Here is a 55,518-nt window from a genome sequence, read left to right on the forward strand (position 1 = left end):
ACAACATCGAGCACGGCCTCTACCACTGAGCTACAGACGCGCAGCGGCTGGACGGAGCCCCCTGTCAGGATTGAACTGACGACCGCTCGCTTACAACACCGAGCACGGCCTCTACCACTGAGCTACAGACGCGCAGCGGCTGGACGGAGCCCCCTGTCAGGATTGAACTGACGACCGCTCGCTTACAAGGCGAGTGCTCTACCACTGAGCTAAGGAGGCGGGAAAGCGGTTGTCATCATAGCCTGGTACGCCGTCCGCATCACAACGGAATCCGCGTTCGGCACCGAACGCGACCGTACCGGCCCGACAACCGCTTTCGAGCGAAGCGAGATCGAGCATGTGCCGTTCGCGGCCCAGCTCATAGCCGAGTGGCCGCCGCGTCCGCGACGAAGTCGCGAGCGGCGGTCACTCGGACGGGAGCCGTCAAGGAGTCACGAACACGCCGCGCCGGAGGCGCGGCAGATCAGACAGAGCCCTGACGAGCCGCGTCGTCCGCGGCCATGGCGTCGCGCAGGCTCTTCGGACGCATGTCGGTCCAGTTCTTCTCCACGTACTCGACGCAGGCGGCGCGGCTGTCCTCACCGAACACGACTCGCCATCCGGCTGGAACCTCTGCGAAGGCCGGCCACAGGGAATGCTGTTCCTCGTCGTTGACCAGGACGAAGAAGCGGCCGTCTTCATCATCGAAGGGGTTGGTGCTCAATTTCACCTCACTGGATACTGGCGCTATGTACGGGATCGCTCCTGGTTCGCACGGTGCCGGGTTGCTTCCAACCTCTGGCGCCGACAGACCCGAGCGTTGTTTCGACACTAGCAAGCAAGACGTTACGCCTGGGCGGTTACCTATGCCCGCACCTCGGCCGACTCGCAATCAGGACGCAAAGAAGTCCAGGAGAATCTTGTTCACCGCCTCCGGCCGCTCCAAATATCCGAAATGCCCGGCGTCCGGTACCTCCTGGTACCGCGCACCCGGAATGACCTCGGCGATCTCCCTGGACAGATACGGCGGAATCATCCGGTCGTCGGCGAATCCGACCGAAAGACATGGCACCCGGATCGCCCGGTAGGCCTGCACCCGGTCGAAATCGTGATCCATCCTGCGCTGGGCGCGAATGCCTGGCGAGACCGGCCCGCCGGTGAACTCGAACAGGTCGAGCCAGTCGCGCGCGGCGTTCGGCTCGGCCATGGTCGCAGGCGAGAGATTCATGACCGCGGTGATCGCCGCCTCGTATTTCGGCGGCAGTGTCACCCCGCCCGCGTCGAGTTCGTGTTCACCGAGCGAGAGCGTCTTCTGGAACTGGTCCAGCCGCCCGTGCCCGGCCATGAACACGGCCTTGCGGACCAGGTCGGGGCGGGCCAGTGCCAACTCCTGCGCCACACGCGCCCCCATCGAGGTGCCCACCACCAGCGCCGGGCCCTCGTCCAGGAATTCGATCAGGGCGGCGGTGTCGGCGGCCAGCTCGTCGATGGTCATGCCGGAGGCGGCTTCGAAGGACGGCGCGATCCCGCGGTTGTCGAACGTGCACACCCGGTAACCGGCCGCGACCAGGGCCGGAACCTGGTGCAGCTCCCACACCCGGCCGGGACTGCCGGTGCCCATGATCATGACCACCAGCGGCGCGGAGCCCTTGGCGCGGTCACCCTTCACCTGATAGTTGAGGGAAATCCCGTTCACCGTGGCCAGCGGCATGTCGACCCTTTCGTGGAGTTGGTGCTGCGCTCCCCACGGTATAGGGACCAGCGAGGAAGGCACTTCGACCGGGGTGTCCTGGCGGCGCGCGCCGCCATTGCGCCAACGCCCCGGCGGGCGCGCCTCCCAGCGTCGCATACCATTGACTTTTCGCAGGGTAAGAGCGCACGAGCCGGGAGGACTTGACGATGGCCGCGAAGGGCAGCGCCAACGACATTGCGGACGACGATCTGGAACCACTCGCCGACGAAACGGCGCGTCAGGCGCAGCGAGTGGTCGCGGCCTACGCCGAGGACGCGGACGAATGCCGGATGTTGTTGTCTATGTTGGGTATTGGACCGAACGCTCGAGGCGAATAATCTCGTTCTCGACGCCAACGGCGACGTCGACTACACAACTCCAGCGGGATACAGCAACGCGCAAAGGATGCGTGAGTGGACCAGATGAATCCGTCCGACGACTCCGAGCACGCCAGAGACACCTCGACTGCTGACGCCGCGGCGGAAACCACCGGCTCCGGTGCTGGCTCCGGTTTCGTCGTCGTCGCCAACCGGCTCCCGGTCGACCTCGAACGACTGCCCGACGGCAGCACCAGGTGGAAACGCAGCCCGGGCGGTCTGGTGACCGCGCTGGAATCGGTCTTGCGCAACAACAAGGGGGCGTGGGTCGGCTGGGCGGGCGTCCCCAATGTCGACGTGGATCCGATCATCGAGGACGGCCTCGAACTGCATCCGGTCCCGTTGTCGGCCGACGAGGTGGCCGACTACTACGAGGGCTTCTCCAACGGCACGCTGTGGCCGCTGTACCACGACGTCATCGTGCGGCCGGTCTACGACCGCAGGTGGTGGAGCGCCTATGTCACCGTGAACCGGCGCTTCGCCGAGGCCACCGCCAAGGTCGCCGCCGAGGGCGCGACGGTGTGGGTACAGGACTATCAGCTCCAGCTGGTGCCCAAGATGCTGCGCATGCTGCGCCCCGACCTCACCATCGGGTTCTTCCTGCACATCCCGTTCCCGCCGGTCGAGCTGTTCATGCAGATGCCGTGGCGCACGGAGATCGTGGAGGGCCTGCTCGGCGCCGATCTCATCGGCTTCCACCTGCCCGGCGGCGCGCAGAACTTCCTCTATCTGGCGCGCAGGCTGGCAGGTCAGCCGACCTCGCGCGGGTCGGTCGGCGTGCGCTCCAAGCTCGGCGTCGTCCAGGTCGGTTTCCGCACGGTGCGCGTCGGCGCGTTCCCGATCTCCATCGCCTCCGCCGAGCTGGACGAGCACTCCAGGCGCAGATCGGTGCGCGAGCGCGCCGCCAAGATCCGGGCCGAGCTGGGCAACCCGAAGAACATCCTGCTCGGCGTCGACCGGCTGGACTACACCAAGGGCATCGATATCCGCCTCAACGCGCTCGAGGAGCTGCTCGTCGAGGGCCGGATCGATCCCGCCGACACGGTCATGATCCAGCTGGCCACGCCCAGTCGCGAGCGGGTGGAGAGCTACATCCAGATGCGCGGCGACATCGAACGCCAGGTCGGCCGGATCAACGGCGAGTTCGCCCGGGTCGGCTACCCGGTGGTGCACTACCTGCACCGTCCGATCCCGCGCGACGAGCTGGTCGCGTTCTTCGTCGCCGCCGACGTGATGCTGGTGACGCCGCTGCGCGACGGCATGAACCTCGTCGCCAAGGAGTACGTCGCGTGCCACAGCGGGCTCAACGGCGCCTTGGTGCTGAGCGAGTTCACCGGCGCCGCGTCGGAACTGCGGCAGGCGTACCTGTGCAATCCGCACGACCTGGACGACGTGAAGGACGCCATCGTCGCGGCGTTGGAGGACGAGCGCGACGTCAAACGCAGGCGGATGCGCTCGCTGCGCAGGCAGGTGCTGGCGCACGATGTTGATCGCTGGGCGCGGGCCTTCCTCGACGCGCTGGCGCAGGACCAGGTCGCGGGCAGCGCGCTGCTGACCGACGACGATGTCTATCCCGAGGACCGCTGAGTCCGACGTTCACAGGAATCACCCAGCTTCGGTCCAGGAAGTTCGCAGGCGAACAGCGGACGATGAAGCCATGAGTGGCGCCCCCGTGCAGCAGACACCCGAGGCCAGGGTGCTGGTGGTCGACGACGAGCCGATGATCGTCGAACTGCTCGCGGTGAGTCTGCGCTATCAGGGCTTCGAAGTCGACACCGCGGCCGACGGCGCGCAGGCGCTGGACAAGGCGCGCAGCTTCCGTCCGCAGGCGCTGATCGTGGACGTGATGATGCCCGGCATGGACGGCTTCGGCCTGCTGCGCAGGTTGCGGGCCGACGGCATCGACGCGCCCGTGCTGTTCCTGACCGCGCGCGACGACGTGCAGGACAAGATCACCGGCCTCACCCTCGGTGCCGACGACTACGTCACCAAGCCGTTCAGTCTGGAGGAAGTGGTGGCCCGGCTGCGGGTGATCCTGCGCCGCGCCGGGCACGCCGCGCCGCAGCGGGAAAGCTCGCGCCTCCGTTTCGAGGACATCGAACTCGACGACGACACCCACGAGGTGTGGAAGGCGGGCGAGCCGGTCGCGCTGTCGCCCACCGAGTTCACACTGCTGCGCTACTTCATGGTCAACGCGGGCACCGTGCTGAGCAAACCGCGCATCCTCGACCACGTCTGGCGCTACGACTTCGGCGGCGAGGTCGGCGTCGTGGAAACCTACGTCTCCTACCTGCGCAAGAAGGTCGACACCGGCGATACCCGGCTGATCCACACGTTGCGCGGCGTCGGCTACGTGATGCGCGCGCCCCACCGCAAGAGCGGTTCATGAGCCGGGGCCGGATCGTCGGCGCGCGCGCGAAGGTTTCCGGCTGGCTGTCCGCCGTTCCGCTGCGCGTGACGCTGATGGTTCTGCTGGTGCTCACGGCGGGGCTCGGCTTGCTCGTCTCCGGCATGGTGGTCACTTCGGCCCTGGAACAGCAGCTGACCGCCCGTACCGACCAGCAGTTGCGCGGAGGCGCGATGGAATGGTCCCGGCGTGGGCCGCCGCCACCGGTGCTGCCACCCGACCCACGCCACGCCCCGAGCCAGTTCTGGGTGCGTTCGATACGCACCGACGGGCGCGCGTTCCTCATCCCGGCGTTCGCCGTCGACGCGGAGCCGGTGCTGCCTGCCACGCCGCCGACGGGCCCGTACACCGTCGACTCCGCGAACGGAGGAGCGATCCGGTGGCGGGTGCTGACGCTGCGCACACCGGAGGGCACGACGACGGTGGCGCTGCCGCTCACGCAGAACACCGACACGGTGCACCGGCTCGTGGTGCTGGAGCTGATCGTCGGGGCGGTCGTCCTGGCCGTGCTGGCGGTGCTCGCGTACTTCATGGTGCGGCGCAGCTTGCGGCCGCTACGCCGAGTGGAGAGCACCGCCGCGGCCATCGCCCAAGGCGACCTGCACCGCCGGGTGCCGGTGCGCGACACCAACACCGAGGTCGACCGGCTGTCCAGATCGCTGAACGGGATGCTGACGCAGATCCAGCGCGCGTTCACCGCGACCGCCGCGTCCGAGGAGGCGGCCCGCCGGTCCGAGGACCGCATGCGCCGTTTCATCGCCGACGCCAGTCACGAGTTGCGCACCCCGTTGACGACGATCCGCGGGTTCGCGGAGCTGTATCGGCAGGGCGCGACCGACGATCCCGCCGCGTTCATGGACCGCATCGAGCGCGAATCCCAGCGGATGGGCGTGCTCGTGGAAGACCTGCTGATGCTCGCGCGGCTGGACGCGCAGCGCCCGCTGGAACTCGGCCCGGTGGACCTGCTCGCCGTCGCCAGCGACGGAGTGCACAACGCGCGCGCCGTGGTCTCCGCCGGGCACGCCGACGGGCCCGTCCGCACCATCGAGCTGCGGATCGAACCCGGCGAGGGGACGCTCGAGGTGATCGGGGACGAGGCGAGGCTGCGCCAGGTGCTGAGCAATCTGCTGAACAACGCCCTCACCCACACCGCGCCCGACGCGAAGGTGACGGTATTGCTCACCCCCGGCCCCGACGATGTGCTGCTCGAAGTGGCGGATACCGGTCCAGGACTGACAGCGGAGGACGCCGACCGCGTCTTCGAGCGCTTCTACCGTGCCGACACCTCCCGCGCCCGCAGCAGCGGCGGCACGGGTCTCGGCTTGTCCATCGTGCAAGCGCTGGTGACGGCGCACGGCGGCGAGGTGGGCGTGCGCAGTACGCCCGAGGCCGGGACGACGTTCACGGTGCGGCTGCCGCGCACAGTGTCATCGGAATCGGCCTAGCGAATCCAGCGGACCGGCGTCAGACCGGCGTCACCGCCGACACCAACCAGTGCGAATCGGACTTCGTCAAGGAGACGCGTACCCGGCTGCCCGTGGTGGTGCCCTGCGGGGCGTCCTTGCTCGTCATCACCTGGTTGAGGAACAGCAGGACCTGCGCGTGCGAGCGGTCGGCGGAGATGACGCCGGCCGCCTGGGTGGTCGCAGTGACGGTGAGCTGCTTCTCCTTGGCGCCGGGAGCGATCTGCTTCTCGATCAGCGTCAGGTAGTCGGCGCGGAAGTCACCGCTGAGGTTGTCGGCGGATTTGCGCAGCTCGGTGTCGACGGTCTGCGGGTTGTAGGTGAACATGGCCTCGAGAGTGCGGCCCGCCGTCGCGACCGCGTCCTTGCGCGATTGCTCGGCCTGCCGGTCATCCCAGTAGCGGTAGCCGTTCACGCCGCCGACGACCGCGGCCGCCGCGACGACCACACCGAGGACCGCTAGCAGGATCTTGGCGCGAATGCCGTTCATACTCATGCTGTGTCCTCTCCGGCATGAACGGGGCCCTGCGTGGCCACGCTCCGCTGCCGCCTCCGGGCCTGACCGTTCATGCTGTGTCCGATTCCGGCATGAACGGGGCCCTGCGTGGCCACGCTCCGCTGCCGCCTCCGGGCCTGACCGTTCATGCCACGAACTCCACGTTGGACACCGACAGCCCCGAATCGCCGCGCGACACGGTGACCCGGAACCGGTAGTACCTGGTCTGCGGCTCGGCCTGGCCCGCGTTGGTCAGCGTCTGCTTGGCGGCGACCAGCACTCGTCCGGAGCGATCGTCGTCGCTTTCCAGCGCGGCCTCGACGATCTCGCCGCTGGAGACCACTTTGGCCTGCTGCACGATGCTGGTGAACGGGTCGACCCGGCCGTCGAACTCGGTCTTGAACTCCCCCGAGGCCAGCGAGAGGATCCGGTCGATGTCCTGCTTGGCCGTATCGGCGCGGATGGTGGTCAGGTTGACGATCGCCTGCCTGGCGGTTTCCACGTATTCGGCTCGGCGCTGGTCACGTTCGTGCGTCGCGTGCGTCGCGACAACCGACACGACCGCACCGGCCACGAGCGCCACGACCAGCAAGGCCGCGGCGGCCGCGGCGAGGACACGCGGGACTCCGCGCCGTTTGTTCCCTTCGGGCTCGGCCGGTGTTGCCTCGGAGTCGGGTTCGGCGTCGGTTTTCGTCACGGATACCTTCGCCGCATCGACGCTCGAGTCGTCCGTGACCGGCGCCGAAGCGGACGAGACCTCCGGCTCGGCCGCAACCGAACTCGTACCGCCGTCCGCGACGCCGGTTTCGGTCGCGGTGGCAGGGTCCTTCGCGACCACGGTCCGCACGCCACCGGTCGCGTTCTCCTCGACCGGCGGCCCGGCCGAGCGCACCGCACGCCGTCGCGCGCGGTGACCTTCTCCGTTGCTCTCACTCATCGTTGCTGCTCCTCGAGCATCGCCTGCCAGCTCGACGGTACCGCGCCCGAACCGCCCGGTCCGATATCGCCCTGTCGGTAGGTACGCCCGTCGGTGCCGATGTACACGCCGGTGGCCGGGTCGTACGACCGTGCGGCGGCTGGTGTGCCGCCACCGTAACTCGCGGGTGCGACGACCGGGGGCTCGCTCGCGGGCGCGGCGGCGGGCGCCACCGGACGCGGCGGCCCGAACGGCGGGTTGTCACCGATCGGAACGTACCCCGTGCGGCACAGTTCCGGCGTCGGGGCGCGCACACCGGGCACCTCGGCGCACGGCGTGTTGCGGATGCCGCGCACCGCTTCGGGTGCGTCCTGTGGAACCTTGCAGTACAGGCCCGGCGGTGTGTCCGGGGTGTCGAGCTCGCTCGGCGAGCGCCGCTGGTCGGGCGGGAGGAAGCCGGTCGTGCACGCGGGCGGGTCGTTGACCAGCGCCATGAAGTCGACCAGCGCGCCGTATTCCAGCGGACCGCGGACGGCGGTCAGCAGCGCGGCGACCAGCGGCGGATACACCACCAGGATCTGCTCCAGCCCCGCGTGATACGTGACGGCGACCTGACCGACGCTGACCAGATTCGACAGCAGCAGCGGCAGCGTCGGGCGCAGGTCCTCGAACAGGTTGGTCACCCGCTGCATCGACGACGGGCCCTCGCGCAGGATGCCACGCAGCGCGGGGTCGTGACCGCGTAACTGGTCGGTGACCGTCGCGAGATCGGCGGTCCAGGAACGGATCGCGGCGTCCGAGCGGGTCTGGGTGTCCAGCAGCGGCCCGATCCGGTCGAGCAGCTGTTTCGTCGGTTCCGCGTTGGCCTGCGCTTCCTGCACCAGCAACGACGCGGAATCGATGAACCGTTGCAGATCCGGTCCCGCGCCGTTGAACGCGAGGAACGCCTCGTCGATGACCTGTTTCAGCCGGGTGTCCGCGACGCTCGACAGCAGCCGGTCGGCCTGGTCGAGCAGCGCGCCGACGTCTTGCGGCAGCTTGGTGCGCTCCACCGGGATCACGCTGCCGTCGCGCAGGTTTCCGCCCGTGCGGTTCTGCGCGGGCACCAGGTCCACGTACTGCTCGCCGACCGCGGAGACGCTGCGCACCCACGCGTCGACATCCGAGGGAATCTTGTAGTCGCTGGCGATGGACAGCTTCGCGTCCACGCCGACCGGCGTCAGCCGGACCTCCTTCACCACACCGACGTTCGTGCCGCGATAGGCGACGTTGGCCGTCGGGTAGAGACCACCGGTCGCGGCCAGCTGCACGGTGACCTCGTAGCGCCCGATGCCGAACATCGCCGGCAGCTTGACGTAGGTGCCGCCCATGACCACCAGGCCGATCACCGTCAGCACGGAGAAGATGATCAGCTGGGTACGGACGAACCGGGTGAGTGTCACTGTCCCGGACCCCCTTGCGGCGCGGTGTTGCCCGGCATGGGCACGGTCAACCCGGGAATGGCGGGAATGCCGGGGATCGGCGGGAGTCCCGGGATCGTCGGGGCGGGCTGGCTCGCCGCGGGCGGCGGCGCCTGCAACGGGCCCGTGGCCGGGTCGCCGTTCTGCGCTGCCGTGCCGGGCGCGAAGCTGCCGAGCGCGCCTTCCACGCCGCCGAACCGTCCGCCCAGCGGCGTTCCGGTGAGGAAGTTCGAATCCAGCCGCTTGCCGGTGATGTCCACGGTCATGAACAGGTTGAGGTAGTCACCCTTGATCGCGTGGTCCAGGTTCTTCATCGGGAACGGGAAGGTGGCCAGGATCTTCAGCGCCTCGGTCAGATCGCTGCCGGTGTCCGACAGCGACTTCAGCACCGGCACGAGGCTGTGCAGGTTGGCCTTCAAGTCGTCGCCGCTCGCCGCGACGATGCGCCGCACGACGTCGCTCAGCTCGCCCAGCGCGGTGATCGCCCTGGTGATGTTCGCGCGGCGATCGGCCAGCACGGTCAACGCCGGATGGATCTGCTCGATCGCCTCCGCCACCACGTCGCGCTGCTCGGCGAGCTGACCGCCGAGCCGGTCCAGTCCGCTCATCGCGGCGATGATGTCGCCGGTCTGGCGGTCCAGGTTCGTGGTCAGCTCGTTCAGCTGCGGCAGCAGGTCCCTGATGGCGTCCTCCCGCCCGGTGAGCGCGGAATTCAGCTCGTGGGTGATGGTTTCCAATTGCGCGACGCCACCGCCGTTGAGCACCACCGACAGCGACGACAGCACCTGCTCGGTGGTCGGATAGGTTCCGGCACGCGCGAGCGGGATGACGTCGCCGGCCTTCAACTGGCCTTCGGGGGGCTGATCGGTCGGCTCGGAGAGCTCGAGATGGTTGGAGCCGAGCAGACTGGTCTGCCCGATCTTGGCGACGGCGTTCGCGGGCAGGTGCACGTCCGGGTTCAGCGAGACGGTGACCAGCGCGTGCCAGTCCTCCACCTCGATCTTCGAGACGGTGCCGACCACGACGTCATGCACCCGCACCGGCGAATTCCTGGTCAGCGTGGTGACGTTCGGCATCTGGACGCGCACCTCGTAGGAGCCGGGCGCGGTCCCCTCGGTGCCGGGCATGGGCAGCGAATTCAGTCCGTCCCACTGACAGCCCGTGACGCCGAGCGCCACCGCCAGCCCCGCCGCGACGGCGGCGGTGCGGCGCATCCGCCGCCTCGGCATCATCGCCCTCCTCCTGTCAGGCCCGGGATGGCCAGCCCGGCGAGGCCGTCCGGGATGCTCACCGGAGCGGGCTGCGGCTGCGCCGGATTCTGGCTCGCCACCCGCCCGGCCAGGCTGGGATCGGAGTACACCAGCTGGTCGGGAAACGCGGTCACGCCGCTGGCCGGGTTCGTCATGATCGGCACGTAGTTCATGCTCAGGCTGTTGATCACGGGCGCGAGGTATTGCGCGCACAGGTCGGCGCTGCGATCGGAGTCGTTGGTCTCCAGCGCGCGGACCGAGCCGCACAGGAAGCCGAGCGGGTCGGCCGGGTTGTTCAGCGCGATCGCGCCGGTCAGGGTGCCTTGGGCCGGTTTGTAGATCTGGTAGAAGTTCACCAGCGCGGTCGGGCCGGAGTGCAGGACGCGTTCCAATTCCGGTCGCTTGTCGACCAGCACTTGGGTGGCGTCGGCCAGCCGCTGAACGCCCTCGGTGAGTTCCGCTCCGCTGCCCTCGATGAACCGGCGCACGTCGACGATCGCCGCGTCCAGGTTGTCCAGGCCCGCGCCGAGATCCGAGGAGACCCCGGCCAGCACCGAGGACACCGACGCGAGCCTGCCTTCGAACTGCACGATCTGCTCGTTGCTCGCCGACAGCACGTCGACGAACTTCTGCAGGTTGCGCACGGTGCCGAACAGGTCGGTGCGGCCGTCCGACAGCGTGTTCAAGGTGGCCGACAGCTCCCGCAGGGTGTCGCGGAACCGCTGTCCGTTGCCGTCGAGGTTGTTCGCGGCGGTGTCGACGAAGCGGCCGAACGACCCCTGTTTGTCGTCGCCGACCGGGCCGAGCGCGGTGGCCAGCTTGGACAGCTCGGCCTTGATGTCGTCCCATTCGACCGGCACCGCGGTGTGCTCGATCGGGATCACGCTGTTGTCCTTCAATTTCGGACCGCCGGTGTAGGCGGGCGCGATTTGGATGAAACGCGCCGAGACCAGCGAAGGCGAGATGATCACCGCTTTCGGGTCGGCGGGGACGTCGACTCCGCGATTCAGGGTCATGGACACCTTCACCCGATCCGCGCCGGGCTCTATCGCGTCGATGCGGCCGACCTTGACGCCGAGCACCCGCACGTCGTCGCCCGCGTACAGGCCGGATGTGGAGGTGAAATAGGCGGTGACCTTAGTGGTCCCGATCCGGGTTATGCCGTTCCACGCGACGGCGACCACGAGCGCCGCGACGACCACTCCGGCCAGCACCAACGCCCAGCGAGGTAGTTTCCGTACGATATTCACCGCGGCGGCTCCTGTATCGCGGGTTCGATCGATGGGGACGGCGTGAGGTAGCTCTGCAGATCACTCGGCAGGTGCTGCGGCCACACCAGCGCGTCCACCAGCGGTTGCAGCGTCTTGCTCGCCGCGTTGATCACGTAGGCCTGGAAGTAGGGACCGCTGCCGACCTGCTCACCCAGGGCCGCGGCGAACGGTCCGAGCCCGTCCAGCGCGTCCGCGAGATTCTGCTTGTTGCGCTGCAACAGCGCCAGCACCGAATTCAGTTTGTCCAGGGCGGGTTTCAGCTGCGCCTCGTTGTCGGCGACCAGGCCGGAGAGCTGCTGGGCGAGTCCGTTGACGTAGACGATCAGCTGCCCGAGGGCGGTGCGCCGCCGGTCCAGTTCGCCGAGCAGTTCGTTGCCGTCCAGCAGCAGCGCGCTGATCTGGTTGCCCCGGTCGGCGAGGATCTTCGTCACGTTCTGCGCCCGCTTCAGCAAGTCCGTCAGCGCTTGATCGCGCGCGTTGATGCTGCGGGAGAGCGCGGTGACGCCGTCCAGCGCCGAGCGCAACGGCGCGGGCGTGTCGGCGAAGGTCGCCGAGAGCGCGTCGAGGGTTTGGTCGACCCGGTCCAGGTCCAGGTCGTGCACCGTGCCCGCCAGGTCGCTCAGCGCTTCGTTGAGCGAATACGGCGATGTGGTGCGCTCGAGCGGGATGGTGTCGTCGACGCGCAGCGCGCCGGTGCCCGACGGCGTCAGCTCCAGCGACTTGCGGCCGAGCACCGTGTTGGTCTTGATCGCCGCCGAAGTCTTCTCACCGAGCACGATCGACTCCGCGAGAGTGAACCGGACGAGCACTTTCGCGCCGTCCAGGCTGACGTCCTCCACGCGACCGGATCGAACGCCCGCCACCTGGACCGGGTCGCCGGGCAGCAGGCCGCCCGCGTCGGCGAAGTAGGCGGTGAACGTCGCGCCGGAACGGATGAACGGCAGCCGGTCGAATTGCAGGGCCGACAGCGCCACCGCCACGGCGAGCACGAGGCCGACGATGCCGATGGTGATGGCGGGTGATCGCTGCTCTTTCATCGGTTGTCCGCACACCTTCCGGTCGTCTGCGCCCCGGGCATGTTGATCTTCATCGTCTGGCCGTTCGGGCCGTCCACCAGGAAGTTCGTCGAGCAGACGTAGAGCTGGAGGAAGGAGCCGTATGAGCCGATGCGGATCAGCTGGCGATAGGTCGACGGCAGCCGGTCCAGCACCCACTGGACCGTGTCCGACCCGGCGTCGAGATTCGTGGCCAGACGCCCGGTCTGCTCGATGGTGCCCCGCAGATCGGGGCGGGCTTGGGAGAGCAGATCGGTCAGGTCGCCGGTAGCGCCTGCGATGCGCGGGATCGCGTCGCCGATCTGGTCCTTGTCGGCGGCCAATCCGCTGATCAAGCGTTGTAATTCGGCGATCGTGGTGGCGAACTGGTCGCCGCGCTCATCGATGGTCTGCAGGACCGCGTTGAGGTTGTTGATCACGCTGCCGATCAGGGCGTCCCGGTCGGCGAGCGTCTTGGCGAACGAGCCGCCGCTGTTGAGCAGCGACACCAGCGTGCCGCCTTGGCCCTGGAAGATCTGCAGCAGCGCGTTGGTCAGGTCGTTCACCTGGCCGGGGTCGAGTCCGCGCAGCAGCGGCCGGAAACCGCCGAGCAACATGTCCAGATCGAGGGCGGGCGCGGTCTGTTCCTTGGCGATGGTGCCGCCCGGCTGCAAGACGCGGTTGGAGCCGGGGCCCTCCGACAGCTCGAGATAGCGGTCGCCGACCAGGTTCTCGTATTTGATCGCCGCACGAGTGCTGGTGAGCAGCCGGTACTTGCGGTCGACATCGAACTCGACGTGCGCGAGATAGTCCTTGCCGACCTTCACCGACTTGACGGAGCCGACCGGCACGCCCGCGATGCGCACCTTCGCCCCGGGCAGCATGCCGGAGGAACTGGTGAACACGGCGTGGTAGCCGTTCTCCCGCGCGAAGCGCATCTGACTGAACACGACCGCCAGGCCTGCGAAGATCAGCGTCATCACCAGGGTGAAGATGGCCAGTTTGACGGTGGTCGCGGTGTTCTTCACGGGCGCGGCACCCCCGGTAGTCCGGCGAACAGGATCTGGAAGATCTTCGGCGGGTTGACACTCAGTGTCGTCGACGGTGTGTACACATGCCCCTCCGAGGTGTCGGTGACGACATAGTCCGAGTGGCTGCCCGGCACCCGGTCCAGGATGCCTCCGCACTGCGGGCCGCCGGTCGCGTTGACCTTGGGCAGATCCTCCGGGTAGGTGTACGGCTTCGCGCCGTACATGAAGCCGGTGTTCAGCGCGACGCCTTCCTGCAAGCCACCGAAGACCGCCTCACCCATCGGCAGCGCCTTGCCCAGGCCGCCGATCAAGCAGTACAGCGCGGGCGCGTACTCGTCGAGCAATCCGGTGGTCGGACGCAGTAGATCCAGCGCCGTGCCGAGCTGATTCTCGTTGTCGCGCAGAACCGATCCGGTGGTGTCGGCCAAGCCGGTGAGGTTCACCAGCACGTTGTCCAGGCTGTCCTGTTCCTGGGTCAGGGTCTTGCTGGTGACCGTGAAGTTGTCCACGGTGCGCAGCAGATCGTTCACCGAGTCCGCGTACAGGTCGGTGACCTGGCCGGTCTTCGCCAGATCCTGTTGCAGCGTCGGCAGATACGGGTTGATGTCGCGCAGGTAGGCGTCGCTCTGCTCGAGCAGTTCGCCCAGTTTCTCCCCGCGGCCCTGTAGCGCGGTGCCCAGCGCGGACAACGTCGCGTTCAGCTTCTCCGGCTCGATCTTGGCGAGCACGTCGGACAGGTGCTGGAACAGCGTGTTGAACTCGACGGTCACCCGCTGCGCGGTGACGACCGCGCCAGGTTGCAGCGAAGTGGTCGCCGGCTGCTGCGGGACGATGAAGTTGACGTACTTCGCGCCGAACACCGTGGTGGACCTGATGTCGACGTCCGCGTTGGACGGCACCAGCTTCAGCAGTTCCGGATCGAGGGCCAGCTTCAGCCTGGCGCCCTCGTCGGTGTGGTCGACCGAGGCCACCCGGCCGATCTCAACACCGCGCACCTTCACCTTGGCGTCCGGGTCCAGCACCAGGCCGCTGCGCGGCGCGTCCACCGTCACGGTGGCGGTGGGCGTGAACCCGCCGACGAACATGATCAGCGCGACCGCCATGATCGCGACCAGCGCCAGCACCATCGCCGCCCCGGCCAGTTTCAGGCCGAGCCCGCCGCGCAGCGCCCGCACCAGGCGGTTTTCCGTTTGCTTCGATTCCGCCATGTCGCTTATCCGGAGAGATGGAAGTTGCCGGAGGTGCCGTAGATGGCCAGCGAGATCAACAAGGTCACCGTGACCACCGCGACCAGCGAGGTGCGCACCGCGTTGCCCACCGCGACACCCACGCCGACCGGCCCGCCCGCGGCGTTGTAGCCGTAGTAGGTGTGGATCAGCATGACCGCCAGTGCCATGAAGATCGCCTGGGCGAAGGACCAGAGGATGTCGCTCGGGATGAGGAACGTGGAGAAGTAGTGGTCGTAGACGCCCGCCGACTGCCCGTAGATCACCACGGTGGCGAACCGGCTGGCCAGGAACGAGGCGATTACCGCCAGCGCGTAGAGCGGGACGATCGCGATCATCCCGGCCAATACGCGGGTGCCCACCAGGTAGGGCACCGGCCGGATCGCCATCGACTCCAGCGCGTCGATCTCCTCGGCGACCCGCATCGCGCCCAATTGCGCGGTCGAACCGGCCCCGATGGTGGCCGCCAGGCCGATGCCGGAGATCACCGGCGCCGCGATCCTGACATTGATGAACGCCGCGAAGAAGCCGGTCAGCGCCTCGACGCCGATATTGCCCAGCGAACTGTAGCCCTGCACGGCGATGGTGCCGCCCGCGAAGAGGGTCAGGAACCCGACGATCACCACCGTGCCGCCGATCACCGCCAGCGCGCCCGTGCCCATGCTGATCTCGGCGATCAGCCGGATGGTCTCGGTCCGGTAGTGCACCAGCGCCCGTGGAATGGCGCCGAGCGCCTGGGCATAGAAAACGGCATGCTTGCCCACCGAATCGAGCGAGTCCGACATCCGGCGCACCCGTCGAACGGTACGGGGGAAGCGGGATTCGATTACGAAGGCCATCGGATCACCGCGCCGTGAACTTGATGCCGACGGCGGTGACCACCACGTTCACGACGAACAAGGCCATAAAAGCGAAGACTACGGTCTGATTCACCGCATCACCGACACTCTTGGGTCCGCCTTTGACATTAAGGCCCAGATAGCAGGCGACCAGTCCGGCGATCAGCCCGAACAATCCGGCTTTCACCTCCGAAATGATCAGCTCGGGCAGATGGGTGAGCAGCGTGATGCCATTGACGAACGCGCCGGGGTTCACGTCCTGCAGAAACACCGAGAACAGAAATCCGCCGACGATGCCGATGGTGCACACCAGGCTGTTGAGCATCAGTGCGACGAACATCGAGGCGAGCACTCGGGGCACCACCAAGCGGTGCACCGGATCGATGCCCAGCACCCGCATGGCGTCGATTTCCTCGCGGATGGTGCGTGCGCCGAGGTCGGCGCAGATCGCGGTCGCGCCAGCCCCCGCGACAATGAGCACGGTGACGATCGGCCCCACCTGGGTGACCGCACCGAACGCCGCACCCGCTCCGCTGAGGTCGGCCGCGCCGATCTCCCGCAACAGAATGTTCAGCGTGAAGCTCACCAGAACGGTGAACGGAATGGCCACCAGCAATGTCGGCACGATCGATACCCGCGCGATGAACCACGACTGATCGATGAACTCGCGCCATTGAAAGGGTCTGCGCACGCTGGCGCGTGCGACATCGGCGGTGAGTTCGAAGAATCCGCCGACGGCCCGCAACGGCACGGCAAGGACCTCGTTCATCCGCGATCCTCCTTGCTCACCGGCGACACAGCACACGGCGCGAATCTCACCGTGGCCGCACCGCCGGAACGATTAGAACATGTTCACCGTGTTGCCGGTAGCACTTTTCACACATTTGAAGTGCAATTTTTCGAAAGATCGGCATATAAATTTGGAACCGGTGTCAGCGAGTGATGATCCCACCTTTGTGAGGTGAGACATAACCCGTCCCTATGTCTACCAAGCACCGATCCCATGATCAACAGTTGGACAGCTGATCAGTTGCGCGCTCGCGGCGGGCCGCCGCGGCTCACCCCAACTCGGTCAGCGAAGAGGCCGAGAAGGTCCGCCCATCGGGGCGATCGGCGAAGTAGCCGCCCAGCGTGTCGGCCAGATCCCGCGGCGACCACTCCCCCGCGGCCGCGTCGAACCGATGCTCGACGACGGGCGCCGCCATGAGCGCCACCATCCCCCCGTAGACGACGAACAGTTGTCCATTGACCGCGTCGGCCGCGGGCGAGGCCAGATAGGCCACGAGCCGGGCCACGTGATCGGGCGACAGCGGATCGGGCTCCCCCTCCGGCGCGGGACTGAACACCGCCTCGGTCATCGCCGTGCGCGCCCGCGGCGCGATCGCGTTGGCGCGCACGCCGTAGCGCGCCAGCGCCCGCGCTGCCGAAAGGGTCAGCGCGGTGATGCCCGCCTTCGCGGCGCCGTAGTTGGCCTGCCCCTCCGGGCCCAGCAAGCCGGCCTCCGAGGAGGTGTTGACCAACCTGCCGTAGACCGGCGCGCCCGCCTGCTTCGACTTGCCGCGCCAGTAGGCGGCGGCATTGCGCGACAGCAGGAAATGGCCGCGCAGGTGCACCGCGAGCACCGCGTCGAAGTCCTCGTCGGACATGTTGAACAGCATCCGGTCGCGGGTGATGCCCGCGTTGTTGACCACGATGTCGACCGAGCCGAACGACTCCTCCGCGGCGCGGATCAGCGCGTCGGCGGTGGCGCGCTCGGCGATGCTGCCCGCGACGAACTCCGCCTTGGCGCCGAGCGCCCGGATCGCGCCGAGCGTGTCGGCGACCGCGTCGGACTCGGCGAGGTCGTTGACCACCACGGACGCGCCGGCTTCGGCCAGCGCGAGCGCTTCGGCCCGCCCAAGTCCGGCGCCGCCGCCGGTCACGATCGCTACTCGGCCCGCCAGGCTCAGATCATTGCTCACGCGGCCGACTCTAGAACGTGTTCCAACTTACGGCAAGAGTCCTTCACTGCAGCCGCAGCGCCGCCTTGGGGCACTGCGCGACGGCATCCTGGACATCGGCGAGCCGATCGGCGGGCACATCGGCGTTCGCGATGTGCAGCACGTCCTCGTCATCGAGTTCGAACACGTCGGGGGCGATTCCGACACATATTCCATTAGCTTCGCACTGGTCTGGATCGACACTGATCTTCATGGCAACTCCTTTACCACCACTCTGGCCGAAGCCTAACAAGCCGATCCGCTCCACCGGGGCGTCATCGGGAGGATTCAGTATCAATACTGGAACATGTTTCAGTCCATATGCAATGATCGGGGGAACCCGATCCAACGAAGCATGAGGTATAGCCATGCGCATTGCGTACACGCCGCAACAGGAGCAGCTGCGCGCGGAACTGCGCGACTACTTCGCGCGGCTCATCACCCCCGAGCGCCGGGAGGCCCTGAGCGCGCAGACCGGCGAGTACGGGCAGGGCAACGTCTACCGCGAGGTGGTCCAGCAGATGGGCCACGACGGCTGGCTGGCGCTGGGCTGGCCCAAGGAGTACGGCGGCCAGGATCGCCCCACCATGGATCAGCTGATCTTCACCGACGAGGCCGCGATCGCGGGCGCGCCGGTGCCGTTCCTGACCATCAACTCGGTGGCGCCCACGATCATGCACTACGGCAGTGCGGAACAGAAGAAGTTCTTCCTGCCCAAGATCGCGGCCGGTGAACTGCACTTCTCCATCGGCTACTCGGAGCCGGGCGCGGGCACCGATCTGGCCAGCCTGCGCACCACCGCGGTGCGCGACGGCGACGACTACGTGATCAACGGCCAGAAGATGTGGACCAGCCTGATCGCCTACGCCGACTACGTCTGGCTGGCGGTGCGCACCGACCCGACCGCCAAGAAGCACAAGGGCATCAGCATGCTCATCGTGCCGACCACCGCCGAGGGCTTCTCCTGGACGCCCGTGCACACCATGGCCGGGCCGGACACCAGCGCCACCTACTACCAGGACGTGCGGGTGCCCGCGAGCGCGCTGGTCGGCCAGGAGAACGGCGGCTGGGCGCTGATCACCAATCAGCTCAACCACGAGCGCGTCGCGCTCACCTCGGCCGCACCGCTCGCGCTGGCCCTGCGCCAGACCGTCGAGTGGGCGAGCAACACCAAGGCCGGTGACGGCTCCCGCGTGATCGATCGCGAATGGGTGCAGCTCAACCTGGCCAAGGTGCACGCCAAGGTCGAGTACCTCAAGCTGCTGAACTGGGAGATCGCCAGCCGGGCCGACGCGGGCGGCGACGCGGCTCCGCGCCCGTGGGACGCCTCCACCTGCAAGGTGTACGGCACCGAGCTGGCCACCGAGGCGTACCGGTTGCTCATGGAGGTGCTCGGGCCGCAGGCCTACCTGCGCCAGGACTCCCCCGGCGCGGAACTGCGCGGCCGTCTGGAGCGCATGCACCGCGCCGCGCTCATCCTGACCTTCGGCGGCGGCACCAACGAGGTGCAGCGCGACATCATCGCCATGACCGCCCTCAAGCAGCCTGCCGCGGCGCGCTGATCGAAAGCAGGTAGAACGCCATGGATTTCACCCCCACCGAAGCCCAACTCGATCTCGGCCGGCTGACCGGCGAGGTGTGCGGCAAGCTCGTCACCGCCGACCGGCTGCGCGAACTCGACACCGCAGACGAGCGATTCGATCAGCAGCTGTGGAACTCGCTCGCCGAGACCGGCGTGCTCGCGGCCGCGCTGCCCGAGGCGGTCGGCGGCAGCGACCTCGGCTCGCTCGAGCAGACCGCGATCCTGCGCGAGCTGGGCAAGCACCTCGCGGCCGTGCCGTACCTGTGGTCGATCGCGCTCGGCGCGGGCGCGCTGGCGCGGTTCGGTTCCGCGGCGCAACAGGAGCTGGCCACGCGGGCGGGCGCGGGCAGCGTCATCCTGACGGTCGCGCTGGCCGAGGAGCGCAACTGGGAACCCGCCGCACCCACCACCACCGCGGTGGAGACCGAGGACGGCTGGCGGCTGACCGGCGCGAAGACCACCGTGCCCTTCGCGAACCGGGCCGAGCGAATTCTGGTGCCCGCCACCGTCTCGGGGACCACCGCGGTGTTCCTGGTCGATCCCGCGGCGGCGACCGTGACCGCGCAGCAGGTGGTCGACCGTAGCCCTGAATTCGCGGTCGAACTCACCGATACCCCCGCCGAACTCGTCGGCACGGTGGACAGTGGCGCGGAGATCCTGGACTGGATCCTCACTCGCGCCTGGCTCGGTCTGAGCGCCCTACAGCTCGGCACTCTGGAACGGGCGCTCGAGCTGGTCGCCGACTACGCCAGGGAGCGTGAGCAGTTCGGCAAGGCGGTCGGCAGCTTCCAGGCCGTGGCGCAGCGGCTCGCCGACGCCTACATCGACGTCCAAGGCCTGCGCCTGGCGGTCACCCAAGCGGCATGGCTGCTGTCGGAGGACCTGCCCGCCGCCGAAGCGGTGCACACCGCCAAGTTCTGGGCCGCCGACGCGGGCCACCGCGTCGCGCACACCGTCGTCCACGTGCACGGCGGCGTCGGCATCGACCGCGAGCACATCGCGCACAACTACTTCACCGCCGCCAAACACAACGAGTTCGCCCTCGGCGCGGGCACCGACCACCTCCGCGCCCTCGGCGCGTTGCTGGCAGGCTGAGCGCGGCACGGCAGACCGATCGGCCCGCACGACAGCACGTCGTGCGGGCCGATTTCGTTGCGCGCTGATTTCACTCAGTCGGGATGGACGTCAGGTAGCGCTGGAGGGTGGGCGCGACCTCGGCGATGATCTGGTCGCGGGTCAGGGCTACGACCGGGGGCAGGCACAGGACATAGCGGCACAGGGCGAGGCCGAGCATCTGCGTGACGATCAGACCTCCCCTGCGTGGAGCGTCGGCGGGATCCCCGAAACGCAGGACGGCGGGCAGTATCTGCTGGGTGAAGATGGCGCGGACGCGTTCGGCCACGGCCTCGTCGGTGATCGACGAGCGCAGCAGCGTCAGCAGCACCTCCCTGTTCGGCTGCTCTTCCCAGATCTCGAAGAAGCGGCGCACCAACTGCTCGCCCAGGGTGTCCGGGTCCGCGGAGCCGAGGTCGGGCAGATCGAGCCGGACGTCGACCGCCGCCGCGAAGAGGCCGTCTTTGCTGCCGAAGTACCGCATGACCATGGACGGGTCGATGTCCGCGTCCGCGGCGATGGCGCGGATGGTCGCCTTACGGAAACCTTCGGCGGCGAACCGGGCACGGGCCGCTTCCAGAATCGCCGCACGCGTCGCGTCCGAGCGCCGAGCGGGGGCTTGATCAGGCTCTACGGTCATGCCAACAAGTGTAGGCCAACAACTGTTGACTTCCTAGCGCGGCCCGCGCTACGGTTATGTCAACAAACGTTGGCCTACAAACGTTGACCTGAGGAGTTCCGATGAACGCCACCCCGAACCCGCTGCCCGCCGCCACCTCCGTCGTGATCGTCGGCGCGGGTCCCGCCGGACTGACCGCCGCCATCACCCTGGCCGACGCGGGGGTGGATTTCGTCCTGCTGGACCGGCTGAGCGAAGGCGCGAACACCTCGCGCGCCGCGGTCGTGCACGCCAGGACGCTGGAAGTGCTCGAGCAGATCGGCATCGCGGACGAACTGGTGGCGACCGGCGACATCGTCGCGCGCTTCACGGTCCACGACGGCGGGCGCACCCTGGCGACCATCGGGTTCGACGGGCTGCCGACCCGCTACCCCTACACCTTGATGACACCGCAGGACACCACCGAGGCGGTGCTGCTGAAGCGACTGCGGCAGGCGGGCGGGGAGGTCCAGCGCCCGTACCAGGTCACCCGGGTGGCGGAGGAGAACGACGGCGTCACGGTCGAATACACCGACGAGGCGGGCGCGCCGGGCAGCATCCGCGCGGACTACGTCATCGGAACCGACGGCATGCACAGCATCGTCCGCGAGCAGGCGGGCATCGGATTCACCGGCGCGACCTACCCGGAATCCTTCGTCCTCGCCGACGTGCGGATGGACTGGCCGATCGCGCGCGACGAAGTGGCCCTGCACCTCTCACCGGAGGGCGTCATGGTGGTCGCGCCGCTGCCCGACGAGAAGGAGCCGAACCGCTTCCGCGTGGTCGCCACACTGGAAACGGCGCCCGAGCGCTCGACCGCGGAGGACATCCAGAAGCTTCTGGACACCCGCGGCCCCGGCGGCACGGTGCGCGTGCACGAAGTGCTGTGGAGCTCGCGCTTCCGCGTGCACCACCGCGTCGCCGACCACTACCGCAGCGGCCGCATCCTGCTCGCGGGCGACGCCGCCCACGTGCACAGCCCGGCGGGCGGCCAGGGCATGAACACCGGAATCCAAGATGCCGCCACCCTCGGCCCGCTGCTGGTTCGCGTGCTGGCCGGTGAGCCGGACACCTTGCTGGATGACTACGAAACCACCCGCCGCCCTGTCGCGCTGGGCGTCGTCTCGTTCACCGACCGCATGACCAAGATGGCCACCCTGCGCGCACGCCCCGCCCGCACCGTACGCAACCTGGTCCTCAGCACCGTGTCCCGTATCCCGGCCTTTCGCCACCGCCTCGCCTACCAACTGTCGGAACTCGCCAACCGCTGAACTACTTCAGAAGTCGCGTAGGCTAGGAACATGACCGCGAGAAGTTTTCCCTTCAGCGACTTGATTCGTAAACAGACGTCGGTGTTTCCCGCCTTGGACGACGCCGACGTCATCCTGGAGCGCCGCGACGCGGAGAATCTCGTGCTGTCTCGCTCGGAGCGGTTCGAGGCCAAGGAGGCCGCGACGCGGCTGCTCGCCCGCACCCTCGCCATCATCGCCCGATCGAATCGGTCTTTGGCGGAAGAGGTTTTCGCCGAAGAGCTGCCCTGGCTGAAATGGCTACCCGAGACCGGACGCACCGAAGCGGTGAGCGAACTGCTGGACCAGCTCATCGCCGGTGCGGACACCGGATTGTTCATTCCGTTCGCCCGCCATCTGGCCGCTTGGCGGAGCACCGCCGAGATCTACGCGCAACCAGAACTCGCCCGCCGACTGACCGGGCCGTTCGACCCGGCGGACTTCTCCGAGGTCACACGGCCGGGAACGGCGGAATGAAGCTGCACCGAGGTGATGGGGTACCGCGCCCCAATCCGTGGCGCGTTGTCGTGCACAGCTCGAATGCCGCGCGTGGTGGGGCCGAACTGTTGGCCCAGGCCCCGGGAAACCTCGATCGAGCATGGGTCGACATCACCAGCGATCCTCGAAGCATGGCGAATCCTTCGCGGCAGCATCGACTGAAGTATGAGCTCAAATCGGTCAAACTCGGCGGCGCGGAATTGGAGCAATGGCAATACGAGATCACCGGAGGCGGCCGGATCTGGTACGCAATCGATGACGCCAACCGCACCCTCTACCTGACACTCGCCGGTACGGGGCATCCACGGCAGACCGATCGGCGGTGCTGATGCCGCACGGCCGGCCACCCCGCGAGGCGCGGTGGCCGGCCGTGCGGTCAGACTCCTACTTCGCGCTCGCCACGGCGTTGTCGTCGGCGGGACGGGAGAGGGCCTGTTCCTTGGCCCAGCGGTAGTCGGGCTTGCCCGCCGGAGAACGCTTGATCTCGTCGACGAACCACAAGCTGCGGGGGAGTTTGTACGGCGCGATCTCCCGGGTGAGCATGGGGCGGAGCTCTTCCAGGGTGGGGCGGGACTCGCCGCGGCATTGCACGACCGCGACCACGCGCTGGCCCCAGCGCTCGTCATCGATGCCGACCACGAGCGCGTCGAAGATCTCCGGATGCGTCTTGAGCGCGCCCTCGACCTCCTCGGGGTAGATCTTCTCGCCGCCGCTGTTGATGCTGACCGAGCCGCGGCCGAGCATGGTGACCGTGCCGTCCTCCTCGACGCGAGCGAAGTCGCCGGGGATGGCGTAGCGGACGCCGTTGAACTCCTTGAAGGTCGCCGCGGTCTTGACCTCGTCCTTGTAGTAGCCGAGCGGGATGTGCCCGCGCCGGGCCAGGATGCCGACCGCACCGGAGCCGGGCTGCACGGGATTGCCGTCCTCGTCGAGCACCTCGGTGGACGCGTCGATCTTCACGCGCGGCCCTCCGGTGTGCGTCGCGCCCTTGGCGACGATGGCGATACCGCCGAAACCGGTCTCCGAGGAGCCGATGGAATCGGAGATCATCCGGTTGGGCAACAGCTCGAGGAACTGGTCCTTGAGCGCGGGCGAGAACAGCGCCGCACTGCTGGCCATCACGTACAGGCTCGAAAGATCGTAGGGCTGACCGGTTTCCGGATTGCCCTCGATCAGCGCGTCGAGCATCGGGCGGGCCATGGCGTCACCGGTGATGAAGATCAGATTGATCTTGTGCTGATCGATGGCCTGCCACACGCCGTGCCCCGAGAACTCCGGAAGCATCACGGCTTTGCCGCCGCCGAACAGGCTGTGGAACGTGGCCCACTGCGCTCCGCCGTGGATCATCGGCGGGATCGGGAACCGCACCATCGGCGGGCTGCCAGCACCGACCTTGGCCAGCTCCCACTCGTCCTGGACGTATTCGCCGGTGATGAAGTTGATGCCCGCGCCGAGTACGCGCCACACGTCCTCCTGGCGCCACATCACGCCCTTGGGCATGCCGGTGGTGCCGCCCGTGTAGACCATGTACAGGTCGTCCGGGGAACGCTCGCCGAAGTCGCGCTCGCCCGAGGACTGCGCGATCACCGCCTCGTATTCCACCGAATCCGCTGCGGTGGCGATCGTGCCGGTCGTATCGTCGTCGACGACGATGACGGTGCGCAGCTGCGGGGTCTTGGAACGAACGGCGGCGACCCGGTCGCTGTAGCGCCGCTCGTGAATCAGCGCGACCATGTCCGAGTTGTCGAAGATGTACTGCAACTCGTTCTCGACGTAACGGAAGTTCACGTTGATCATCACGGCCCGCGCCTTGAAGACCGCGACCATGGCCTCGACGGCCTCGATCGTGTTGCGTGAGTAGATACCCACCTTGTCGCCCGGCTGGACTCCCTGTTCTTGCAGGTAGTGAGCGAGACTGTTGGCCCGCTCCTCCAACTGGGCGTAGGTGACCTCGCGGCCGTCGTCGGCCAGCGCGACGCGGTCGGGCATCAGGTCGATGGCATGTTCGACAAGGTCCGCTATGTTGTAGCTCACAGCCATAAAAATAGAACGTGTTACTGTTTCTGACAAGGCTCGAAGTCAGGAGAATCAGCGATGCCGCACTGCCTCGTCGAGAAGCGCGACCACGTCCTCATCGTCACCATGAACCGGCCCGAGGCGCGCAACGCGCTGTCCGGCGAGATGATGGCGATCATGAAAGACGCCTGGAACCAGGTGGACGACGATCCGGACATCCGGGTCGCGATCCTGACCGGCGCGGGTGGCGCGTTCTGCGCGGGCGCCGATCTCAAGGGCATGACCTCCGAGCACCCCGGCGACACCATCGACGGCGGCGGCTGGAATCCGGCCAAGCTCGAGGCGCTGCTCAAAGGACGCAGGCTGACCAAGCCGCTGATCGCGGCGGTCGAAGGCCCCGCCATCGCGGGCGGCACCGAGATCCTGCAAGGCACCGACATCCGCGTGGCCGGAGAGAGCGCGAAATTCGGCGTGTCCGAGGCGCGTTGGGGCCTGTTCCCGCTGGGCGGCTCGGCAGTGCGGCTGGTCCGCCAGATCCCTTACACCGTCGCCGCCGAGATTCTGCTCACCGGACGGCACCTGACCGCCGCCGAGGCCAAGGAGATCGGCCTGATCGGGCACGTGGTGCCGGACGGCACGGCGCTGGACAAAGCGCTGGAGATCGCGGGGCAGATCGCCGCCAACGGCCCGCTGGCCGTGCAGGCCATCCTGCGCACCATCCGCGAGACAGAGGCCATGCCGGAGGAGGACGCCTTCCAGATCGACGCCAAGCTCGGCATGTCCGTATTCCGCTCGGCCGATGCCAAGGAAGGGCCGCGCGCGTTCGCGGAGAAGCGCAAGCCCTCTTTCACCGGAAACTGAGTTCCCGGATCGAGCCCTACGCCCCCGATGCGCGGCCAGTGCACGCGCATCGGGGGCGACCCCTCGCCGGGCTCAGTTCGCGCCCGGGTAATCCATCCAGAACGGCTCCCACTGGTGACCGTCCGGGTCGATGAAGGTGCGGCCGTGCATGCCGACCTGCGCCTCCTGCGCTCGCTTGTCCTCGTTCACCTCTTCGGTCGCGCCCGCGGCGAGCGCCGCGTCGGTCAGGCTGTCGACCTCCTCGGCGCTGCCGAGCGCGAGCGCGTACGCGGCATTGATCGCCGCTTTCGTGTCGGCCACCGGACGCTTGCTGAAGGTGGTGAAGAAATCCCTGATGAGCAGCATCAGGCAGATATTGTCGTCCACCACGATGCAGGCGGCGTTGTCGTCGGTGAACTCCTGGTTGACCTTCCAGCCCAGCGCCTCGTAGAACGCCATCGATCGGTGCAGATCGGCGACCGGGAGATTGATGAAGATCATCTTGCTGCTCATGGCCTCTTCCTCTCGAGCAAATTCTTTTCGTGTCACCGGATATGACGGTCCGCGAGCGGTCGATTCATCGCCGCGACGACCGTGACACGTCCCACAGGCCGCACAGGTTTAATGATCTTGATCAGCGCGGTACTCGAGTTGAAGAGCCTGTTTCTTGTCGGTGGCCTGTGGCAGGGTGACACCCATGAACGACTCGCCAGCCTCCCCCGCGGGCCTCGCTCCCGATCTGCTCGCCGCGTTCGAGACCCATCGCAGGGAGCTGTGCGCGTACGCCTACCGCATGCTCGGCTCTTCCTTCGAAGCGGAGGACGCGGTGCAGGAGACCCTCACCCGGGCGTGGAAGTCCTACGACTCGTTCGAGGGCCGCGCCAGCCTCCGCTCCTGGCTGTACAAGATCACCACGAACGTCTGCCTGGACATGCTCGACGGTCCGCAGCGCCGCGCCAGGCCGATGGATCTGTCCGGTCCGTCGCGGCCGGATTCGCCGTTGCCCGCGCCCCAACCGGATTACGTCTGGATCGAGCCGATCCCGAACGCCCTGGCCTTCGGCGCCGATCCGGCCGAGCACGCCAGCGCCAAGGACACGCTGCGCCTGGCCTTCGTCGCCGCCTGCCAGCACCTGCCCGCCACCCAGCGCGCGATCCTGATCATGCGCGAGGTGCTGCGTTTCTCCGCCAACGAGACCGCCGAGGCGCTCACCATGTCGCCCGCGTCGGTCAACAGCGCGCTGCAACGAGCGCGCGCCACCATGTCGAAGGTCCAGCCCGCGGCCAACGACACCTACGACGAGACCGACGAGGACCAGCGCAAACTGGTCGACGGTTTCGTCAAGGCGTTCGAGGCCTACGACATGGACACACTCACCTCGCTGCTGAAAGCGGATGTGGCACTGTCCATGCCGCCGATCGAGCTGTGGATCTCCGGTCCGGAGAACGTGGCCGCGTTCATGCTCGGCCACGGAAGCGCCTGCCGCGATTCGCGACTGGTCCGGCTGGAAGGCGCCAACGGCCTGCCCGCCTTCGGCCACTACAAGCCGAGCGACGAGCCGGGCGTGTGGGTGCCGTGGTCGATCACGGTGCTGGAACTCGACGGCGACACCATCGCCGGACTGAACTTCTTCCTCGACACCGAGAAGCTGTTCCCCCTGTTCGGCCTCGCGCCTGAACTGCGCGAGAGCATCTGACCCGAGGCGCCCTTCGCGGCATAAGCGCCGTGGATGCGTCGTGTGAGCAGCACCGCTTCGAGCCCTGCTGTTCGGGCGCGAGTAGGCGCCGCCGTCCTCTTGCACCGTGCGCGAAGATCGACGCGGAGAAGGTTCCCGAACCGCTGACCAGCGAATCCCCCTGCACGGTCACGGTCACGGTCGGGGCGTACGGGCGTCCAGCGCCTTACGGATCAGCTCCCGTGCTGCTTCGCCGGTCACGGACTGACCGGCCAGGACATCGAACGTCCGGTGATACACCGCTATCTCTCGCGGCTGAGTGATCGACAGCTCTGCTGTGATGTTTTCGACCAGGACACGGCTCGAATCGAACATCAGAAACGACGTGGTAGCCGTCTCGAACGGTGCCAGCATCGGCACGATACCGAGCGTCACACGTGGCATACCTTGGACAGCTAAGAGCCGGTCGAGCTGGCCGACCATCGTCTGAGCGTCGCCAACGGTGGTATACAACGCTTGTTCACCAAGGACGAAGTGGAACAAGTGATCCCGCTGATACAAGACTTGTTGCCGCTGCAACCGCTTGGATACACCTGCGTCCAGATCGTTCGGAATCTGCTGGAACTCGATCACCTTCCGCAGGATGCCCGCCGCGTAGTCGGCGGTCTGTAGAAGACCGGGAACCAAGACCGGTTCAAACGATCGGATGATCGCGGTGTCGGCTGCGTGCTACGCCGGGAAGTGGCGTGTCAGCGTCGGTATACGCGGCAAGATTCAGGGGCACCAGTTCACCTACAACAACGCATCCAGCGCGGTGGAGGTCCCGACCTCCAAGTGCCCTAACCGGTTCTGACCAGAGGAGCGGTATGTCTACCACGGAACCCCCCGGCGCACTCGACGAGGAAACCTCGGTGCGGCTACGAGACCAGCTCCAACAGATCACAGAGGAAGCGGGCCGGTACCTCGGTCCGGAGCACCGGGCCATAGCTGCACTGATCCAAGCTGCGCGGGAGTTGGCATTAGCCACCTTCCCTAAGTCGTCGGGGCGGTACGCCGAGTACACGCCGGACGAGTGAGCCGGAGCGGAATCGAGACGACGGAGCTCCCAGAGTCCGACTGGGGGCACCGGTACATAGCCCGACTAAGGGTGTGCTCCTAAGCAGAGCAGGGCTTAGACCACGTCTCATGTCCGTTGGAAACGCGGACTCGCGCATTGTCACTGACGGAACTTCGCGAACTGGCGCGCTCCATCGTTCCCGGACCTGTGCGCGGTGCTCACGGCCCGGCTGAGCCCGCCGCGGTCACCTTCGATCTCTCGGGGCCGCACGCAGAGGAGTTTCGGCAGGCGATATACGAGCACTCTTGATAGACATGTTCGATCCATACCGTGCTCGCAGATCCCAAATGTGGGGACGCGAATGCGCCCTTCACGGTAATCGTGAAGGGCGCATTCGGTTTTCGACGTCGTCGCGCGGCCGGGTCACAGCCCCAGCGGCCCGGCTGCCCGACGCGCCTCGCCTCCGCCGGACCCGAGCCGGGCAGTGCCCGACGCCGTCCGTCCGGCGGGGTGCCTCAGGAAGCGGGGATATACCGCTCCCGCAGCTTGCGCTTGTACAGCTTGCCGTTCGGATCGCGCGGCAGTTCGGGCAGATAATCGATCGACTTGGGCATCTTGTACTTCGCCAACTGCGTGGCGGCGAAGGCGAGCAGTTCCTCGGTGAGCGCGTCGTCGCCCTCGGTTCCGTCGGCCGGCTGCACGACCGCCTTCACCTCCTGGCCCCAATCCGGGTGCGGGATGCCGAAGACCGCGACGTCGGCGACCTTCGGATGCGTGATCAGGACGTTCTCGACCTCCGCCGGGTAGATGTTCACCCCGCCGGACAGGATCAGATCCGAGCGCCGGTCGTGCAGGTAGAGGTAACCGTCCTCGTCGAGGTGGCCGATGTCGCCGACGGTGAACAGATCGCCGACGCGCGAGTCCTCGGTCTTTGCCTTGTCGTGGTGGTACTCGAAACTCGACGCGCCCATGCGCATGTAGACCAGGCCGGGCTCGCCGACCGGCACCTCGGAGCCATCCTCTTCGCTCAGCACCTTGATCACCGACCACGGCCATGCCTTGCCGACCGAGCCCGGCTTGCGCAGCCAGTCGGCGCCGTTGATCACCGTGCCGCCGCCCTCGGTGGCCGCGTAGTACTCGGTGACCGTCGGCCCCCACCACTCGAGCATCTGCCGCTTGGTCTCCTGCGGGCAGGGCGCTGCGCCGTGCACCATGCTTCGCAGCGAGGACACGTCGTACTTGGCGCGCACCTCCTCCGGCAAGGCCAGCAGCCGGTGGAACTGGGTGGGCACCATGTGGCTGTGCGTCACCCGGTGCTTGTCGATCAGCCGCAGCATCTCCTCGGCGTCCCAGCGATCCATCAGAACCAGCTTGTGGCCCAGGTTGATCGAGATGGTGGCGAAGTTCAGCACCGCCGTGTGGTACAGCGGCGAGCCGCAGATGTGCACGTGGTCGTCGTAGGGCGTGAGTTCGAACAGGCCGAAGAACGCGGTGGTGTGCGCCGGGACCACATCGGGGTCCGCGCCGGTGAGCGGCCGCCGGACGCCCTTGGGCCGTCCCGTGGTTCCCGAGGTGTAGAGCATCGGCGCGCCGGTGCTGCGGTCGGACGGACGGCCGGTGTCGGCGGCGCCGAGCCAGGCCACCGACTTGAAGCCCTCGATCTCGCCCACCGCGAAGCGCGCCGTCGCGGGCAACCCCGCCTCGTCGGCGGCGGCCTTGGCCGCGGCGGCGAAACGATCGCTGGCGATGAACGCCTTCGCCTCGCTGTCGGCCAGGATGTAGGCGACCTCCGGACCGGTGAGATGCCAGTTCACCGCGACGATGTACAACCCCGACTGGTAGGCCGCGAAGTACGCCGCGATCGCCTCCACGCAGTTGTGCACCATGCTCACCAGCACGTCACCGGTTTTCAGGCCGAGCCCGCGCAGGCCGGTGGCGTAACGATTGGCGAGCGTGGCCAATTCGCGATACGTCACCTCCCGGCCCCAGGGATCGACCATCGCGATCCGATCGGGTTCGGCTTCGGCGATGTTCCACAGACCGAGAATTTTCACTGGCTCCGGTGCGGGGGGATTGTGCGGAGCCGACGGGGCGGGTGAGGCAGTCACCCCATTGAATCTAGAACGTGTTCTACTGTTCGACAAGGGGTGCGAGCCGATGCAATTGCGCGACATCGGGAACCGACACCAGCATCATCGTGACGCCCGCGGCCTCCCAGACCCGCAGCTGTTTGCGGACATGCTCCTCGTCTCCGATGATCGCGGTGTCCAGAATCAGCTCGTCCGGCACCGCCGCCGCGGCCTCCGCCTTCTTGCCCGACTGGAACAACTTGCCGATCTCGTCGACCTCGCGGTCGTACCCCATGCGCCGGTACACCTGGGCGTGGAAGTTCAACTCCGGCGCGCCCATGCCGCCGATGTAGAGCGCCATGATCCAGCGCATCCGCTCCAGCTCGCCCGCCGGGTCGTCGGTGATCACCACCTGACAACTCGCGGCGATCTCGAAGTCCTCCCTACTGCGCCGCGCACCCGCCCGCGCGAAGCCCTCGTCGAGCCACTCGTCGTACATACCGGCCAGCCGGGGCGCGTAGTAGATGGCCAGCCAGCCATCGGCGATCTCGGCGGTGAGCGCCACGTTCTTCGGCCCCTCCGCGCCCAGCCAGATCGGCAAATCCGCACGTAGTGGATGGACGATCGGCTTCAGCGGCTTGCCGAGCCCGATCGAACCCGGCCCGGTGTAGGGCAGCGGGTAGTGCGGGCCGTCGCTGGTGACCGGCGCCTGCCTGGCCAGCACCTGGCGCACGATCCCGACGTACTCACGGGTGCGCTGCAACGGCTTGGCGAACGGCTGGCCATACCAGCCCTCCACCACCTGCGGACCCGAGACGCCCAAGCCGAGAATGGCGCGGCCACCGCTGAGATGGTCGAGGGTGAGCGCGTGCATGGCGGTCGCCGCAGGCGTGCGCGCCGACATCTGCACCACCGACGTACCCAGGCGCACCCGCCGTGTGGCCGAACCCCACCAGGTGAGCGGACCGAAGGCATCCGACCCCCATGACTCGGCGGCGAAGACGGCGTCGAACCCGGCTTCCTCGGCCGCCACCACCAGCTCCCCCGCGTTCGCGGGCGGCTGGGCCATCCAGTACCCGAGTTGCAATCCGAACTTCACGCCGGACCCCTTTCCGATCAACTGCTTGCCACCAGAGTTAGAACCTGTTCTACTCGATATCGTGACTCAGGGGAATACTGCATCCACGGCAATCGCTGGTGGTAGCGGCACGGCATTGAACACGGGCGCCGTGCCCGAGGTACTCAGCGCGCCCCTGCGGGTGCGTTTCGATTACACCCGCTCCGTCGGCACCACCATCGGAACCTTTCTGACCCGATTGCGCGACCACAAGATCGTCGGCGCGCGCGGGTCGGACGGCCGGGTGATCGTGCCGCCGCCGGAATACGATCCGATCACCGCCGAACCGCTGACCGAGTTCGTCGACGTCGCCGACACCGGCACCGTCGAATCCTGGACCTGGGTGCGCGAGCCGCTGCCGGGCCAGCCGTTCGACCGCCCGTTCGCCTGGGCGCTGATCCGGCTGGACGGCGCGGACACGACGCTGCTGCACGCCGTCGACGTCGCCGCACCCGAGGACATCCGCAAAGGCTTACGGGTGACCGCCCGCTGGGCCGAGCAGACCGAGGGCAGCATTCGCGACATCCTCTGCTTCGAGCCGGGCGAGCAGGCTTCGGCGCCGGTGGAGTCCGCCTCGGCCGATCCGGTCACCATGATCACGACGCCGGTCGACCTTTCCTACAAGCACACCGCCTCGCCGCAGGAGACCGTGTACCTGCGCGGACTCGCCGAAGGCAAGCTGATCGGCGCGCGCACCGACGCCGCGGGCAAGGTGTACTTCCCGCCGCGCGGCGCGAATCCGACCGACGGCAGGCCGACCGACGAGTTCATCGAACTGTCCGATCACGGCACCGTGACCACCTTCTGCATCGTCAATGTGCCGTTCATGGGCCAGCGGATCAAGCCGCCCTACGTCGCGGCCTACGTGCTGCTGGACGGCGCGGACATCCCGGTGCTGCACCTGGTGCTCGGCTGCGACGCGAGCGAGGTGCGGATGGGCATGCGGGTGCAGGCGGTGTGGAAGCCGCGCGAGGAGTGGGGCTACGGGCTGGAGAACGTGGACCACTTCCGCCCCTCCGGCGAGCCGGACGCCGACTACGAGACCTATAAGCACCACCTCTGAGAGAGGCGCACGTTGACTGACAACGCCACCGACATCGCGGTCGTGGGCTTCGCCCACGCGCCGCACGTGCCGGAGACCTTCGGCACCACCAACGGTGTCGAGATGCTGGTGCCCTGCTTCCAGCAGCTCTACGACCGACTCGGCATCACCAAGTCCGATATCGACTTCTGGTGCTCCGGCTCGTCCGATTACCTTGCCGGACGCGCCTTCTCGTTCATCTCGGCGATCGACGCCATCGGCGCGGTGCCGCCGATCAACGAATCGCACGTGGAGATGGACGCCGCATGGGCGCTGTACGAGGCGTGGGTGAAACTGCGCTCCGGGCAGGCGACGACGGCACTGGTGTACGGCTTCGGCAAGTCCTCCGCGGGCACGCAGCGCCAGGTGCTCACCATGCAGCTGGACCCCTACCTGGTCGCGCCGCTGTGGCCGGACGCCTGGTCCATCGCCGGCCTGCAGGCGCGCGCCGGTCTGGACGCGGGCCGCTGGACCGAGCGGGACATGGCGGCCGTCGTGGCAGGCGACGGTGACGCCGACAGCCTGCTCGACCAGCCCTACGTCGCGGATCCGCTGCGCGCGCACGACATCGCGCCGATCACCGACGGCGCGGCCGCCATCGTGCTCGCCGTGGGCGACCGCGCCCGCGAACTGTGCGAACGCCCCGCGTGGATCACCGGCATGGCGCATCGAATCGATACTCCCGTGCTCGGTGCGCGTGACCTCACCGTCTCGCCTTCGACAGCCGCCGCCGCCCACGCGGTCACCGGCGGCGACGTGAGCGGCTTCGACATCGCCGAGCTGCACGCGCCGTTCAGTCATCAGCAGCTGATCCTCGCCGAGGCGATCGGGCTGAAGAACGGCACGAAGGTGAATCCGTCCGGCGGCGCGCTCGCGGCCAACCCGATGTTCGCCGCGGGCCTGGAGCGCATCGGCTTCGCGGCCGAGGCGATCATCGCGGGCTCGGCGAATCGCGCCCTGGCCCACGCCACCAGCGGACCCGCGCTCCAGCAGAACCTTGTGACCGTCTTGGGATCGGAGAACCGATGAGCTTGCCAGCTGCGGTGCTCGGCACCGGACAGACCCATCACGTGACGAAACGGACCGACGTCTCCATGTCGGGGATGTGCCGCGAGGCCATCGATCGCGCCCTCGCCGACGCCGGTCTCACCATCGCCGATATCGACGCGGTCGTGGTCGGCAAGGCGCCCGACGGGTTCGAGGGCGTCATGATGCCCGAGCTGTTCATGGCGGACGCGCTCGGCGCCACCGGCAAGCCGCTGCTGCGGGTGCACACCGCCGGTTCCGTCGGCGGCTCCACCGGCATCGTCGCGACCAATCTGGTGCAGGCGGGTGTGCACAAGCGCGTGCTCGCGGTGGCGTGGGAGAAACAGTCGGAGTCGAACGCCATGTGGGCGTTGTCGATTCCGGTGCCGTTCACCATGCCGGTCGGCGCGGGCGCGGGCGGCTACTTCGCACCGCACGTACGTTCCTACATCCGGCGCTCCAACGCCCCGGGCCACATCGGCGCCATGGTGGCGGTGAAGGATCGCCGCAACGGAGCCAAGAACCCGCTGGCCCACCTGAAGCAGCCCGACATCACGCTGGAATCGGTGCTCGCCTCGCAGATGCTGTGGGACCCGATCCGCTTCGACGAGACCTGCCCCTCTTCCGACGGCGCGTGCGCGATCGTGCTGGGCGACGCGGACGCCGCCGAGGCGGTCGAGGCCACCGGCCGCAAGGTCGCCTGGGTGCACGGCACCGCGATGCGTACCGAACCGACCACATTCTCCGGGCGCGACCAGGTCAACCCGCAGGCGGGCCGCGACGCGGCGGCGGCACTGTGGCAGGCGGCCGGGATCACCAACCCGCTCGAGGAGATCGACGTGGCCGAGATCTACGTCCCGTTCTCCTGGTTCGAACCGATGTGGCTGGAGAACCTGGGCTTCGTGCCGCAGGGCGACGGGTGGAAACTCACCGACAAGGGCGAGACCGAGATCGGCGGCACTCTTCCGGTCAATCCGTCCGGCGGCGTGCTGTCGTCCAACCCGATCGGCGCCTCCGGGCTCATCCGGTTCGCCGAGGCCGCCAAGCAGGTCATGCAGCGGGCCGGGGACTACCAGGTCGAGGGCGCGCGCAAGGCGCTGGGACACGCGTACGGCGGCGGTTCGCAGTACTTCTCGATGTGGGTGGTCGGATCGGAGCGGCGGTGACTGCGCTGAAGTTCACCGTCGGCATCGCGCTGAGTCCGCTGGACCAGCTGCCGGAGCTCGCGAAAACCGCCGAGGAATGCGGTTTCTCGTCCATCGCCCTGCCGGATTCGTTGTTCTACATGAAGTCGGCGGCGGCGAAGTACCCCTACACCCCCGACGGCAGCCGGTTCTGGGGGCCGGAGACCCCGTGGGTCGACCCGCTCATCGGCGCGACCGCCATGGCGGCCGTCACCAGCCGCATCCGCTTCTACACGAACGTGCTGAAGTTGGGTTCGCGCAATCCGCTGCTGCTGGCCCGGCAGGTCGGCTCGGTGGCCAACCTGTCGGGCAACCGCTTCGGTTTCGGCGTCGGAATCGGCTGGGCGCCGGAGGAATTCGAGTGGTGCGGCGTGCCCTTCGCGCGCCGCGGCGCGCGGGTGGACGAGATGATCGAAGTGATCAAGCTGGTGCTCGCCGGTGGCATGGTCGAGTACCACGGCGAGTTCTTCGACTTCGATCCGCTGCAGATCAGCCCGGCCCCGAGCGAGCCGGTGCCGTTCTATATCGGCGGGCACACCGACGCGGCATTGCGCCGCGCCGCACGGGTCGGCGACGGCTGGACCTCGGCCATGATGACCTACGACGAACTCCGGAGCACCATCGGCAAGCTCGGCACGCTGCGCGCCGAGTACGACCGGGCCGATGAGCCGTTCGAGATCCAGGCGGTGTGCATCGATCGCTTCGGACGGTCGGGTTATCAGGACCTCGCGGACGCGGGCGTCACCGACGCGATCGTGGTGCCCTGGCTGGCCGACGGCATCGGATTCGACGGTGAGCTCGCCGCCAAACAGGACTCGCTGCGCGAGTTCGCGCGACAGTACATAGCCGAACCCGTGCTCACCGCGCGGTGAGACCCATCAACCGGTCGAAGGAGGCCGTATGACCACCGCCGAGCATCCGGCCCGGGCCGCGGGCCTTGCATCACAGGCCGCCGTGCGAGCACGGGACAAGCGGGCCTGGGTCGCGCTGTTCGCCGAGGACGGCATCGTGGAGGACCCCATCGGCCCGTCGGGCTTCGACCCGGAGGGCAAGGGCCACCGCGGCACGGAGGCCATCGCCGCGTTCTGGGACAAGGCGATCGCGAAGACCGATCTGATCGAGTTCCTGTTCGGCGACTCGTTCGCCTGCGGCAACGAGGTCGCCTTCACCGGCACGATCCGCAGCACCCTCGGCGGGCACCGGATCGACGCCGACGGCGTATTCACCTACCGGGTGAACGAGGACGGCAAGATCGCCGCGCTGCGGGCGTTCTGGGAGGTCGATCGCGCCATGAAGACCGCGCGTCCGGTCGACTGACTCGGTACCGGACGAAAAGGCCCTCGCACCGAAGTGCGAGGGCCTTTCCCATGTCTCAGTGCGCGACCGGGCAAGTCTTGTAGTCGACCGGGAACTCCTTGATCCCGTTGAGCCAGCCCGAACGCAGCCGCTTGGCGTCGGCGACCTTGGTGATGTCGGGCAGGTGGTCGGCGATGGCGTTGAAGATCAGGTCGATCTCCAGCCGGGCCAGGTTCGCCCCGATGCAGAAGTGCGCCCCGGTGCCGCCGAAGGCCAGGTGCGGGTTGTCCGCGCGCATGATGTCGAACTTCTCCGGCCGGTCGAAGACCTCTTCGTCGAAGTTGGCCGCGCGGTACAGCATGACCACCCGCTGGCCCTTCTTGATCTGCACGCCGCCGAGCTCCGTGTCCTCCAGCGCGGTCCGCTGGAACGAGGTGACCGGAGTGGCCCACCGGATGATCTCGTCGGCGGCCGTGGCGGGACGTTCCTTCTTGAACAGCTCCCACTGGTCCGGGTTCTCCAGGAACGCGATCATGCCGTGCGAGATGGCGTTGCGCGTGGTCTCGTTGCCCGCGACGGCGAGCATGATCACGAAGAAGCCGAACTCCTCTTCGGTGAGCTTGTCACCGTCGACATCGGCTTCGATCAGCGTCGTGACTATGTCGTCGGCCGGGCACTGCTTGCGGGCGGCCGCCATCTGGTAGGCGTAGCCCAGAATCTCGGCGGAAGCCGCGACCGGGTCGGCGGCGCTCTCCGGGTCGTCGTAGCCGGTCATGTCGTTGGACCAGGAGAAGACCTTCATCCGGTCTTCCTGCGGGACGCCGATCAGCTCGGCGATGGCCTGTAGCGGCAGTTCGCACGCGATCTGGGTGACGAAGTCGCCGGAACCCGACTCGGCCGCCGCCTTCACGATGGACTCCGCACGGGCCGACAGCTCCGCGCGCAGGCCGTTGATGGCGCGCGGGGTGAAGCCGCGCGAGATGATCTTGCGCAGCTTGGTGTGCTCCGGCGCGTCCATGTTCAGCAGGACGATCCGCTGCAGCTCGATCTGCTCCCGGGCGATGTCGTCGTTGAACCGCGGGATGGCGGTGTTCTCGTAACTGGAGAACACGTCGCTGCGCCGCGAGACCTCTTTGACGTCGGCGTGCTTGCTCACCACCCAGAAGCCGTCGTCGTGGAAGCCGCTGACGTCCGGGGACTGCGGGTTCCACCAGATCGGCGCCGTCCGGCGCAGTTCGGCGAACTCCTCGACCGGAACACGCTCGGCGTAGATGTCCGGGTCCGTGACGTCGAACCCGTCCGGAAGATTCGGCCGGGCATTCCGAGTGTCTACCACCAGATGTCTCCTTCGACAAACTGAAACACGTTCTATAATCATTGAAGCACAGGCGGGAGAACGAGGAAAGAAACCGGATAGATCCGCCCCTGACAAGTGCTATGAACGCGTTTCAGTTTTCTGTCCCATAAAGAGAGGTTGGACATGGGCACACCCGTGATCGTCGAGGCCGCACGGACCCCGATCGGCAAGCGCGGCGGCTGGCTGTCGGGCCTGCACGCGGCCGAACTGCTCGGCGCGGCCCAGCGCGGGCTGCTCGAGCGCGCACACCTGGACCCCGCGCAGGTCGAACAGGTCATCGGCGGCTGCGTCACCCAGGCGGGCGAGCAGTCCAACAACGTCACCCGGGTCGCGTGGCTGCACGCGGGCCTGCCGTGGCAGGTCGGCGCCACCACGATCGACACCCAGTGCGGCTCCGCTCAGCAGGCCAATCATCTGATCGCGGGACTGATCGCGGCCGGCGCCATCGACATCGGCATGGCCTGTGGCGTGGAGGCGATGAGCCGGGTTCCGCTGGGCGCCAATGTCGGCGAGAACGCGGGGCCGCGCAGGCCCGCGTCGTGGAACATCGACCTGCCCAACCAGTTCGAGGCGGCCGAGCGAATCGCCAAGCGGCGCGGCATCACCCGCGCGGACGTGGACGCGTTCGGCGCACGCTCGCAGCGCCTGGCCGCGCAGGCGTGGGCAGAGGGCCGGTTCGATCGCGAGGTGCTGACCGTCACCGCCCCCGCAGCCGACAAAGAGGGCAACCTCACCGGCGAAAAGCTCGATGTGTCACGGGATCAGGGCCTGCGCGAGACCACTGTCGAAGGCCTGGCGAAGCTGAAGCCGGTCCTGGAGGGCGGCGTGCACACCGCCGGATCCTCCTCACAGATCTCCGACGGCGCCGCCGCGGTGCTGCTGATGGACGAGAAGGCCGCGCAGCGAGCGGGTTTGCGTCCGCGGGCGCGGATCGTCACACAGGCGGTGGTCGGCGCGGAGCCGGAGTTCCACCTCGACGGCCCTGTGCAGGCGTGCACCAGGCTGCTGGAGCGGTCCGGCATGAATATCGGCGACATCGACCTTTTCGAGATCAACGAAGCGTTCGCGTCGGTCGCACTTTCCTGGGCTTCTGTACACCAGCCGGACATGGATCGGGTTAATGTCAACGGCGGCGCCATCGCTCTCGGGCATCCGGTCGGATCCACCGGATCCCGCCTGATCACAACGGCTTTGCACGAACTGGAGCGCTCCGACCGCAGCACCGCAATGGTTCTCATGTGCGCCGGTGGCGCACTCGCGACAGGAACGATCATCGAACGTTTGTGAGTTCAACCATTTCATGCGCGTTTGTTGAACGTTCATCCCCTGGGCGCGCAAACGTGTCGTACGCCACACAAACCCATGTACCGCCGAGTCCATGAGATGTCAGCTATCTTGCGGCTATCAAGACCCCTTGCGTAGAGACCGCAGCGACGGGCCAGAACCGGTTCGTACCGCGGCTTCTCGAGAGGCCTTGGCGTGACCCGCAAACGCGACCGTCCCAGTGCCTTCGCCGCCTTCCGACCTAGAAGCTTCAAGGAAATCCGGAATCAGGCGTAGGTTTTCAGTTACTGAGCCGCTAATATCAATGATACGTATCCGAGATAACGACTGTTAGTACAGCGAAGGGAATTGGGCGGCTCACAATGGCTGATTTCGCGGCGCGGCTGAACAAGCTGTTCGAAACCGTGCATCCCCCGGGGCGTAAGCCGCACACCAACGCGGAGGTCGCGGCGGCGCTGACGGCCTCCGGACATCCGATCTCGAAACCGTACCTGTCGCAGTTGCGGTCGGGACAACGGACGAACCCGTCCGATGAGACGGTGGCCGCCCTGGCGAAGTTCTTCAAAGTCAAGCCGGACTACTTCTTCAACGACATCTATGCCGCCAAGATCGATCACGATCTGGAGCTGCTGTCCCAGCTGCAGGGCTATGGACTGCGACGGCTGTCGAGTAGAGCGTTCGACTTGTCCGAAGAATCACAGAACCTCCTCACATCCATGGCGGAGAAGTTGCGGGCAAGCGAGGGCTTGCCCGAAATTCCTCCGGATGGAACCGAATAGGTTCTTCTGCACGGCAGCACAGTGCGACCCATCGGGTCGCACTGTGCTGTGTTTTGCGCACGCGTAAGCGGGCGAAGCACGCAACCGGCGTGCGGTCGTGCCCAGAGAAATTGGGGCCGCGACCGCAGGCCGGTTAGTGCCGCCCTCCCTATGATGTGCTTACATATGCACTTTCGGCGTGGTTCGCCGACAGTCGTTCATGTCGAAGAGGATTCCCGGCCCAACCGGTCTGTCCGAATAGTCCGCGTTCGGCTATTGCGCCGGATTGATCGTATTTGCGCGAGGTCGATCAATTTCGAGCGCAGCCGGGCGCGGTGGTCCGATAGGCGCGCGAGACGTGCCTGCACGCTCCGCCCGGACTAAAGCCTTCGGACAGAGCAATCCACCGCGCTCACCCGGTCGGTCCGGACCACCACCGAGGCGGTCGGTGCGCGTTCCGCCAGCACGAGGCCCTGATTCGCCGCCCGGCGGCATGTCGCCGATCTGCGATGAGCAGGCTCGCGACCTTCCAAGCGGGCCGAGCCAAGGCCGGACTGCCGGTGCGCGACCCGGGCCGCGCACCGGATCCGATCCACGGCCGGTACCGCGAGCACTACGATGCCCGCCGGGTAGAGCGCGATTGCACGGCCGACCCGCTGCCGAGCACACGCCCAGACCGGACGACCCGGCGGCCGCCGAACCCACTGCGGCCGAATCCGTTCCAGCGGTCGGCCGGGCAGGGGCCGCATCGACCTCCGACCGCTGCCCCGGCACGGCCAGCGGAAGCCAGGGATCGCCGCTGTCGTAGGGCGGCGGCTCGGGATCCACCGCGCACGATGGGCGGGAAAGTGGCACGTGGGCGGAAACCCTGCCGCCGCGCAGAGCGGGGCCCGCGACGGCGCCGGACGCTGCCTGCACACGGAACGCGCGACCTACTCTCATGCGCCGAGCCTTCCCCTCATCAGTCGAAGCGCAGTTCTGTGCCCGGTCGCCACTCTCACACGGGACTTTCCGAACGGACGGGTGCCCATACTAGACCCCGGTCCGCGAACGCGCCCGTCGACGGGCCGAGGCCGCTCAGGCGCCGTATACCGGCTCCGGCGGAGTCGCTTTGGCGATCAGGTCGGCCACGACCGGTCCGAGCTCGGCCGGATGCCAGCGGGCGCCGCGGTCGGCGGGCTCACCGTGCCGCCAGCCGTCGGCCAGCGCCACCTTGCCGCCTTCCACCTCGAAGACCCGCCCCGTCACCGCCGCCGACTGCGCACTGCCCAGCCATACGACCAGCGGAGACACGTTCTCCGGCGCCATCGCGTCGAAGCCGCTTTCCGGCGCCGCCATCATGTCCGCGAACACCATCTCGGTCATCCTGGTGCGCGCGGACGGGGCAATCGCGTTCACCGTCACGCCGTAGCGGGCGAATTCGGCGGCGGCGGTCAGCGTCAGGCCCGCGATACCGGCCTTGGCCGCACCGTAATTGCTCTGTCCGACGCTGCCCTGCAGTCCGGCGCCGGAGCTGGTGTTGATGATCCGTCCGTCGACCGGACGACCCGCCTTGGCCTCCGCACGCCAGTATTCGATCGCGTGCCGCATGGTCGCGAAGTGGCCTTTCAGGTGCACGCGGACCACCGCGTCCCACTCGTCCTCGCTGAGATTGACCAACATCCGGTCGCGCACGAACCCGGCGTTGTTGACCAGCACGTCCAGCTTGCCGAAGGCGTCGACGGCCTGGCGGACGAGCCTGCGGGCGCCTTCCCAGTCGGCGACGTCGTCGCCGTTGGCCACCGCCCGGCCGCCCAGCGCCTCGATCTCGGCGACCACCTGCGCGGCGGGCGTTTCCGCGGTGGCCGCGCCGTCGAGGGTCGAACCGATGTCGTTGACCACCACGCTGGCGCCCGCCGCGGCGAAAGCGAGGGCGTGCGCGCGGCCGATGCCCCGGCCCGCGCCGGTGACGATGACGACGCGCCCGGCGCAGATCTGCTCGGTGTCCATATGTGTCCTTCTTCGTGTGCGGTCTTGTTCAGGACTGCTGGTCGGCATTGGAAGCGGCCAGGAAGGCGGGCCGTTCGCCGCCGCCGTGCACCAGCAGGGTCGCGCCGCTGACGTATGCGGCCAGCGGCGAGGCCAGGAAGACGGCGCAGCGGCCGACGTCGTCGGGTCGGGCCATGCGACCCAGAGGAATGGTCCGGCCCACCGCGTCGACGCCGTCCTGATCGCCGTAGTGCAGTCGGCTCAGCTCGGTGTCGACCGGCCCCACCACCAGCGAGTTCACCCGAACCCTCGGCGCCCACTCGACGGCGAGCGAGCCGGTGAGACTGTCCACGCCCGCTTTCGCCGCGCCGTAGGCGGCGGTGCCCGGCGAGGGACGGTGCCCGCTGACGCTGGAGATGTTCACGATCGAACCGCCCTCGTCCTGCCGCTGCATCACCGCGTTGGCGGCCTGCGCCAACAGCAGCGGAGCGAGCAGGTTCAGCTCGACGATCTTGGTGTGAAACTTCTTGCTCGCCTCGGCGGCGAGTGCGAACGGAGCGCCGCCCGCGTTGTTCACCAGATGGTCGAGGCGGCCGTGGCGCTCGGTGATCGTGTCGATCAGGGCGCGCACCGCGTCCTCGTCCCGCACATCGCACGGCACGTAGTCGATCGAGCGGCCGTCGACTTCGACGGGCGCGTCCGCCGGTCGCCGTGCACAGGCCACGACGGTGGCGCCCGCGGCAAGGAACGCCTTGCTCACGCCCGCGCCCACACCGCGCACACCGCCCGTCACCAGAACGACGCGGCCGGACAGATCGATTTCGAGTGGCACCGTGCTAACCTACCAAGCAACTGCTTGCTTTGCCAATGCGTTCACACACGATGGGACTTGCCATGGGGATCAACCGCCACTCCGAATCGACCGGAATCAGCGTGGTCACGGTCGACTATCCGCCGGTCAACGCCATCCCCACGGACGGTTGGTTCGCCATCGCCGACGAAGTGCGCGCGGCGGGCCGCGACCCGGACACCAAGGTGGTGGTGCTGCGCGCGGAGAACCGCGGTTTCAACGCGGGTGTGGACATCAAGGAGATCCAGAGCAAGCCCGGCCATCAGGCGCTCATCGACGCCAATCACGGCTGCTTCGAGGCGTTCGCGGCGGTGTACGAGTGCCAGGTGCCGGTGATCGCGGTGGTGCAGGGTTTCTGCCTCGGCGGCGGCATCGGCCTGGTGGGCAACGCGGATGTCGTGATCGCCTCCGACGACGCGACCTTCGGGCTGCCCGAGGTCGATCGCGGCGCGCTCGGCGCGGCCACCCACTTGGCACGGCTGGTGCCGCAGCACCTGATGCGCGCGCTGTTCTACACCGCGAGCACCATCACCGCCCAGCAGCTGCACCACTACGGCTCGGTGTACCAGGTGGTGCCGCGCGCCGAACTCGACGCCGCCGCCTTGGAGCTGGCCAAGAACATCGCGGCCAAGGACGGCCGGGTGATCCGGGCGGCCAAGCGGGCGCTGAACGGCATCGACGTGCAGGACGTGCACCGCAGCTACCGGTACGAGCAGGGATTCACCTTCGAACTCAACCTCGCCGGCGTCGCCGACGAGATCCGCGCCCGGTTCGACGACGACCTCGCGGCGCGCAAGAGCGGGCAGTGAGAGAGGAATTACCCATGCGAGACAAGCGGATGTCGCTCGACGAGGTCGTCGGCGAGCTGCGCAGCGGGATGACCATCGGCATCGGTGGCTGGGGGTCACGGCGCAAGCCGATGGCGCTGGTGCGAGCCATTCTGCGTTCGGACCTCACGGACCTGACCGTGGTCGGTTACGGCGGGCCAGATCTCGGGCTGTTGTGTTCGGCGGGGAAGGTGCGCAAGGCGTACTACGGCTTCGTGTCGCTGGATTCGGCGCCGTTCTACGACCCGTGGTTCGCCAAGGCGCGCACCTCGGGTGCGCTGGCCGCCCGCGAGATGGACGAAGGCATGCTCAAGTGCGGGCTGGAGGCCGCGGCGGCGCGACTGCCGTTCCTGCCGATCCGCGCCGGGCTCGGCTCGGACGTCCCGAACTTCTGGGAGGGCGAGTTGAAGACGGTCGAATCGCCCTACCCCGTCGACGGCACGCCGGAGACCCTGATCGCCATGCCCGCCCTGAATCTCGACGCGGCGCTGGTACACCTGAATCTCGGCGACGCGCATGGCAACGCCGCCTACACCGGCGTCGACCCCTACTTCGACGATCTGTTCTGCCTGGCGGCGCAGCGCCGCTACGTCTCGGTCGAGCGCGTCGTAGAGACCGACGAACTGGTGAAAACCGTTCCGCTGCAATCGCTGCTGCTCAACCGCATGATGGTGGACGGCGTGGTCGAGGCCCCCGGCGGCGCGCACTTCACCCTGGCGGCCGACGACTACGGCCGGGACGAGAAGTTCCAAAAGCACTACGTCGAGTCCGCGAAGACGCCGGAGTCGTGGCAGCGGTTCGTCGACACCTATCTGGCCGGCTCCGAGGAGCAGTACCAGGCCGCCGTCCGCCGATTCGCCGAGGAGGCGTGATGACCAGCACCGAAACCGTCACCCGCGCCGAGATCTGCGCCATCGCCTGCGCGGAGATCTTCAGCGGCGCGGGCGAGATCATGGCCAGCCCCATGTCACCCATGTCCATAATCGGCGCGCGGCTGGCCAAGCTCACCACCGAACCGGATCTGCTGCTGTCCGACGGCGAGGCGCTGCTGTTCGCCGAGACTCCCCCGCTGGGCGGCAAAGCGCCGATCGAAGGCTGGATCCCGTTCCGGAGAGTCTTCGACGTGGTGGCGTCCGGACGCAGGCACGTGGTGATGGGCGCCAATCAGATCGACCGGTTCGGCAACCAGAACCTTTCGGCGTTCGGCTCCTTGCAGCAGCCGACCCGGCAGATGTTCGGTGTGCGTGGCGCGCCGGGAAACACGATCAATCACGCCACCAGCTACTGGGTCGCGCGGCACACCAAGCGCGTGTTCACCGAGAAGGTCGACATCGTCTCCGGGGTGGGATACGACAAGGTCGACGCGGCCGACCCGGCATACCGCTTCCACCACCTGCACCGCGTGGTGACCAATCTGGGCGTCTTCGACTTCGAAGGCCCAGGCCACACCATGCGCGCACGCAGCCTGCACCCCGGCGTCACCGCCGACGAGGTCGCGGAGAACACCTCGTTCGAGATCGCCGGGCTCGCCGAAGCGGGCGAGACGCGGCAGCCGACGGCCGAGGAGCTGCGGTTGATCCGTGAGGTGCTCGACCCCAAGAAGATTCGCGAAACCGAGGTCCCGTCATGAGCCCGCGCTTGCGTACCCCGCTGACCGATCTGGTCGGCATCGAACATCCGATCGTGCAGACCGGCATGGGCTGGGTCGCGGGCCCGAGCCTGGTGTCGGCCACCGCCGAAGCGGGCGGACTCGGCATCCTCGCCTCCGCCACCATGACCTTCGCCGAGCTCGAGGCGGCCATCGCGAAGACCAAAGCGCACACCGCGAAACCGTTCGGCGTGAACATCCGCGCCGACGCCGCGGACGCGTCAGAGCGGATCGATCTGCTGATCCGGGAGAAGGTGGCGGTCGCGTCATTCGCGCTCGCGCCGAAGCAGGACCTGATCGCGAAACTGAAAGACGCCGGGGTGGTGGTCATTCCGTCGATCGGCGCGGCGAAGCACGCGGTCAAAGTCGCATCGTGGGGGGCGGACGCCGTGATCGTGCAGGGCGGCGAGGGCGGCGGACACACCGGCCCGGTGGCCACCACCCTGCTGCTGCCCACGGTGCTGGACGCGGTGGACATTCCCGTTGTCGCCGCGGGCGGATTCTTCGACGGGCGTGGTCTGGCCGCCGCCCTGGCGTACGGCGCGGCGGGTGTCGCGATGGGCACGCGGTTCCTGCTCACCCAGGAGAGCACCGTCCCCGATGCGGTCAAGCAGGAGTACCTGCGGCGACAGCTCCAGGACACGGTGGTGTCGCTCAAGGTCGACGGCATGCCGCACCGCGTGCTGAACACCGAACTGGTTCAGCGGCTCGAGCATTCGGGCCGTTGGCGCGGCCTCACCGCAGCGGTGGGCAACGCGGCCCGGTTCAAGAGCATGACCGGCATGAAGTGGTCCACGATGGTCCGCGACGGCTTGGCCATGCGAAAGACCAAGGACCTCAGCTGGTCTCAGGTCGTCATGGCCGCGAACACGCCGATGCTCCTGCGCGCCGGATTGGTCGAGGGCAACACCCAGGCGGGCGTGCTCGCGGCGGGACAGGTCACGGGGATCATCGACGACCTGCCCACGTGCAAGGAACTGATCGATCGGATCGTCACCGACGCGGTGGAGCGGATCGAGACGATCGCGGCGCTGGCCAGAGACAAGCAGTCGGCGGGAACAGGGTCGGACTGAGGGATTGCGGCCGCCGGTTCGCCCTGGTGCCGCCCTGCCCGTGTCCAACTCGAAAGGGACCGACATCGGGCGACCCCCGCATAGCCGGCCGGGCGAAGCGAGCCATGACCTCGAAGCCGACCTCGCGGGTGGCCGGTCGCCTACAGGCAGTGATAACGGCTGATTTGCCCATAATCTGGATGGTCCCGCAACGGCGTCTTACGCTGGACTGACAACGACATAACAGGGTTCGCCTGTCGATCGCCACATTGCGCCAGCCCGCCGTGCGACAGGCGAACCGTCGGACTCGATCACCATCCCTCGACTCGAGCGGAGGCCGCGATGCCCGCGACGAACGAGATCTCCGTGCGCAGTACCGCTTTCGACCATGGCGACCCGATTCCGGTGGTCTACACCTGCAAGGGCAGGAACGAGCCGCCGCCGCTGAACTGGACGATGCCCCCGGAAGCCGCCACCTCGGCGCTGATCGTCGACGACCCGGACGCCCCGAGCGGCCTGTTCACCCATTGGGTGGTCAGCAATATCCCGACGACCACCACGTCCAGCGCGGAGGGGCAGACACCCGCGGGCGGGGTGGTCAGCCTCAACAGCGCGAAGCGCGCCGAATACTTCGGACCGTGCCCACCCGCAGGCACCGGCGTCCACCATTACCGATTCATCGTCTACGCGCTCTCGCGTCCCGTGAAGGTGGACGCGCGGACGTCGGCGAACGACGCGAGGTCCGCGATCGTCGACGCGAGCATCGGAGACGGCCAGCTCATCGGCACCTATACCGTCGACTAGCTAGATCACTCGCCAGGCGAGGGTGTGCCCCCGCCAGGCGCCTCGTCGAGTGGCACAAGACGGCGGGTCTACTCGCAATTCGCCTCAGCCATGTGCCACTCGACTGACGGGTGCCTACCTTGCGGCGATCTCCGCCTTCGATCGGCGCGAGAGGCCCACAGCGGAGGCTTGCATGCCTGGCGCGGAGGGCCTCAGGCGCCGCTCTGGAGAGCTCGGAATTCGGTCGCTCACCCGGTCACTATCGGCGCAGGTTCAGATAGTGCGCGGGGGCCAGATCGACATCAGCAGGGGTAGCCGGCTGCCCGTTGGGGCAGATAGCTGCCGGTCGGCGACAACCAGTGGAACATGGGAACTTTCCCGTCGGGTCGAACGTCGTCAGGAATCCGTGCGTTACTGCGGCGGCGGGCAGGGCGGCTGGTCGGGGCCCTGCGGCTGGCCCGGCGGGGGGCAATGCGGATCCTGCGGTTGCGCGGGAGCGGGCGGCCGCTGATCCGGGGCCGGATCGGCGCTCGCCATACCCGCGCCGATGCCTACCAGGCCGACCACAACGCCGGCGGCGACAACGGTCCTGGCCAGCGTCGACTTGATGCTCAATTCGTATCCTCTCTTCGGTGGATGCCGGTCCGGACTCGCGGCTTCCGGACCGGCGAGAGAATCCTCGAAGAGAAACTTGTGTGTGTGCGCTGGGCCGTGTCTATGTGTGCGCTGTGAACCGGAGCATCAGATCCGGGTACTCGGCTACGAGTTGTTCACCGCCGTGCCGTGAGCGAACTCGTGCGTCACCCACGGTGGGGCGCCGCGCTGTAGGCGGGCCGGGTGACGTTCACAGGCCGAAGGTTTCGCGTGCGCGGTTTTTCCATTCCTCGATCAGCCGGCGTGCTTGCCGGTCGAATTCTTCCCGGTCGGCCGCGGGCCAAGTATCGGGGTCGGTGTCGAGGCCACGTTCGGTGACGAACCGCATGAAGTGGGTGGAGGTGGCTTTGCCGCGGGCCTCGATGAACTCACGTTCTTCCGGGGTGGGAGTCACAGTTTCTTCATCCCGTGCCATGACGATCCTTTCATCAGTTCCTCGCCGAGTTTCAGCTTGTCACCGGTGAGCATGACCAGTTCCTGGGGTGAGGGGAATCCCACCGGCGGTCCGTCGAATCGTGTGCGCATGTCCTGAAGTAGCGCTGTGTCGGCGGGGCTCAGCGTGCCTATTTCCCCGTCGAGCAGTGAGTCGATCCTCGATCTCATGCTGTTGACGGACTTCGCCAGTTTCACCGGATCCGGGTTCCAGTCGTAGCCGGCCTTGGCCCAGGCGACCGCGCCGTCGAGTGAGTCGTCTTGCCGCAGTCTCGTGGCGGTCAACTCTATTCTGTCCACACCCGATCGACGGAAGTAGTCCTCTGTGGATGCGGCGAAGGCAGTGGAGAATCCCTTGCCCGTGAAGCCTTCGTTCAGTTCGGTGAGGTCATGGGTGACTACGAGCCTCCCGTCGTTGTCGCGCGTGAAGCTGTAGAGCAGCGAGCCGGCGTCTTCTCCGCCGGGACCGCATATCTTCGCGGTGAACCCCACGTTGTCGGGGTGCATGCTTCCGTCCTCGCGTTCCCAAGCCCGTTCGTACCAGGCGCCGAGATCCTCGAGGTGATAGGGACCGTACTTGCGCTGTAGTCCTCCCAGCTCCCGGGTCAGGTCGTAGTCGTCGAGATCGCCGCGCCGAGCGCCGTCGAAGAGGTCACCCAGCGGCCGCATATGCGACAGATCGGTGAGCGGTGTCCGCCCGGAGCGTGCGGCGACAGGAGCCGAACCGCCCGCGGCCTCGCTCGGTTCTCGGGTGCCCGCGATCCGGTCGTATCCGTCCTGGTCGCTTCTTCGGATGACGCGGTCGGATTCTCTGACGCCTTCGGCTTTGCCGTGTATCCAGGCATTGTGACCCTCGGCTTGGCGGCGCAGCATTCCGCGCAGATCGTCACGGACCCGCCTGAACAACTCCCTGACAGCATTGGCCCCCGGACCCCTCATCGAATCAGCGCTCCACTGCCACCGATCGGATGCAAGGCAGCACCATCGAGCCAAAGCAGTACGAGCTCAACGATGTTCGCCACACCCGAACTGTACAGAGAAAGATGGTCACTAATAATTGAACAGTCGAACGTTACGAACATTTCGAATACGTAGAACTTCGAATTCGGCGTCATCGACCGCTCGGAAGCGCGAGCGTGTCAGGATTCCGCTCACCTGCGCCACTGTGCTCCGGTTTCCGCCTCGCTTGGCCTCACCCCATCAGCGACTGTTGCGACCCCGTGAACCGCCCAGTAGCGTCGATCCCAGCGTGCGGGGGGCGGAGGAGCCGGTCCGGCCCCCGTCGATGCGTTACGGCACCGGCGGTGAGGAACCGATGACGAGCTGGGGGAAGCTGTTACGCGGTGCCGTGCTCGCGACCGGTGCGGTGGTGGTGCTGGCTGGGTGTGGTGACACCACCGGGAGCACACCGACCTCCACAACGGCGGCGGCCACGGCGACTACCACCGCCACGAAGTCTGCCGACCCGGACGCGGCACTCTGGAACCCATGCGACCTGCCGGAAGCTGCGATATCGGGGACCGGGCTGGATACCGCCAGCAAGAACAAGGACGCGGCTGGCGTGGACTTCACCGGATGGAAGGTATGCGGGTGGCGAGCCGTCTCTCGCTGGTACGACTTGACGATCTTCTCCGGTACGCCCACTCTTCAGGACGTTCAGAAGCGTCGTGATTTCGAGTCCTTCACACCGCATCCGGTCGGTGCCCACAACGCCGTCGAGTTCCTCGATGTGGGTGACGCCAAGCAACTCAAGTGCAGCATCGCCGTCGAAGCGGCACAGGGCACGGTCTTGTTTCGGATCGTAACTCGCTACTCCGTTGGCAAACAAGGCGATCCATGCGCAGAGGTCCGTCGCCATGCCTCCGATCTAGCGCAGTACCTGCCGAAAAACTAAGGAGGGGTTGTGTCTGTCGGAGTCGACGCAACGGAGTGGCGGAGAGTTCTCGACCTGGCCAATTCCGGTGAGATAGTGCTACATCCCGAGATCGGCAAGGGGTTGGACAAAGCCTGCGACGACTACTTGGACCGGCTGGACGCCATCCTGCAAATGGCGGACCGGGTCAAGATTATCGACGGTTTCGGCCCCTTTCCATCAGGTCAGGTTCTCCGGGAGAAATTCGCCAGCAAGGCTGCTGGCACCGAGCAATCCTTGGATGCCGTACTCATGCAGCACATCGACGCGGTAAAGATCGCGAAAGAGGTTGTCGCCAAAGCAATCGCGAACTTCGTGGAGCTGGACCGGTCGAGGGCCGACCAGTTCACCGGCTTGGACGCGCAACCATGATCTACGAGGAGTACCGCGCCCGGATCATCGCCGCACAGGAGCAGTGGAATCGGGAGCGCGACACGATCTACGACTTCACCAGCCGGTTGGGCACATCGTTTCAAGGGGAGTACGAACCGCCGCGAATTCCGGGACCGGACAACTACGACAGTATGACGTTGGCGCAGATGGTCGACGCCGTGAACGCGATGCGGCCGGGTACGGTGCGCGAGGCGTCGGAGGCCTGGTTGAACATCGGGATGAATCTGACCGGTGCGATTCAGGCGTTCAACGAGCAGTTCGGCCGCACCGTGACCGGGGACGGCACGAATCCGGGCTGGACCGGGCAATCCGGGAAAGCGGCCGCGGACGCGGTGACGAACTACCGGAATCAGTCGGGGAATCTCGCGGATGCCGCGTGTCTGGTGAGTTTCAAGCTGTCGGAGATGCATACCGGCCTCGAGCAGACGCAGGCGTTGATGCCGCAGGCCACCGAACGCCCGGACCTGAGGGATAAGACGTTGCCCCAGGACGGTGTCATGAAGGCGGGCGATTACACCGAAGAGGAGGCCACGCAGGAAGCGCGGAGGATTCTGCGGACGGTGTACGGCCAAGTCGCGAATCAGACCGACCACGGTGTGCCCGTCCTGCCCACGGCCCCACAGATCGTGGCAGATCCCGGGCAGCAGCCGGGTATCTCGTCACCTGGCGCTCCGAATACCTCCGCACCGCAGACGACGACTACCGAGTCGAACCAGCCCGAAGCCGCGCAACCGGAGACCACCGACCAATCCGACGGCGGCCCACGACAATCGCCCGAGACCAACCCCGCCACCACTCCGCAGGCAGTCACCCCGGCGGGTGTGGACCAGTCGACCGGCGTACAACCGACGACATCGACCACGCCGTCGACGACACCGAGCAGCACCACTACGCCGAGCCCGAACTTCACCACCGCTCCGGCGACGCCTGGTCGGCCCGGGACGACGAGCCCGAATACACCCGGGCGTCCCGGCACCCCCGTCGTATCCGGTGCACCGACCATCACCGGAACTCCCGCACCGGGCCGCAACGTCCCGGCCGGCCCGCAGCAGCCGCACGCGCATCCGGCCGCCACGGCGACCGGAGCCCAGGCGGCGCGAACCGGCACGACCGGAACGAGCGGCATCGCCCCGGGGATGGGGTCTCGCGGCAAGCACGACGAACGCGAGACATCGGGCGTCAAGGACTATCTGATCAACCAGCACAACGGTGAGGAACTCACCGGTTCGGATTCCTTGCCGAAGGCCGTTCCCCCGGTCATCGGAGACAACCCGCATGGCTGACTGGCGCTTCACCGGGCAGGAATTCGAAATCCTTTGGTCCGCCTATGGTCGCGACCGTCTGCCGTACCCGCTGCAATATCGTCCGGAAGAGATGGATTTCGCCGATCTGAAGCGTCGACGCGAGGAAGCGGTCGACGCGCTGCTCGGGCGATACGCCGTCGAGCTGGAACAGGCGCTGGACGTATTGCTGGAGCCGGAGGTACGGGTCGAGTCCAAAGGCATGGGCGGCCCGGACATGTCGATCGTGTTCCGTTTCCACGGCGCGGTACGCGGGCAGGCCGGGGCCACCCTGGTCCAACTCCCCGGCCACGCACCGGACACCGGCGCTGACGTGATCGTGAGTTATTGCGCCGCAGGGCGGGTCGCCGCCAAAGCGGTGGCCGCGCTGCCGAAGATGCCCGCGGGCACGCATCCGCCGATCGAAGTGCGCCGCGACGAAGTGACCGCCGATCGGGAACGGCCGGTGCGCAAGCCGTACGAGGTCGGCACCGTGGCGCGGCTGGACCAGATCTTCAAGCGGGAACGCCTCGGGCTGGGCGAGGTCACGGTGTTCGCCGGCCCAGCCGTCGACGCCCGCCCGAGTTTCGGGCGCGGTTTCTGGTGGATGGACTACACGGATGGCCGCTACTACGTGAGAACGGGCGACCCCATCGTCGCCAAACCGCTCGCCCCCGCCGCTATGGCGGCCGAGATCAACCGTCTCACCGTGCTGACCCAGCGTTACTACCGCGAGGACCGCGAACACGACGAGTACCTGCGCTCACAGCGATAAGTACCGCGCGAACGGCGGGTCCACCAGATTCGCAGCGCAATCAACGACGGTTCGTCTCAGGGGCAGTCGGATCACGAGGTGCAATCCGACTGACCCAGGCCCGTCGCCATCCACGACACGCGAGCGGCACGTCGAACTTCTCGGCGTGCCGCTCGCTCGCGCGGATCAGCGCGGCAGGCGCTCGATGATGGTGGCGTTGGCGGTGCCGCCGCCCTCGCAGATGGTGAGCAGGCCGTAGCGGCCCTCGATCCGTTCGAGCTCGTTGAGCAGCGTCGCGAAAAGCTTCGCGCCGGTCGCGCCGAGCGGGTGACCGAGGGCGATGGCGCCGCCGTTGACGTTGACCTTCTCGGGATTCGCGCCGGTCTCCTTCAGCCAGGACAGCACCACGGGCGCGAACGCCTCGTTGATCTCGATCACGTCGACGTCATCGATGGTGAGACCGGACTTCTCCAGCGCCCACTTGGTCGCCGGGATCGGCGCGGTGAGCATGTAGATCGGGTCCGCGCCGCGCGCGCTCACGTGGTGGATGCGCGCTCGCGGCGTCAAGCCGTACTCCCGCACCGCCCAGTCCGAAGCGAGCAGGGTGGCGCTGGCGCCGTCGGAGATCTGGCTGGCCACCGCGGCGGTCAGCGGGCTGCCCTCGGCCAGCGCGGGCAGCGAAGCCATCTTCTCCAGACTGGTCTCGCGCGGGCCCTGGTCGATCCAGAAATCGCCGACCGGCACGATCTCGTTGTCGAAGCGGCCGTTCTTGATCGCGTCGCGGGCCCGCTCGTGGCTGCGCAGCGCCCATCGTTCCATTTCCGCCCGGCTGATGTCCCACTTCTCGGCGATCAGCTGGGCCGCCCGGAACTGGGTCACCTCGGCGGTGCCGTAGCGGTGATCCCAGCCCTGCGATCCGACGAACGGCGAGTCGAAGCCGTACTCCTTGCCCGCGAACATGGCCGCGGAGATCGGGATCGCGCTCATGTTCTGCACGCCGCCCGCGACGATCACCTCGGCCGTGCCGCTCATGATGGCTTGGGCGCCGAAATTGATGGCCTGCTGGCTGGATCCGCACTGCCGGTCCACCGTGACGCCGGGCACCTCTTCGGGATAGCCCGCGGCCAGCCACATGGTGCGGCCGATGTTGCCCGCCTGGGGGCCGACGTTGTCGACGCAGCCGACGATGACGTCGTCCACATTCCCCGGGTCGATCGGGTTGCGGTCCAGCAGGCCGCGCAGCGCGGCCGCGCCCAGATCGGCCGGGTGCACGCCCGCCAGTGCGCCGCCGCGCTTGCCGACCGGGGTGCGTACCGCATCGATCACGTAGGCGTCCCGCAGCGGGGCATACGGACGACGGGACGCGGAAGGTGCTGACATGTAAGGACTCCTACGTGGTGCGCTCGCCGGCGGTGAGCCCGTCGAGCACGATGGTCAGGTACTGCTTCGCGAGGTTCTCGACGGTGACCGAGCCGCCGGGGCGGTACCACCGCACCGCGACCCACACCGTGTCACGCAGGAACCGGTAGGCCAGTTCGACATCCAGCTCCGGCCGGAAACTGCCGTCCTGGACGCCGTTGGTCAGCACCCGGTGCCACAGCTCGCGGAATTCGCGGTTGTACGCGGCGATGTAGGTGAACCGCTCCGAGTCGCGCAGCCGCTTCGCCTCGGCCTGGTAGATCGCCACCGCGGCGTGCCAGCGGTCGAACGACTCGTAGGACGCGAGCACCAAGGCTTCCAAGGTGTCTCGCGAACTCAGACCGGAGGCGACGATCTCGCGGTAGCGGCCGAACAGTTCGTCCAAGAACCCGCGCAGGATCTCGTCCACCATCGACTCCTTGGAATCGAAGTGGTGATAGAGGCTCCCCGATAGGATCCCGGCCGCGTCGGCGATGTCGCGCACTGTGGTCGCGCGCAATCCCCGCTCGGCGAACAATTCGGCCGCCAAGGCGAGCAACTCGCTGCGCCGTGCTGATTTAGAGGCGTCTGGTGCGGGCACACGGCCATCATACAACCAAGCATTTGCTTGGTACAGCGGCCCCGTTCAACGGGCCGAATAGCGCAGCGGCGAGGACACCGAGAGATCGGCGAGCAGGCGATCGCAGATGATCACCGGCGAGACGCCCGCGCGCGCCATCCGGGCGACGAGCGCGAGACGACGTTCGCAGCTGTCCCACTCCACGGTGAGCTGACCGCGATCGGGACCGGCGTCCACCGTGGCCATCACCCGTGGCGGGCCGCCGCGCACCGGCTCCTCGCTCAGCTTGAGCACCATGCCGCGCTGCCAGGCGTGGTAGGTGTCCATGTCGGCCCCGATCACCAGTTTGTCGGTGGCAGCGCACAGGCCCTGCGCGATCTCGTCCGAGAAGGTCACCTGGTCGAAACGGAATTTCCGGCATTTCGCGACCACCGCGAGCAAGTCGGCGCGCACCTCGCACAGCAAGTCCGTCTGGCGCTGCCTGCGCTGCTCCTGCTCGCTCTCCGTGCTGTCGGCGCTGAGGCCGATGCGCCGGGCACGCTCGCGATCGCGCGCCAGATCGGCCCGCAGCGCGCCGCGCGGATCGCGGGCGACCTCCCCCTCGTCGACGGCGTGCTGCTCGAGAATCCGCGCGGCGGCCGTGGCGACCGCGCTTTCGGAGGTGTGCTCGATGAGCTCGGCGCCGAGGGTGAGGGCCGAGAGGACGAGGCTGTCGAGCCGTCGCCTGGCCAGCACGACTTCGCGCACCACATCGAGTTCCAGTTGTTCGCGGGCAGGTGGGCGATCGCGACCCATAGCCATCGCCCCCTTGAAGAGCGCTGATCCGATCTCATCCAGCATGGCACACCGCGCCGCGCTCCGGCTCGTCCTTTTCCACCTGATCAGCTGCCCATTTCACGCGGCAGCCGTGATGCGAGAAGGCGATCGCAATACGGCGTGGAAGATCTCTCCGGGCGTGGCGGACGAACGGCTGCTCGATGGTCGCCGGGGTGTGCTCGTCCGCCCCATGCAGAGCGGACGAGCCCGAAAAGCCCGTGGCTCAGGCGCGTTGGCTGCTGATCGAAACCACCTCGCCGGTCAGGTAGGTGGTGTAGTCACTGGCCAGCATCGCGATCGTGGCGGCGACCTCCCAGGGCTCGGCCGCGCGGCCGAACGCCTCGCGCTCCGACAGCCGGTCGAGCAGCTCGGTCGAGCTGACCTTGTCCAGGAAGGCGTGCCTGGCGATGCTCGGGGCCACCGCGTTGATCCGGACGCCGAGTTCGGCAGCCTCGATTGCGCTGCACCTGGTCAACGCCATGACGCCCGCCTTGGCCGCCGCGTAGTGCGCCTGGCCGTACTGCGCGCGCCAGCCGAGCACGCTGGCGTTGTTCACGATCACGCCGCCGTGGCCCGCGTCGCGGAAGTAACCGAGGGCGGCCCTGGTGCAGCGGAAGGTGCCGTTGAGGGTGATGTCGAGGACGCGGTCCCACTGCTCGTCGGTCATGTCGACCACGGGCGTCTCCCCGCCCAGCCCGGCGTTGTTGACCATGATGTCGATGCGGCCGACGGCCTCGGCGGCGCCGCGGATCAGCGCGTTCACCTGTTCGGTGCTCTGCACGTCGCACGGGATCGAAGCGACCCGCCGGTC

General features: G+C 67.6%; 58 protein-coding genes and 1 tRNA gene (1 of these 59 only partly in view). 28 read left to right on the plus strand and 31 right to left on the minus strand.

All coding sequences use genetic code 11. The annotated features are described in order from the left end of the window. Positions 1–147: 147 nt before the first annotated feature. From ACWESM_RS06460 to ACWESM_RS06470, 3 genes are all read right to left on the minus strand, one after another. Positions 148–219: transfer RNA gene (locus ACWESM_RS06460), tRNA-Thr, on the minus strand. Between the two features lie 244 nt (positions 220–463). Next, complete coding sequence (locus ACWESM_RS06465; RefSeq protein ID WP_067795192.1) at positions 464–703, minus strand: MbtH family protein; 240 nt, start codon at positions 701–703, stop codon at positions 464–466. Positions 704–871: 168 nt separating this feature from the next. Continuing rightward, positions 872–1,690 (minus strand): alpha/beta fold hydrolase, encoded by an 819-nt coding sequence (locus ACWESM_RS06470; protein ID WP_355077054.1) that lies wholly within the window; start codon positions 1,688–1,690, stop codon positions 872–874. Positions 1,691–1,878: 188 nt separating this feature from the next. Between ACWESM_RS06470 and ACWESM_RS06475 the strand changes: the two genes are divergently transcribed. From ACWESM_RS06475 to ACWESM_RS06490, 4 genes are all read left to right on the plus strand, one after another. Then, on the plus strand, positions 1,879–2,049 hold the full coding sequence (locus ACWESM_RS06475) for a hypothetical protein (RefSeq protein ID WP_169334155.1): 171 nt from the start codon (positions 1,879–1,881) through the stop codon (positions 2,047–2,049). Between the two features lie 84 nt (positions 2,050–2,133). Beyond that, positions 2,134–3,675 carry an alpha,alpha-trehalose-phosphate synthase (UDP-forming) gene (locus tag ACWESM_RS06480; protein WP_364425229.1) on the plus strand — a complete coding sequence of 514 codons (1,542 nt, stop codon included), beginning with the start codon at positions 2,134–2,136 and terminating at the stop codon, positions 3,673–3,675. A 70-nt stretch (positions 3,676–3,745) separates the two neighbouring features. Next, positions 3,746–4,477, plus strand: a complete 732-nt coding sequence (locus ACWESM_RS06485) for a response regulator transcription factor (RefSeq protein WP_067795068.1) — start codon at positions 3,746–3,748, stop codon at positions 4,475–4,477. Then, the gene (locus ACWESM_RS06490) at positions 4,474–5,940 is read left to right on the plus strand and encodes a sensor histidine kinase (protein WP_356963642.1); all 1,467 of its coding nucleotides are present in this window, start codon (positions 4,474–4,476) and stop codon (positions 5,938–5,940) included. The genes ACWESM_RS06485 and ACWESM_RS06490 overlap by 4 nt, the downstream gene beginning before the upstream one ends. A gap of 19 nt (positions 5,941–5,959) precedes the next feature. Here ACWESM_RS06490 and ACWESM_RS06495 read toward each other — a convergent pair whose 3' ends face one another. The 12 genes from ACWESM_RS06495 to ACWESM_RS06550 all read right to left on the minus strand — a co-directional run bounded on the left by ACWESM_RS06495 (position 5,960) and on the right by ACWESM_RS06550 (position 17,674). After that, positions 5,960–6,454: a h domain protein gene (locus tag ACWESM_RS06495; protein WP_364425096.1), complete on the minus strand. Its 495-nt coding sequence runs from the start codon at positions 6,452–6,454 to the stop codon at positions 5,960–5,962. A 145-nt stretch (positions 6,455–6,599) separates the two neighbouring features. Further along, positions 6,600–7,391, minus strand: a complete 792-nt coding sequence (locus tag ACWESM_RS06500; RefSeq protein ID WP_452491065.1) for a hypothetical protein — start codon at positions 7,389–7,391, stop codon at positions 6,600–6,602. Next, positions 7,388–8,812 carry an MCE family protein gene (locus ACWESM_RS06505; protein ID WP_397275138.1) on the minus strand — a complete coding sequence of 475 codons (1,425 nt, stop codon included), beginning with the start codon at positions 8,810–8,812 and terminating at the stop codon, positions 7,388–7,390. Before ACWESM_RS06505 ends, ACWESM_RS06500 begins: the two co-directional genes overlap by 4 nt. After that, positions 8,809–10,062, minus strand: coding sequence for an MCE family protein (locus ACWESM_RS06510; protein WP_452491066.1), 1,254 nt, complete (start codon positions 10,060–10,062; stop codon positions 8,809–8,811). Before ACWESM_RS06510 ends, ACWESM_RS06505 begins: the two co-directional genes overlap by 4 nt. Further along, the gene (locus ACWESM_RS06515) at positions 10,059–11,330 is read right to left on the minus strand and encodes an MCE family protein (RefSeq protein ID WP_452491067.1); all 1,272 of its coding nucleotides are present in this window, start codon (positions 11,328–11,330) and stop codon (positions 10,059–10,061) included. The genes ACWESM_RS06510 and ACWESM_RS06515 overlap by 4 nt, the downstream gene beginning before the upstream one ends. After that, the gene (locus ACWESM_RS06520) at positions 11,327–12,388 is read right to left on the minus strand and encodes an MCE family protein (RefSeq protein ID WP_355076906.1); all 1,062 of its coding nucleotides are present in this window, start codon (positions 12,386–12,388) and stop codon (positions 11,327–11,329) included. The genes ACWESM_RS06515 and ACWESM_RS06520 overlap by 4 nt, the downstream gene beginning before the upstream one ends. Beyond that, a complete protein-coding gene (locus ACWESM_RS06525) occupies positions 12,385–13,413 on the minus strand; it encodes an MCE family protein (RefSeq protein ID WP_355076905.1) in 1,029 nt (342 codons plus the stop codon). The genes ACWESM_RS06520 and ACWESM_RS06525 overlap by 4 nt, the downstream gene beginning before the upstream one ends. Beyond that, entirely contained in the window at positions 13,410–14,624 is a 1,215-nt protein-coding gene (locus tag ACWESM_RS06530; RefSeq protein ID WP_355076903.1) for an MCE family protein, read from the minus strand. The genes ACWESM_RS06525 and ACWESM_RS06530 overlap by 4 nt, the downstream gene beginning before the upstream one ends. Before the next feature lie 5 nt (positions 14,625–14,629). Further along, the gene (locus tag ACWESM_RS06535) at positions 14,630–15,481 is read right to left on the minus strand and encodes an MlaE family ABC transporter permease (protein WP_355076901.1); all 852 of its coding nucleotides are present in this window, start codon (positions 15,479–15,481) and stop codon (positions 14,630–14,632) included. Positions 15,482–15,485: 4 nt separating this feature from the next. Next, positions 15,486–16,250 (minus strand): MlaE family ABC transporter permease, encoded by a 765-nt coding sequence (locus ACWESM_RS06540; RefSeq protein ID WP_355076899.1) that lies wholly within the window; start codon positions 16,248–16,250, stop codon positions 15,486–15,488. 289 nt (positions 16,251–16,539) lie between these two features. Then, a complete protein-coding gene (locus ACWESM_RS06545) occupies positions 16,540–17,442 on the minus strand; it encodes a 3-oxoacyl-ACP reductase (RefSeq protein ID WP_356963638.1) in 903 nt (300 codons plus the stop codon). Between the two features lie 43 nt (positions 17,443–17,485). Further along, positions 17,486–17,674 carry a ferredoxin gene (locus tag ACWESM_RS06550; protein ID WP_355076896.1) on the minus strand — a complete coding sequence of 63 codons (189 nt, stop codon included), beginning with the start codon at positions 17,672–17,674 and terminating at the stop codon, positions 17,486–17,488. Between the two features lie 154 nt (positions 17,675–17,828). Between ACWESM_RS06550 and ACWESM_RS06555 the strand changes: the two genes are divergently transcribed. Continuing rightward, entirely contained in the window at positions 17,829–19,022 is a 1,194-nt protein-coding gene (locus ACWESM_RS06555) for an acyl-CoA dehydrogenase family protein (protein ID WP_364425112.1), read from the plus strand. A gap of 20 nt (positions 19,023–19,042) precedes the next feature. Then, positions 19,043–20,137 carry an acyl-CoA dehydrogenase family protein gene (locus ACWESM_RS06560; protein ID WP_397275143.1) on the plus strand — a complete coding sequence of 365 codons (1,095 nt, stop codon included), beginning with the start codon at positions 19,043–19,045 and terminating at the stop codon, positions 20,135–20,137. Between the two features lie 70 nt (positions 20,138–20,207). Here the strand turns inward: ACWESM_RS06560 and ACWESM_RS06565 are convergent, their stop codons facing one another. Continuing rightward, on the minus strand, positions 20,208–20,795 hold the full coding sequence (locus ACWESM_RS06565; protein ID WP_356963635.1) for a TetR/AcrR family transcriptional regulator: 588 nt from the start codon (positions 20,793–20,795) through the stop codon (positions 20,208–20,210). A 101-nt stretch (positions 20,796–20,896) separates the two neighbouring features. Here ACWESM_RS06565 and ACWESM_RS06570 point away from each other — a divergent pair, with 101 nt between their 5' ends. The 3 genes from ACWESM_RS06570 (at position 20,897) to ACWESM_RS06580 (ending at position 22,929) form a co-directional block, all read left to right on the plus strand. Further along, positions 20,897–22,084: an FAD-dependent monooxygenase gene (locus tag ACWESM_RS06570; protein WP_452491068.1), complete on the plus strand. Its 1,188-nt coding sequence runs from the start codon at positions 20,897–20,899 to the stop codon at positions 22,082–22,084. A 30-nt stretch (positions 22,085–22,114) separates the two neighbouring features. Then, the gene (locus ACWESM_RS06575) at positions 22,115–22,579 is read left to right on the plus strand and encodes a hypothetical protein (RefSeq protein ID WP_452491069.1); all 465 of its coding nucleotides are present in this window, start codon (positions 22,115–22,117) and stop codon (positions 22,577–22,579) included. A gap of 152 nt (positions 22,580–22,731) precedes the next feature. After that, positions 22,732–22,929: a hypothetical protein gene (locus ACWESM_RS06580; RefSeq protein ID WP_452491070.1), complete on the plus strand. Its 198-nt coding sequence runs from the start codon at positions 22,732–22,734 to the stop codon at positions 22,927–22,929. 55 nt (positions 22,930–22,984) lie between these two features. On the opposite strand, the gene ACWESM_RS06585 is transcribed toward ACWESM_RS06580, so the two are convergent. Then, positions 22,985–24,634, minus strand: coding sequence for an acyl-CoA synthetase (locus tag ACWESM_RS06585; RefSeq protein ID WP_452491071.1), 1,650 nt, complete (start codon positions 24,632–24,634; stop codon positions 22,985–22,987). Positions 24,635–24,694: 60 nt separating this feature from the next. Between ACWESM_RS06585 and ACWESM_RS06590 the strand changes: the two genes are divergently transcribed. Beyond that, positions 24,695–25,477: a crotonase/enoyl-CoA hydratase family protein gene (locus ACWESM_RS06590; RefSeq protein WP_355076882.1), complete on the plus strand. Its 783-nt coding sequence runs from the start codon at positions 24,695–24,697 to the stop codon at positions 25,475–25,477. A gap of 72 nt (positions 25,478–25,549) precedes the next feature. Here ACWESM_RS06590 and ACWESM_RS06595 read toward each other — a convergent pair whose 3' ends face one another. After that, positions 25,550–25,969 (minus strand): VOC family protein, encoded by a 420-nt coding sequence (locus tag ACWESM_RS06595; protein WP_397275152.1) that lies wholly within the window; start codon positions 25,967–25,969, stop codon positions 25,550–25,552. 184 nt (positions 25,970–26,153) lie between these two features. On the opposite strand from ACWESM_RS06595, the gene ACWESM_RS06600 reads away from it, so the two are divergent. After that, a complete protein-coding gene (locus ACWESM_RS06600; protein ID WP_397275154.1) occupies positions 26,154–27,152 on the plus strand; it encodes a sigma-70 family RNA polymerase sigma factor in 999 nt (332 codons plus the stop codon). A gap of 174 nt (positions 27,153–27,326) precedes the next feature. Here the strand turns inward: ACWESM_RS06600 and ACWESM_RS06605 are convergent, their stop codons facing one another. Next, positions 27,327–27,842 (minus strand): DUF5753 domain-containing protein, encoded by a 516-nt coding sequence (locus ACWESM_RS06605; RefSeq protein ID WP_452491130.1) that lies wholly within the window; start codon positions 27,840–27,842, stop codon positions 27,327–27,329. A gap of 155 nt (positions 27,843–27,997) precedes the next feature. Here ACWESM_RS06605 and ACWESM_RS06610 point away from each other — a divergent pair, with 155 nt between their 5' ends. Next, complete coding sequence (locus tag ACWESM_RS06610; RefSeq protein WP_364425132.1) at positions 27,998–28,207, plus strand: hypothetical protein; 210 nt, start codon at positions 27,998–28,000, stop codon at positions 28,205–28,207. A gap of 496 nt (positions 28,208–28,703) precedes the next feature. On the opposite strand, the gene ACWESM_RS06615 is transcribed toward ACWESM_RS06610, so the two are convergent. Then, the gene (locus tag ACWESM_RS06615; protein ID WP_355076866.1) at positions 28,704–30,296 is read right to left on the minus strand and encodes an acyl-CoA synthetase; all 1,593 of its coding nucleotides are present in this window, start codon (positions 30,294–30,296) and stop codon (positions 28,704–28,706) included. Between the two features lie 22 nt (positions 30,297–30,318). Then, positions 30,319–31,356: an LLM class F420-dependent oxidoreductase gene (locus ACWESM_RS06620; protein WP_355076864.1), complete on the minus strand. Its 1,038-nt coding sequence runs from the start codon at positions 31,354–31,356 to the stop codon at positions 30,319–30,321. A 115-nt stretch (positions 31,357–31,471) separates the two neighbouring features. On the opposite strand from ACWESM_RS06620, the gene ACWESM_RS06625 reads away from it, so the two are divergent. From ACWESM_RS06625 to ACWESM_RS06645, 5 genes are read left to right on the plus strand one after another with little or no spacing between them, the layout of a single operon-like run. Continuing rightward, entirely contained in the window at positions 31,472–32,437 is a 966-nt protein-coding gene (locus tag ACWESM_RS06625) for a Zn-ribbon domain-containing OB-fold protein (RefSeq protein ID WP_452491072.1), read from the plus strand. 12 nt (positions 32,438–32,449) lie between these two features. Continuing rightward, on the plus strand, positions 32,450–33,484 hold the full coding sequence (locus ACWESM_RS06630) for a thiolase domain-containing protein (RefSeq protein WP_355076860.1): 1,035 nt from the start codon (positions 32,450–32,452) through the stop codon (positions 33,482–33,484). Then, positions 33,481–34,647: a thiolase domain-containing protein gene (locus ACWESM_RS06635; RefSeq protein ID WP_355076859.1), complete on the plus strand. Its 1,167-nt coding sequence runs from the start codon at positions 33,481–33,483 to the stop codon at positions 34,645–34,647. Before ACWESM_RS06630 ends, ACWESM_RS06635 begins: the two co-directional genes overlap by 4 nt. 5 nt (positions 34,648–34,652) lie before the next feature. Then, a complete protein-coding gene (locus tag ACWESM_RS06640) occupies positions 34,653–35,537 on the plus strand; it encodes a TIGR03619 family F420-dependent LLM class oxidoreductase (RefSeq protein ID WP_452491131.1) in 885 nt (294 codons plus the stop codon). A 28-nt stretch (positions 35,538–35,565) separates the two neighbouring features. Further along, positions 35,566–35,982 (plus strand): nuclear transport factor 2 family protein, encoded by a 417-nt coding sequence (locus tag ACWESM_RS06645; RefSeq protein ID WP_355076857.1) that lies wholly within the window; start codon positions 35,566–35,568, stop codon positions 35,980–35,982. Between the two features lie 55 nt (positions 35,983–36,037). On the opposite strand, the gene ACWESM_RS06650 is transcribed toward ACWESM_RS06645, so the two are convergent. After that, the gene (locus ACWESM_RS06650) at positions 36,038–37,339 is read right to left on the minus strand and encodes a cytochrome P450 (protein ID WP_452491073.1); all 1,302 of its coding nucleotides are present in this window, start codon (positions 37,337–37,339) and stop codon (positions 36,038–36,040) included. 102 nt (positions 37,340–37,441) lie between these two features. Between ACWESM_RS06650 and ACWESM_RS06655 the strand changes: the two genes are divergently transcribed. Continuing rightward, entirely contained in the window at positions 37,442–38,605 is a 1,164-nt protein-coding gene (locus tag ACWESM_RS06655) for a steroid 3-ketoacyl-CoA thiolase (protein ID WP_356963622.1), read from the plus strand. Between the two features lie 359 nt (positions 38,606–38,964). Next, positions 38,965–39,381: a helix-turn-helix domain-containing protein gene (locus ACWESM_RS06660; RefSeq protein WP_011207048.1), complete on the plus strand. Its 417-nt coding sequence runs from the start codon at positions 38,965–38,967 to the stop codon at positions 39,379–39,381. 1,056 nt (positions 39,382–40,437) lie between these two features. On the opposite strand, the gene ACWESM_RS06665 is transcribed toward ACWESM_RS06660, so the two are convergent. Together ACWESM_RS06665 and ACWESM_RS06670 are read right to left on the minus strand one after the other, a co-directional pair. Next, positions 40,438–41,349 carry an SDR family oxidoreductase gene (locus tag ACWESM_RS06665; protein ID WP_452491074.1) on the minus strand — a complete coding sequence of 304 codons (912 nt, stop codon included), beginning with the start codon at positions 41,347–41,349 and terminating at the stop codon, positions 40,438–40,440. A gap of 28 nt (positions 41,350–41,377) precedes the next feature. Further along, positions 41,378–42,160: an SDR family oxidoreductase gene (locus ACWESM_RS06670; RefSeq protein WP_364425148.1), complete on the minus strand. Its 783-nt coding sequence runs from the start codon at positions 42,158–42,160 to the stop codon at positions 41,378–41,380. Positions 42,161–42,222: 62 nt separating this feature from the next. On the opposite strand from ACWESM_RS06670, the gene ACWESM_RS06675 reads away from it, so the two are divergent. The 5 genes from ACWESM_RS06675 to ACWESM_RS06695 all read left to right on the plus strand — a co-directional run bounded on the left by ACWESM_RS06675 (position 42,223) and on the right by ACWESM_RS06695 (position 46,509). Further along, positions 42,223–42,987: an enoyl-CoA hydratase family protein gene (locus ACWESM_RS06675; RefSeq protein ID WP_039794869.1), complete on the plus strand. Its 765-nt coding sequence runs from the start codon at positions 42,223–42,225 to the stop codon at positions 42,985–42,987. Positions 42,988–43,001: 14 nt separating this feature from the next. After that, entirely contained in the window at positions 43,002–43,877 is an 876-nt protein-coding gene (locus ACWESM_RS06680) for a CoA transferase subunit A (RefSeq protein ID WP_355076850.1), read from the plus strand. Then, positions 43,877–44,635: a CoA-transferase subunit beta gene (locus tag ACWESM_RS06685; protein ID WP_355076848.1), complete on the plus strand. Its 759-nt coding sequence runs from the start codon at positions 43,877–43,879 to the stop codon at positions 44,633–44,635. The genes ACWESM_RS06680 and ACWESM_RS06685 overlap by 1 nt, the downstream gene beginning before the upstream one ends. After that, positions 44,632–45,726: an NAD(P)H-dependent flavin oxidoreductase gene (locus tag ACWESM_RS06690; RefSeq protein WP_452491075.1), complete on the plus strand. Its 1,095-nt coding sequence runs from the start codon at positions 44,632–44,634 to the stop codon at positions 45,724–45,726. Before ACWESM_RS06685 ends, ACWESM_RS06690 begins: the two co-directional genes overlap by 4 nt. Positions 45,727–46,047: 321 nt before the next feature. Then, entirely contained in the window at positions 46,048–46,509 is a 462-nt protein-coding gene (locus tag ACWESM_RS06695) for a YbhB/YbcL family Raf kinase inhibitor-like protein (RefSeq protein ID WP_355076845.1), read from the plus strand. A 390-nt stretch (positions 46,510–46,899) separates the two neighbouring features. Here the strand turns inward: ACWESM_RS06695 and ACWESM_RS06700 are convergent, their stop codons facing one another. The 3 genes from ACWESM_RS06700 to ACWESM_RS06710 form a co-directional block, all read right to left on the minus strand. Further along, positions 46,900–47,103, minus strand: a complete 204-nt coding sequence (locus ACWESM_RS06700) for a hypothetical protein (protein WP_364425155.1) — start codon at positions 47,101–47,103, stop codon at positions 46,900–46,902. 229 nt (positions 47,104–47,332) lie between these two features. Then, on the minus strand, positions 47,333–47,557 hold the full coding sequence (locus ACWESM_RS06705) for a hypothetical protein (protein ID WP_157106555.1): 225 nt from the start codon (positions 47,555–47,557) through the stop codon (positions 47,333–47,335). Continuing rightward, positions 47,533–48,513, minus strand: coding sequence for a hypothetical protein (locus ACWESM_RS06710; RefSeq protein WP_452491076.1), 981 nt, complete (start codon positions 48,511–48,513; stop codon positions 47,533–47,535). Before ACWESM_RS06710 ends, ACWESM_RS06705 begins: the two co-directional genes overlap by 25 nt. A 376-nt stretch (positions 48,514–48,889) precedes the next feature. Here ACWESM_RS06710 and ACWESM_RS06715 point away from each other — a divergent pair, with 376 nt between their 5' ends. Genes ACWESM_RS06715 through ACWESM_RS06730 form a run of 4 tightly spaced genes read left to right on the plus strand, consistent with a single transcriptional unit; the run spans position 48,890 to position 51,934 of the window. Further along, positions 48,890–49,468 carry a DUF3558 domain-containing protein gene (locus ACWESM_RS06715; RefSeq protein ID WP_452491077.1) on the plus strand — a complete coding sequence of 193 codons (579 nt, stop codon included), beginning with the start codon at positions 48,890–48,892 and terminating at the stop codon, positions 49,466–49,468. 9 nt (positions 49,469–49,477) lie between these two features. After that, on the plus strand, positions 49,478–49,858 hold the full coding sequence (locus ACWESM_RS06720; protein ID WP_397275167.1) for a hypothetical protein: 381 nt from the start codon (positions 49,478–49,480) through the stop codon (positions 49,856–49,858). Beyond that, positions 49,855–51,162, plus strand: coding sequence for a hypothetical protein (locus ACWESM_RS06725; protein WP_452491078.1), 1,308 nt, complete (start codon positions 49,855–49,857; stop codon positions 51,160–51,162). The genes ACWESM_RS06720 and ACWESM_RS06725 overlap by 4 nt, the downstream gene beginning before the upstream one ends. Beyond that, entirely contained in the window at positions 51,155–51,934 is a 780-nt protein-coding gene (locus tag ACWESM_RS06730; RefSeq protein ID WP_452491079.1) for an ESX secretion-associated protein EspG, read from the plus strand. The genes ACWESM_RS06725 and ACWESM_RS06730 overlap by 8 nt, the downstream gene beginning before the upstream one ends. Before the next feature lie 165 nt (positions 51,935–52,099). Here ACWESM_RS06730 and ACWESM_RS06735 read toward each other — a convergent pair whose 3' ends face one another. The 4 genes from ACWESM_RS06735 to ACWESM_RS06750 all read right to left on the minus strand — a co-directional run. Next, positions 52,100–53,293: an acetyl-CoA C-acetyltransferase gene (locus ACWESM_RS06735; protein ID WP_452491080.1), complete on the minus strand. Its 1,194-nt coding sequence runs from the start codon at positions 53,291–53,293 to the stop codon at positions 52,100–52,102. Positions 53,294–53,303: 10 nt separating this feature from the next. Then, the gene (locus tag ACWESM_RS06740; protein ID WP_355076835.1) at positions 53,304–53,912 is read right to left on the minus strand and encodes a TetR/AcrR family transcriptional regulator; all 609 of its coding nucleotides are present in this window, start codon (positions 53,910–53,912) and stop codon (positions 53,304–53,306) included. A 45-nt stretch (positions 53,913–53,957) separates the two neighbouring features. Continuing rightward, positions 53,958–54,731, minus strand: a complete 774-nt coding sequence (locus tag ACWESM_RS06745) for a hypothetical protein (protein WP_355076833.1) — start codon at positions 54,729–54,731, stop codon at positions 53,958–53,960. Positions 54,732–54,930: 199 nt separating this feature from the next. After that, a protein-coding gene (locus ACWESM_RS06750) for an SDR family oxidoreductase (RefSeq protein WP_355076832.1) crosses the window boundary here: on the minus strand, positions 54,931–55,518 show its 3' portion. 210 nt of this gene lie beyond the right edge of the window; only the last 588 of its 798 coding nucleotides appear in the window; its start codon lies beyond the right edge, outside the window; its stop codon occupies positions 54,931–54,933.

The organism is Nocardia sp. NPDC003999 (assembly GCF_053604885.1).

Bases quoted from the DNA above. Each gene is read 5' to 3' on its own strand.
- ACWESM_RS06695 (WP_355076845.1), top strand. From the start codon at position 46,048: ATGCCCGCGACGAACGAGATCTCCGTGCGCAGTACCGCTTTCGACCAT.
- ACWESM_RS06500 (WP_452491065.1), bottom strand. From the start codon at position 7,391: ATGAGTGAGAGCAACGGAGAAGGTCACCGCGCGCGACGGCGTGCGGTG.
- ACWESM_RS06645 (WP_355076857.1), top strand. From the start codon at position 35,566: ATGACCACCGCCGAGCATCCGGCCCGGGCCGCGGGCCTTGCATCACAG.
- ACWESM_RS06595 (WP_397275152.1), bottom strand. From the start codon at position 25,969: ATGAGCAGCAAGATGATCTTCATCAATCTCCCGGTCGCCGATCTGCAC.
- ACWESM_RS06710 (WP_452491076.1), bottom strand. From the start codon at position 48,513: ATGAGGGGTCCGGGGGCCAATGCTGTCAGGGAGTTGTTCAGGCGGGTC.
- ACWESM_RS06535 (WP_355076901.1), bottom strand. From the start codon at position 15,481: ATGGCCTTCGTAATCGAATCCCGCTTCCCCCGTACCGTTCGACGGGTG.
- ACWESM_RS06520 (WP_355076906.1), bottom strand. From the start codon at position 12,388: ATGAAAGAGCAGCGATCACCCGCCATCACCATCGGCATCGTCGGCCTC.
- ACWESM_RS06650 (WP_452491073.1), bottom strand. From the start codon at position 37,339: ATGATTATAGAACGTGTTTCAGTTTGTCGAAGGAGACATCTGGTGGTA.
- ACWESM_RS06690 (WP_452491075.1), top strand. From the start codon at position 44,632: ATGAGCCCGCGCTTGCGTACCCCGCTGACCGATCTGGTCGGCATCGAA.
- ACWESM_RS06680 (WP_355076850.1), top strand. From the start codon at position 43,002: ATGCGAGACAAGCGGATGTCGCTCGACGAGGTCGTCGGCGAGCTGCGC.
- ACWESM_RS06715 (WP_452491077.1), top strand. From the start codon at position 48,890: ATGACGAGCTGGGGGAAGCTGTTACGCGGTGCCGTGCTCGCGACCGGT.
- ACWESM_RS06530 (WP_355076903.1), bottom strand. From the start codon at position 14,624: ATGGCGGAATCGAAGCAAACGGAAAACCGCCTGGTGCGGGCGCTGCGC.
- ACWESM_RS06560 (WP_397275143.1), top strand. From the start codon at position 19,043: ATGGATTTCACCCCCACCGAAGCCCAACTCGATCTCGGCCGGCTGACC.
- ACWESM_RS06580 (WP_452491070.1), top strand. From the start codon at position 22,732: ATGGCGAATCCTTCGCGGCAGCATCGACTGAAGTATGAGCTCAAATCG.
- ACWESM_RS06745 (WP_355076833.1), bottom strand. From the start codon at position 54,731: ATGCTGGATGAGATCGGATCAGCGCTCTTCAAGGGGGCGATGGCTATG.
- ACWESM_RS06490 (WP_356963642.1), top strand. From the start codon at position 4,474: ATGAGCCGGGGCCGGATCGTCGGCGCGCGCGCGAAGGTTTCCGGCTGG.
- ACWESM_RS06665 (WP_452491074.1), bottom strand. From the start codon at position 41,349: ATGGACACCGAGCAGATCTGCGCCGGGCGCGTCGTCATCGTCACCGGC.
- ACWESM_RS06675 (WP_039794869.1), top strand. From the start codon at position 42,223: ATGGGGATCAACCGCCACTCCGAATCGACCGGAATCAGCGTGGTCACG.
- ACWESM_RS06540 (WP_355076899.1), bottom strand. From the start codon at position 16,250: ATGAACGAGGTCCTTGCCGTGCCGTTGCGGGCCGTCGGCGGATTCTTC.
- ACWESM_RS06575 (WP_452491069.1), top strand. From the start codon at position 22,115: ATGACCGCGAGAAGTTTTCCCTTCAGCGACTTGATTCGTAAACAGACG.
- ACWESM_RS06475 (WP_169334155.1), top strand. From the start codon at position 1,879: ATGGCCGCGAAGGGCAGCGCCAACGACATTGCGGACGACGATCTGGAA.
- ACWESM_RS06610 (WP_364425132.1), top strand. From the start codon at position 27,998: ATGTCTACCACGGAACCCCCCGGCGCACTCGACGAGGAAACCTCGGTG.
- ACWESM_RS06570 (WP_452491068.1), top strand. From the start codon at position 20,897: ATGAACGCCACCCCGAACCCGCTGCCCGCCGCCACCTCCGTCGTGATC.
- ACWESM_RS06600 (WP_397275154.1), top strand. From the start codon at position 26,154: ATGAACGACTCGCCAGCCTCCCCCGCGGGCCTCGCTCCCGATCTGCTC.
- ACWESM_RS06480 (WP_364425229.1), top strand. From the start codon at position 2,134: ATGAATCCGTCCGACGACTCCGAGCACGCCAGAGACACCTCGACTGCT.
- ACWESM_RS06550 (WP_355076896.1), bottom strand. From the start codon at position 17,674: ATGAAGATCAGTGTCGATCCAGACCAGTGCGAAGCTAATGGAATATGT.
- ACWESM_RS06510 (WP_452491066.1), bottom strand. From the start codon at position 10,062: ATGATGCCGAGGCGGCGGATGCGCCGCACCGCCGCCGTCGCGGCGGGG.
- ACWESM_RS06705 (WP_157106555.1), bottom strand. From the start codon at position 47,557: ATGGCACGGGATGAAGAAACTGTGACTCCCACCCCGGAAGAACGTGAG.
- ACWESM_RS06660 (WP_011207048.1), top strand. From the start codon at position 38,965: ATGGCTGATTTCGCGGCGCGGCTGAACAAGCTGTTCGAAACCGTGCAT.
- ACWESM_RS06685 (WP_355076848.1), top strand. From the start codon at position 43,877: ATGACCAGCACCGAAACCGTCACCCGCGCCGAGATCTGCGCCATCGCC.
- ACWESM_RS06635 (WP_355076859.1), top strand. From the start codon at position 33,481: ATGAGCTTGCCAGCTGCGGTGCTCGGCACCGGACAGACCCATCACGTG.
- ACWESM_RS06730 (WP_452491079.1), top strand. From the start codon at position 51,155: ATGGCTGACTGGCGCTTCACCGGGCAGGAATTCGAAATCCTTTGGTCC.
- ACWESM_RS06655 (WP_356963622.1), top strand. From the start codon at position 37,442: ATGGGCACACCCGTGATCGTCGAGGCCGCACGGACCCCGATCGGCAAG.
- ACWESM_RS06495 (WP_364425096.1), bottom strand. From the start codon at position 6,454: ATGAGTATGAACGGCATTCGCGCCAAGATCCTGCTAGCGGTCCTCGGT.
- ACWESM_RS06555 (WP_364425112.1), top strand. From the start codon at position 17,829: ATGCGCATTGCGTACACGCCGCAACAGGAGCAGCTGCGCGCGGAACTG.
- ACWESM_RS06725 (WP_452491078.1), top strand. From the start codon at position 49,855: ATGATCTACGAGGAGTACCGCGCCCGGATCATCGCCGCACAGGAGCAG.
- ACWESM_RS06565 (WP_356963635.1), bottom strand. From the start codon at position 20,795: ATGACCGTAGAGCCTGATCAAGCCCCCGCTCGGCGCTCGGACGCGACG.
- ACWESM_RS06735 (WP_452491080.1), bottom strand. From the start codon at position 53,293: ATGTCAGCACCTTCCGCGTCCCGTCGTCCGTATGCCCCGCTGCGGGAC.
- ACWESM_RS06590 (WP_355076882.1), top strand. From the start codon at position 24,695: ATGCCGCACTGCCTCGTCGAGAAGCGCGACCACGTCCTCATCGTCACC.
- ACWESM_RS06470 (WP_355077054.1), bottom strand. From the start codon at position 1,690: ATGCCGCTGGCCACGGTGAACGGGATTTCCCTCAACTATCAGGTGAAG.
- ACWESM_RS06485 (WP_067795068.1), top strand. From the start codon at position 3,746: ATGAGTGGCGCCCCCGTGCAGCAGACACCCGAGGCCAGGGTGCTGGTG.